General features: G+C 61.0%; 50 protein-coding genes and 1 pseudogene (1 of these 51 cut by a window edge). 20 read left to right on the top strand and 31 right to left on the bottom strand.

Annotated elements, in window-relative coordinates; genetic code table 11:
- The 5 genes from ACZYGA_RS00435 to ACZYGA_RS00455 form a co-directional block, all read right to left on the bottom strand.
- Nucleotides 1-11: the 5' end (the start) of a DUF3726 domain-containing protein gene (locus ACZYGA_RS00435; RefSeq protein ID WP_479398272.1), read on the bottom strand. Its footprint begins 778 nt before the window's first position; the window shows 11 of its 789 coding nt (coding positions 1-11); it begins with the start codon at nt 9-11; its stop codon lies off the left edge, out of view.
- Nucleotides 8-1,807, bottom strand: a complete 1,800-nt coding sequence (locus ACZYGA_RS00440; RefSeq protein WP_479398274.1) for a hypothetical protein — start codon at nt 1,805-1,807, stop codon at nt 8-10. The genes ACZYGA_RS00435 and ACZYGA_RS00440 overlap by 4 nt, the downstream gene beginning before the upstream one ends.
- A gap of 1 nt (nt 1,808) precedes the next feature.
- The gene (locus ACZYGA_RS00445) at nt 1,809-3,425 is read right to left on the bottom strand and encodes a BCCT family transporter (RefSeq protein ID WP_479398276.1); all 1,617 of its coding nucleotides are present in this window, start codon (nt 3,423-3,425) and stop codon (nt 1,809-1,811) included.
- 119 nt (nt 3,426-3,544) lie between these two features.
- Nucleotides 3,545-4,546, bottom strand: a complete 1,002-nt coding sequence (locus ACZYGA_RS00450; RefSeq protein WP_479398277.1) for a dipeptidase — start codon at nt 4,544-4,546, stop codon at nt 3,545-3,547.
- 9 nt (nt 4,547-4,555) lie between these two features.
- The gene (locus ACZYGA_RS00455) at nt 4,556-6,022 is read right to left on the bottom strand and encodes an aldehyde dehydrogenase family protein (RefSeq protein ID WP_479398278.1); all 1,467 of its coding nucleotides are present in this window, start codon (nt 6,020-6,022) and stop codon (nt 4,556-4,558) included.
- A gap of 114 nt (nt 6,023-6,136) precedes the next feature.
- On the opposite strand from ACZYGA_RS00455, the gene ACZYGA_RS00460 reads away from it, so the two are divergent.
- The 10 genes from ACZYGA_RS00460 (at nt 6,137) to ACZYGA_RS00505 (ending at nt 15,538) form a co-directional block, all read left to right on the top strand.
- Nucleotides 6,137-7,018, top strand: coding sequence for a LysR family transcriptional regulator (locus ACZYGA_RS00460; protein ID WP_479398279.1), 882 nt, complete (start codon nt 6,137-6,139; stop codon nt 7,016-7,018).
- A 154-nt stretch (nt 7,019-7,172) separates the two neighbouring features.
- Nucleotides 7,173-7,637 carry a methylenetetrahydrofolate reductase C-terminal domain-containing protein gene (locus ACZYGA_RS00465; protein ID WP_479398281.1) on the top strand — a complete coding sequence of 155 codons (465 nt, stop codon included), beginning with the start codon at nt 7,173-7,175 and terminating at the stop codon, nt 7,635-7,637.
- On the top strand, nt 7,634-8,605 hold the full coding sequence (locus ACZYGA_RS00470) for a methylenetetrahydrofolate reductase (RefSeq protein WP_479398282.1): 972 nt from the start codon (nt 7,634-7,636) through the stop codon (nt 8,603-8,605). The genes ACZYGA_RS00465 and ACZYGA_RS00470 overlap by 4 nt, the downstream gene beginning before the upstream one ends.
- Before the next feature lie 86 nt (nt 8,606-8,691).
- On the top strand, nt 8,692-8,874 hold the full coding sequence (locus tag ACZYGA_RS00475) for a hypothetical protein (protein WP_479398283.1): 183 nt from the start codon (nt 8,692-8,694) through the stop codon (nt 8,872-8,874).
- A 32-nt stretch (nt 8,875-8,906) separates the two neighbouring features.
- Entirely contained in the window at nt 8,907-9,359 is a 453-nt protein-coding gene (gene parS / locus ACZYGA_RS00480) for a type II RES/Xre toxin-antitoxin system antitoxin (RefSeq protein WP_479398285.1), read from the top strand.
- A complete protein-coding gene (locus ACZYGA_RS00485; protein WP_479398287.1) occupies nt 9,356-9,820 on the top strand; it encodes an RES family NAD+ phosphorylase in 465 nt (154 codons plus the stop codon). The genes parS and ACZYGA_RS00485 overlap by 4 nt, the downstream gene beginning before the upstream one ends.
- Nucleotides 9,821-10,843: 1,023 nt before the next feature.
- Nucleotides 10,844-11,569 (top strand): gluconate 2-dehydrogenase subunit 3 family protein, encoded by a 726-nt coding sequence (locus ACZYGA_RS00490; RefSeq protein WP_479398288.1) that lies wholly within the window; start codon nt 10,844-10,846, stop codon nt 11,567-11,569.
- Nucleotides 11,570-11,630: 61 nt separating this feature from the next.
- Nucleotides 11,631-13,091, top strand: a complete 1,461-nt coding sequence (locus tag ACZYGA_RS00495; protein ID WP_479398289.1) for a c-type cytochrome — start codon at nt 11,631-11,633, stop codon at nt 13,089-13,091.
- A gap of 13 nt (nt 13,092-13,104) precedes the next feature.
- The gene (locus tag ACZYGA_RS00500; RefSeq protein ID WP_404627472.1) at nt 13,105-14,877 is read left to right on the top strand and encodes a GMC family oxidoreductase; all 1,773 of its coding nucleotides are present in this window, start codon (nt 13,105-13,107) and stop codon (nt 14,875-14,877) included.
- A gap of 262 nt (nt 14,878-15,139) precedes the next feature.
- Nucleotides 15,140-15,538: a hypothetical protein gene (locus tag ACZYGA_RS00505; RefSeq protein WP_479398290.1), complete on the top strand. Its 399-nt coding sequence runs from the start codon at nt 15,140-15,142 to the stop codon at nt 15,536-15,538.
- 106 nt (nt 15,539-15,644) lie between these two features.
- Here the strand turns inward: ACZYGA_RS00505 and ACZYGA_RS00510 are convergent, their stop codons facing one another.
- Nucleotides 15,645-18,203: a bifunctional diguanylate cyclase/phosphodiesterase gene (locus tag ACZYGA_RS00510; protein WP_479398291.1), complete on the bottom strand. Its 2,559-nt coding sequence runs from the start codon at nt 18,201-18,203 to the stop codon at nt 15,645-15,647.
- Between the two features lie 977 nt (nt 18,204-19,180).
- On the opposite strand from ACZYGA_RS00510, the pseudogene ACZYGA_RS00515 reads away from it, so the two are divergent.
- The 3 genes and pseudogenes from ACZYGA_RS00515 to ACZYGA_RS00525 all read left to right on the top strand — a co-directional run.
- Nucleotides 19,181-19,675 (top strand): annotated as a pseudogene (locus tag ACZYGA_RS00515) (transposase); the annotation flags it as partial.
- Nucleotides 19,676-20,536: 861 nt separating this feature from the next.
- A complete protein-coding gene (locus ACZYGA_RS00520; RefSeq protein WP_479398350.1) occupies nt 20,537-21,661 on the top strand; it encodes an MFS transporter in 1,125 nt (374 codons plus the stop codon).
- A 22-nt stretch (nt 21,662-21,683) separates the two neighbouring features.
- Nucleotides 21,684-22,715, top strand: coding sequence for an HlyD family secretion protein (locus tag ACZYGA_RS00525; protein WP_084208260.1), 1,032 nt, complete (start codon nt 21,684-21,686; stop codon nt 22,713-22,715).
- A 144-nt stretch (nt 22,716-22,859) separates the two neighbouring features.
- On the opposite strand, the gene ACZYGA_RS00530 is transcribed toward ACZYGA_RS00525, so the two are convergent.
- The 3 genes from ACZYGA_RS00530 to ACZYGA_RS00540 all read right to left on the bottom strand — a co-directional run bounded on the left by ACZYGA_RS00530 (nt 22,860) and on the right by ACZYGA_RS00540 (nt 24,005).
- Nucleotides 22,860-23,237 (bottom strand): Lin0512 family protein, encoded by a 378-nt coding sequence (locus ACZYGA_RS00530; RefSeq protein ID WP_191237380.1) that lies wholly within the window; start codon nt 23,235-23,237, stop codon nt 22,860-22,862.
- Nucleotides 23,234-23,647: a Lin0512 family protein gene (locus tag ACZYGA_RS00535; RefSeq protein ID WP_077374004.1), complete on the bottom strand. Its 414-nt coding sequence runs from the start codon at nt 23,645-23,647 to the stop codon at nt 23,234-23,236. The genes ACZYGA_RS00530 and ACZYGA_RS00535 overlap by 4 nt, the downstream gene beginning before the upstream one ends.
- 181 nt (nt 23,648-23,828) lie before the next feature.
- The gene (locus ACZYGA_RS00540; protein WP_157109441.1) at nt 23,829-24,005 is read right to left on the bottom strand and encodes a hypothetical protein; all 177 of its coding nucleotides are present in this window, start codon (nt 24,003-24,005) and stop codon (nt 23,829-23,831) included.
- Between the two features lie 220 nt (nt 24,006-24,225).
- Here ACZYGA_RS00540 and yghX point away from each other — a divergent pair, with 220 nt between their 5' ends.
- The gene (yghX, locus tag ACZYGA_RS00545; RefSeq protein ID WP_176494380.1) at nt 24,226-25,113 is read left to right on the top strand and encodes a YghX family hydrolase; all 888 of its coding nucleotides are present in this window, start codon (nt 24,226-24,228) and stop codon (nt 25,111-25,113) included.
- Nucleotides 25,114-25,275: 162 nt separating this feature from the next.
- Here yghX and ACZYGA_RS00550 read toward each other — a convergent pair whose 3' ends face one another.
- Entirely contained in the window at nt 25,276-26,370 is a 1,095-nt protein-coding gene (locus ACZYGA_RS00550; protein ID WP_479398293.1) for an endonuclease/exonuclease/phosphatase family protein, read from the bottom strand.
- A 379-nt stretch (nt 26,371-26,749) separates the two neighbouring features.
- Between ACZYGA_RS00550 and thiM the strand changes: the two genes are divergently transcribed.
- From thiM to ACZYGA_RS00565, 3 genes are all read left to right on the top strand, one after another.
- Nucleotides 26,750-27,586, top strand: coding sequence for a hydroxyethylthiazole kinase (gene thiM, locus ACZYGA_RS00555; RefSeq protein WP_479398294.1), 837 nt, complete (start codon nt 26,750-26,752; stop codon nt 27,584-27,586).
- Nucleotides 27,576-28,199 carry a thiamine phosphate synthase gene (thiE, locus tag ACZYGA_RS00560; protein ID WP_404625295.1) on the top strand — a complete coding sequence of 208 codons (624 nt, stop codon included), beginning with the start codon at nt 27,576-27,578 and terminating at the stop codon, nt 28,197-28,199. Before thiM ends, thiE begins: the two co-directional genes overlap by 11 nt.
- Nucleotides 28,200-28,505: 306 nt before the next feature.
- On the top strand, nt 28,506-29,246 hold the full coding sequence (locus ACZYGA_RS00565; RefSeq protein ID WP_404625293.1) for a hypothetical protein: 741 nt from the start codon (nt 28,506-28,508) through the stop codon (nt 29,244-29,246).
- Between the two features lie 90 nt (nt 29,247-29,336).
- Here ACZYGA_RS00565 and eat read toward each other — a convergent pair whose 3' ends face one another.
- From eat to ACZYGA_RS00585, 4 genes are all read right to left on the bottom strand, one after another.
- Nucleotides 29,337-30,743, bottom strand: coding sequence for an ethanolamine permease (eat, locus tag ACZYGA_RS00570; RefSeq protein ID WP_136938929.1), 1,407 nt, complete (start codon nt 30,741-30,743; stop codon nt 29,337-29,339).
- A 96-nt stretch (nt 30,744-30,839) separates the two neighbouring features.
- Nucleotides 30,840-31,727, bottom strand: coding sequence for an ethanolamine ammonia-lyase subunit EutC (gene eutC, locus ACZYGA_RS00575; protein WP_279876049.1), 888 nt, complete (start codon nt 31,725-31,727; stop codon nt 30,840-30,842).
- The gene (locus ACZYGA_RS00580) at nt 31,724-33,130 is read right to left on the bottom strand and encodes an ethanolamine ammonia-lyase subunit EutB (protein ID WP_404625292.1); all 1,407 of its coding nucleotides are present in this window, start codon (nt 33,128-33,130) and stop codon (nt 31,724-31,726) included. The genes eutC and ACZYGA_RS00580 overlap by 4 nt, the downstream gene beginning before the upstream one ends.
- A gap of 295 nt (nt 33,131-33,425) precedes the next feature.
- Nucleotides 33,426-34,358, bottom strand: a complete 933-nt coding sequence (locus ACZYGA_RS00585; RefSeq protein WP_404625290.1) for a MurR/RpiR family transcriptional regulator — start codon at nt 34,356-34,358, stop codon at nt 33,426-33,428.
- Nucleotides 34,359-34,522: 164 nt separating this feature from the next.
- Between ACZYGA_RS00585 and ACZYGA_RS00590 the strand changes: the two genes are divergently transcribed.
- The 3 genes from ACZYGA_RS00590 (at nt 34,523) to ACZYGA_RS00600 (ending at nt 37,946) form a co-directional block, all read left to right on the top strand.
- A complete protein-coding gene (locus tag ACZYGA_RS00590; RefSeq protein ID WP_404625288.1) occupies nt 34,523-35,851 on the top strand; it encodes an aspartate aminotransferase family protein in 1,329 nt (442 codons plus the stop codon).
- A gap of 64 nt (nt 35,852-35,915) precedes the next feature.
- Entirely contained in the window at nt 35,916-36,488 is a 573-nt protein-coding gene (locus ACZYGA_RS00595) for a carboxymuconolactone decarboxylase family protein (RefSeq protein ID WP_404625286.1), read from the top strand.
- Nucleotides 36,489-36,689: 201 nt separating this feature from the next.
- Entirely contained in the window at nt 36,690-37,946 is a 1,257-nt protein-coding gene (locus ACZYGA_RS00600) for an NAD(P)/FAD-dependent oxidoreductase (RefSeq protein WP_176494388.1), read from the top strand.
- A 28-nt stretch (nt 37,947-37,974) separates the two neighbouring features.
- Here ACZYGA_RS00600 and ACZYGA_RS00605 read toward each other — a convergent pair whose 3' ends face one another.
- The 17 genes from ACZYGA_RS00605 to ACZYGA_RS00685 form a co-directional block, all read right to left on the bottom strand.
- Nucleotides 37,975-39,081, bottom strand: coding sequence for a glycosyltransferase family 4 protein (locus tag ACZYGA_RS00605; protein ID WP_176504023.1), 1,107 nt, complete (start codon nt 39,079-39,081; stop codon nt 37,975-37,977).
- Nucleotides 39,082-39,411: 330 nt separating this feature from the next.
- Entirely contained in the window at nt 39,412-39,606 is a 195-nt protein-coding gene (locus tag ACZYGA_RS00610) for a hypothetical protein (protein WP_141392035.1), read from the bottom strand.
- 326 nt (nt 39,607-39,932) lie between these two features.
- Nucleotides 39,933-41,105 carry a glycosyltransferase family 4 protein gene (locus ACZYGA_RS00615; RefSeq protein ID WP_084208247.1) on the bottom strand — a complete coding sequence of 391 codons (1,173 nt, stop codon included), beginning with the start codon at nt 41,103-41,105 and terminating at the stop codon, nt 39,933-39,935.
- Between the two features lie 118 nt (nt 41,106-41,223).
- A complete protein-coding gene (locus ACZYGA_RS00620) occupies nt 41,224-42,342 on the bottom strand; it encodes a hypothetical protein (RefSeq protein WP_176504022.1) in 1,119 nt (372 codons plus the stop codon).
- An 8-nt stretch (nt 42,343-42,350) separates the two neighbouring features.
- Complete coding sequence (locus ACZYGA_RS00625) at nt 42,351-43,154, bottom strand: glycosyltransferase family 4 protein (protein ID WP_404625282.1); 804 nt, start codon at nt 43,152-43,154, stop codon at nt 42,351-42,353.
- Nucleotides 43,155-43,206: 52 nt separating this feature from the next.
- A complete protein-coding gene (locus tag ACZYGA_RS00630) occupies nt 43,207-44,223 on the bottom strand; it encodes a phosphoribosyltransferase (RefSeq protein ID WP_176504020.1) in 1,017 nt (338 codons plus the stop codon).
- The gene (locus ACZYGA_RS00635) at nt 44,220-45,341 is read right to left on the bottom strand and encodes a glycosyltransferase family 2 protein (protein ID WP_404625280.1); all 1,122 of its coding nucleotides are present in this window, start codon (nt 45,339-45,341) and stop codon (nt 44,220-44,222) included. Before ACZYGA_RS00635 ends, ACZYGA_RS00630 begins: the two co-directional genes overlap by 4 nt.
- Entirely contained in the window at nt 45,331-46,809 is a 1,479-nt protein-coding gene (locus ACZYGA_RS00640; RefSeq protein WP_404625278.1) for a lipopolysaccharide biosynthesis protein, read from the bottom strand. The genes ACZYGA_RS00635 and ACZYGA_RS00640 overlap by 11 nt, the downstream gene beginning before the upstream one ends.
- The gene (locus ACZYGA_RS00645; RefSeq protein WP_404625276.1) at nt 46,800-47,651 is read right to left on the bottom strand and encodes a WbqC family protein; all 852 of its coding nucleotides are present in this window, start codon (nt 47,649-47,651) and stop codon (nt 46,800-46,802) included. Before ACZYGA_RS00645 ends, ACZYGA_RS00640 begins: the two co-directional genes overlap by 10 nt.
- Nucleotides 47,652-47,654: 3 nt before the next feature.
- Nucleotides 47,655-48,797 (bottom strand): DegT/DnrJ/EryC1/StrS family aminotransferase, encoded by a 1,143-nt coding sequence (locus ACZYGA_RS00650; RefSeq protein WP_077374068.1) that lies wholly within the window; start codon nt 48,795-48,797, stop codon nt 47,655-47,657.
- 96 nt (nt 48,798-48,893) lie between these two features.
- On the bottom strand, nt 48,894-50,204 hold the full coding sequence (locus tag ACZYGA_RS00655; RefSeq protein WP_240499685.1) for an exopolysaccharide biosynthesis polyprenyl glycosylphosphotransferase: 1,311 nt from the start codon (nt 50,202-50,204) through the stop codon (nt 48,894-48,896).
- A 54-nt stretch (nt 50,205-50,258) separates the two neighbouring features.
- Nucleotides 50,259-52,478 carry a polysaccharide biosynthesis tyrosine autokinase gene (locus tag ACZYGA_RS00660; protein ID WP_084208242.1) on the bottom strand — a complete coding sequence of 740 codons (2,220 nt, stop codon included), beginning with the start codon at nt 52,476-52,478 and terminating at the stop codon, nt 50,259-50,261.
- A gap of 5 nt (nt 52,479-52,483) precedes the next feature.
- A complete protein-coding gene (locus ACZYGA_RS00665; RefSeq protein ID WP_103751396.1) occupies nt 52,484-53,605 on the bottom strand; it encodes a polysaccharide export protein in 1,122 nt (373 codons plus the stop codon).
- A 39-nt stretch (nt 53,606-53,644) separates the two neighbouring features.
- Nucleotides 53,645-53,935, bottom strand: coding sequence for a hypothetical protein (locus ACZYGA_RS00670; RefSeq protein WP_404625274.1), 291 nt, complete (start codon nt 53,933-53,935; stop codon nt 53,645-53,647).
- Between the two features lie 1,028 nt (nt 53,936-54,963).
- On the bottom strand, nt 54,964-56,073 hold the full coding sequence (locus ACZYGA_RS00675; RefSeq protein WP_404625320.1) for a glycosyltransferase family 4 protein: 1,110 nt from the start codon (nt 56,071-56,073) through the stop codon (nt 54,964-54,966).
- A gap of 113 nt (nt 56,074-56,186) precedes the next feature.
- Nucleotides 56,187-56,342: a hypothetical protein gene (locus ACZYGA_RS00680; protein WP_176504013.1), complete on the bottom strand. Its 156-nt coding sequence runs from the start codon at nt 56,340-56,342 to the stop codon at nt 56,187-56,189.
- Nucleotides 56,339-57,343 (bottom strand): glycosyltransferase family 2 protein, encoded by a 1,005-nt coding sequence (locus ACZYGA_RS00685; RefSeq protein ID WP_404625272.1) that lies wholly within the window; start codon nt 57,341-57,343, stop codon nt 56,339-56,341. Before ACZYGA_RS00685 ends, ACZYGA_RS00680 begins: the two co-directional genes overlap by 4 nt.
- Nucleotides 57,344-57,671 lie beyond the last annotated feature (328 nt).

The following is a 57,671-nucleotide window of genomic DNA, read 5'->3' on the forward strand; positions in this document are numbered from 1 at the left end:
GAGACCTTCATGGCATTCCTCCCACTGTCGTGGTGTTGCCCTGCCGAGGATCGGCAGTCATCTCTGGCCGCGTCGTGCTGGCAAGCTGCGGTGCCAGCGGGAAGCTCCAATCATCAAACGCGACAGGATCCTCTGGCTCGGCGTTGAGTTCCTCCACCAGCGGAGCCCCCTGGAAGAGCGTGATACGCACCCAACGATCAGACTTCGGGTCGAAACGGCTGGCACCGAAGAATGAGAGCTTGGTCCGCAACAGGTGCATGGGCTTCATGTCCCGCGCCCACAGGTTGGCGCGTATCTCGCCAAAGCTGGTGTTGGCCATGCTCTGGATGCGGCGCACGATATCCTTGTGACGTGGGCAATGGATGAGGAATTCCACCACCAAGGCACGAGGGTGGTCTTCCAAGTACTGACTGATCGCCGCATGGGTATCCGCGACGCGCGGGGCAATCGCCAGTTTCATTTCCTTGTCGGCGCCCGCCTCCCTGTCGCGGACTCCCAGACGAGGCTCCTCCTTCTCGACCGAGCGATACCAGAACCAGTGGCGATTCTCGGGAAGTGAAAAATCGAAGCGCAACGTCCAGTCGTAGTGCGTTTCGATCACCTGCTTGAGGTGAACCAGTGGCATGTCCGGGGTCAGCTCCAGACTTTCCTCCACCGCCATCAGGTCCTCATAGCGGTCGACGATGCTCGGGTACAGTTCCAGCAAGAGGGTATTCACCAGCTCCTGGGCTTCGAGCCCATGCTGCTGGTGGCTCCAGTCGATCAACTCCTGCCAGAGCTCCGGCGACAGCGGCACAAGCTCGAGCCAGGTCATCAGCTCAGGCAAGGACGCCACCGTGGCCTGGTTGCGCAAGGTCTGCTCGTGATCATCCGTGACCGTCTGGCGAAGATGGGTCTCGGCGCGCTTGAGGAGAGCCAGCAGAAGTGAACGCTCCTGCTCTCCCGGCACCTGTGCCGTCACTTCGGCAAGCGCCAGTTCTCGGCTTTCCACCCAGCGCTGTACCAGCTGGGGATGATTGATCAGGAACGGCGCCATTCCGAGGCCAGTGGAGTTGCCAATGCCCAGATAACGCTTCAATGAGGTTGCCAGAGGTGCGGCGGTCTCGGGGGCCTGGGCACGGGCCATGTACTCTATCTGCTGGATCGAGAAATGACGCAGCAGGTAGACTCCCAGCATCTGGGCAGAAAATGGCCGATGGAAATCCGCGTTGTCCTTGAGACGGTCATAATCCGCGATGCCGAACTTGCCATTGCCATAGACGGCCGTGGTTCGATACAGATAGCCGACCCGGGTCAGCCACTCAGGATCAGGTTGCTGGCCTGCACTCAGTGCCTCCAGGAAGCTTGCGAAGTTACGCAAGCTACGATTGGCACGTGAAAGGACCAACAGTCTGGGATGCTGGCGCCCGGCTTCCTGCAACGGCACATTGGCCGCCATCTGCTCGAGAAGCGCATCATCCACATCACCTTCCACGACGCCGAAGGTGACATCCCAGGCTTCGGCGATGACGCGGTCAGAGCGTGCGGAATCCTCAAGCGCCTGAGAAAATATGACGCCGTGATAGCGCTTGCTCGGCGTCTGCAGGCAGTAGATCGCCACACCGTGACCGAGGGCATCCAGTTCGAAGCGGGTCGTGGTGATCTTCCATTTTTCAAGTGCCATCTGGCGCACCAGACTTCTCACGAAACTCAGGCGGCTGGCATGCAGACTGCCGAGGCGCTCCAGCTGCATCACATCGTCCGGTGCCCGTAGCCGTAGCCGCTGCTCGGTGGATGAGAGGCGTGCACCCTGGTAATTGCGCGACATATCAACGCTCTCCTTCGTGTTCCGGGGCCGGCATGGTGGGCCGCTGGCTGGTGATTCCCTGCGCACGTGCCATCGCGAAGGCGGATTGGGGGCCTGTCCACAATGAGGGCAGCAGCACCAGCGAGACAGGGATGGCGGTGATGACGATGAACTGCTGAAGCGCACTGATCTGACCGGCTCCCATATAGAGGAGTATCGCAGCCATCAACGCCATGCTGATGCCCCAGAAGGCACGCACCAGCGGGCTGGGGTCATCGTGCCCGGCACTGACGACAGCGATCGCGTAGCTCATCGAGTCACCGGTGGTGGCGACGAAGATGGTGGTCAGCGTCAGGATGGCAGCTGCCATTGCGGTCCCGCCCGGCAGTGCCTGCGCCACGGTGAGGGTCGCGACATCGAACTGGAAGTTGTTGAGCGCTTCGGTGAGGTCGATCACGCCGGTGAACTGATAAAAGATGCCCGCTCCGCCCAGTAGCGTGAACCAGACAGCGGTCGCCAGGGGCGCTAGTACGGCAACGGTCAGGATCATCTGGCGGATGGTTCTGCCCTTGGAAATGCGCGCCACGAAGATCGCCATCAGCGGGCCATAGCCGAGGAACCAGGCAAAGAAGAACACGGTCCACCACTGCATCCACCAGTCTGGAGCGCTCTGTGCCGTCATGGTCGACATGGTGAAGAACGAGCTCAGATACTCGCCAAAGCCCTGAGTGAAGGCATTGACCATGAACAGGGTCGGCCCGAAGACGAAGATCACCGCCGCCACGCCCAGCGCCAGGAAGACGTTGAAGCGCGACATGATCTGGATGCCCTTGTCGATGCCGGTCACGGCCGAGGTGACATAGATCACCCCGAGCACTACCAGCACGCTCAGCTGCGTCGAATAGTCATTGGTCACGCCAAAGAGTTCATGCAGGCCGAAGCTGACCTGGGTGGCCAGAAAACCGATCGGGCCCACCGTTCCCGCCACTACGGCGATGACGCACATGGCATCCACCACGCCCCCCAGCTTGCCCTTCATGATCTTCTCGCCGAAGACGGGATACAGCAGCGTTCTCGGCTGCAGGGGCTGGCCCTTGTCGTAATGGGCATGCGCCAGCACGACGGCGGTCAGGCTGCCCAGGATGGCCCAGGCAAGAAAGCCCCAGTGCATGAAGGATTGCGCCAGTGCAGGCGCGATGGCGTTCGCAGTGCCCGGTTCGGTATCAAAGGCAGGCGGCGTCACCAGGAAGTGGTACACCGGTTCGCCGGCAGCGAAGAAGACCCCGCCTCCCGCCAGCAAGGTGCACATGATGATCGACACCCACTTGAAGGTGGATAGCTCAGGCGTTCGTGTGCCACCGATACGGGCACTGGCCGCAGGCGTTGCGGTCAGCCCCAGGGCAATGAAGAAGGTAAGCAGCAACAGAATCTGGAAGTAGCTGCCCAGTGTTCTGGCGGTCCAGGCAAAGCCGGCACTGATGGCTTGCGCAACCCCTTCAAGATCAAACAGGGACAGGCCGACGAACAGCAGTATGAAGCCGATGCTGCAGGTCAGAACGACAGGGTCACCAAAGCGGTACTGACCTTGTGGTAACGCATCCGACGTGGCAGACGTCGTGGTCTTGCGAGATGAAGTCATGTGGCATTCCTCTGACGAGCTCTCGTCATTGGCAGGCATTTATTATGGTTGTTGGTTGCCGAGCGATACCCTGAGGATTCCTGGCTCGGCACAGGTGCCATGGCATAGCGTTACGTTGATCAGCCAGGCGCGGTCTCCTTACGGGTCGCGGCGCGCTTGAGGAGCGCAACCCAGTTCTTGCCCATGATGCCGGCCACTTCGTCCTCGGACATGCCGACCTTGCGCAAACCGGCAATCAGGTTGGGGAAGTCACGACTGTCTCGCAGCCAGGACAGCGGACGCGGCCAGTCAGCGTTGTTGGCACTGCCTTCACCGTAATCCATGTCCTTGGACCAGCGACCATTGCGCATCCACTCCAGAATGGACACCGGCTGGTTCTGGCACAGGTCGGTACCGATCCCCAGGTGCTCGATGCCCATCAGGTCTGCGGTTCTGGCGATCATTTCGCAGTATTCGGTCAGGGTACAGTCGGAGCCATTGCGCAGATGGAAGGGATACGCCGAGAACCCCAACAGCCCATCACTCTCCGCGATGGCCTTGAGCACCTTGTCGGACTTGTTGCGCTTTGCCGGATGGAAGCTTTCCGGGTTGGCATGGGAAATGATCACGGGGCGCTCGGATATCTCTATCGCCTCGAGCGTGGAGCGCTCTGCGCTGTGTGACATGTCGATGACCATGCCGACGCGATTCATCTCACGGATCACCTGGCGTCCGAAGCGAGTGATCCCGCTGTCTTCCGCCTCATAACACCCGCAGGCCAGCAGACTCTGGTTGTTGTAGGTCAGCTGCATGATCATCAACCCGAGATCACGCATCACCTCGACCATGTCGATATCATCCTCGATGGGCGAGCAGTTCTGCGCCCCCAGAATGATGCCGACACGCCCGCTGGCCTGCGCAACCGCGATGTCCTGCGGCACATGCACGGGCATGATCAGATCAGGCCAAGCCTCGAAACGGCGATTCCACTCGCCAAGACGCGACAAGGTCTCTCGCGTCGTCTCGTGGTACACAAGGGTGGCGTGCACGGCGTCCAGCCCGCCTTCACGCATCTGTTCAAATATCTCGCGTGACCAGTTGGAATACTGCAGGCCATCGATCGTCAGCATTGTCTTTGACATGGGGCCTCCTCACGCCTTGATGTAGCAGGTCTTCACGATGGTGTAGAACTCGCGCGCGTATCGCCCCTGCTCACGAGGCCCAAAGCTTGAAGCCTTACGTCCGCCAAAGGGCACGTGGTAATCCGTCCCCGCAGTCGGCAGATTGACCATCACGCAGCCGGTCTCGGCACGCGCCTTGAAGCTGCTGGCCAGTTTCAGGGAGTTGGTGATGATGCCCGCCGTGAGCCCGAAGTGTGTGTCATTGAGCACATTGATGGCCTCTTCTGCGTCGCTCACCTTGATGACACAGGCGATGGGACCGAAGATCTCCTCGCGATTGATGGCCATGTCGTTGCTGGTATTTACCAGCAGCGCCGGGCTCATGAAGTAACCCTCGGTGGCGCACTCCACACGCTCGCCGCCGCAGACCAACGTTGCCCCCTCTTGCTGTGCGCGCTGCACCCAGGACAGATTGGACTCGAGCTGTCTGGCATCGACGGCCGGCCCCATGTGAACGCCCTCTTCCAATGCGTGGCCGACGCGTACCTGAGACAGTCGCTGAGTCAGCTTTTCCACGAACTCGTCATGGACTGATTCCATCACGATCAGCCGCGAAGATGCCGTGCATTTCTGACCAGTGCCTGAGTAGGCACCATTGAAGGCTGCCTCGACGGCCAGATCCATGTCGGCATCATCGGCGATGATCAGGGCGTTCTTGGAGCCCATTTCCAACTGGCACTTGACCAGATTGGCAGCAGTGGCCGCCGCCACTCGGCGCCCCACTTCCAGAGAGCCAGTGAAGGACAGGGCATGAATATCAGGGCTGGAGATCAGTTCATCCCCGATGCTGCTGCCCGGGCCCATCACCAGATTGAAAGTGCCTGCCGGGAGTGACTGGCGATGAATGATTTCGGTCAGCGCCCATGCGCTCGCAGGAACCAGATTGGCCGGTTTGAAGACGACCGCGTTGCCGAAGGCCAGCGCAGGCGCAATCTTCCAGACCGCTGTCGCCATCGGGAAATTCCAGGGGCTGATCACACCGACGACACCAACGGGCTCTCGGCGGACCTCGACCTCGACACCAGGGCGCACAGAGTCTGCGCGTTCATCAATCTGGCGCAGCACTTCAGCGCCGTAGTAATGGAAGAACTGCCCGGAGCGATGTACCTCACCCACTCCCTCCGCCAGGGTCTTGCCCTCTTCACGCGCCAGCAACTCACCCAGCTCCGTCTTGCGGGCGATCAGCTCATCGCCAATGGCCATCAACACGGAATAACGTTGCTCGAGGCCTGACTGTGCCCATTGTGCCTGGCCACGCTTGGCCGCCCGGATGGCACCGGCGACCTGATCGACACTGGCCTGCGCATAATGGCCGATGACATCACGGGTATCGGACGGATTGAGATTGGCGATGCTGCCCTGACCTGCGACCCACTGACCATCGATGTAGAGATCGTGAACAGCGGCGTGAGTGGCGGTAGTGGTGTGGTGTGACATGTGAACCTCCTTGAACGCGGTGACAACAGACTAGGAGGACCAGAGGGATAAAGATAATCAATAATAAATACCCTATGATAAATTTCCCTTACCACTTTGAAGAGGTTCGACGCGATGGTCGCAGAGCTGAAGATCACACCGCTGCGCTATGTCCTGGCAGTGGTGGATCACGGTGGTTTTCACGCAGCCTCTCGTTATCTGCATCGCACGCAGCCGGCCCTGTCGATGGCCATCCGCGAGCTGGAAAACCGCCTGGGGGAGGCACTGTTCGAGAAGAGTGCCAAGGCGACTCTGACACCCTATGGCAGCTATTGCGTGCCGCGCTTTCGGGAGCTGATCAATCAGCATGATCGTCTGAGCCGGGAACTACAGGCGCGTGCCGCCAAAGAGGCAGGCCAACTGGACATGGCAGTGGTGCCGTCAGTGGCCAGCCGACTGATGCCGAAATTGCTCTCCGAGTTCGTCAGTCGCTATCCGGGGATTAAGGTCGGCCTCCACGATGGCAACGCCGATTTTGTTCGCGAGCAGGTCATCAGCGGTCAGGTCGACATCGGCATCACCAGCCTGTGGGGATTGGAGGAAGAATTGCTCTTTCATCCGTTGTTTCATGACGAAGTCGGTGTGGTCTGCCGTGACGATCACCCCCTGGCCGAGCGCCAGACTCTGACATGGCAAGCACTGGAGACAGAATCCCTGATCGGCAATGGCACCTCTCGGCTGTTGCAAGGCACGGCGGCCGAGTCACTGCTCGAGATGCATGCCTTGTATATCTCCAACATGATTTCGCTGACAGCCACGCTGGTCGCCGGGATGGGGATCACGACGCTGCCCCGCCTGGCGTTTCCGCAGGAATATGAACGCCTGCGGTTCATCGAACTCGCCGAACCGCGAGTCAGTCGCGAAGTGGGCCTGATTCGCCGCAAGGGCGCCAGCTTGTCGCCGGCGGCGCAGGCCATGGAGAGCTTCATCATTGAAAGCCTCGGCGCCAAACAATGAGTCCTTCATGGCCCGTCGCCTGCGCCTTGGCCTGCGCCATTCGATGGTGACCCTGTCGCCCATGGGATGTCGGCCCGGGTGGCGGCCGTGCGAAGATAGCGCTTTGAAACGCCCAAGGCGCGTTACCCCCGCCAGGTTTTGACAGGAGGCATGCGTGTATTCGATTCGTCTGTGGGCCGCACGTCACGCGCGACTGCTGGAGCTCACCTATCAGGCCGTTGAGCCGGTGATCATCAAACTGCAGCCGCTGTGGAAGTCCGTCGGTTACGCACGCGCCGAGAAGCCCGTCGCCAGGCTGGAGCAAGCCTGCAAGGGCTTGCTGTTTGATTGCCAGATGTGTGGCCAGTGCATCCTGAGTTCGACCGGCATGTCCTGCTCAATGAACTGCCCCAAGCACCTGCGCAACGGCCCCTGCGGCGGTGTCATGCAGAATGGCAACTGTGAAGTCAAACCGGACACACGCTGCGTCTGGGTGGAAGCCTGGGAAGGCAGCCAGCGGATGAAGGATAGCGACGCGATCCAGATCGTGCAGTTGCCGGTGGACCACCGCCTGCAGGGCACCTCATCCTGGCTGCGCGTGGCCCGGCAAGCCGCTGAGCGTCGAGAGAGCCTGAAATGACCTCCAGACTCACTATCCCGAACAGTTCCCAGCTGCCACCTGCCGAGGACGCTGGCAACGTCGGTCACCTGGAGCGAGTGCTTAGAAGCGGTCAGTTTGCCGTCACCGCCGAGCTGGCGCCGCCCGACTCGGCCGATCCAGAGGAGGTGCATGCGCGCGCGCAACTGTTTGCCGGCCATGTGGATGCCATGAACGCCACCGATGGCTCGGGCGCCAACTGTCATATGTCGAGCGTGGCGATGTGTGCCCTGCTGGCCCGCGAAGGCCATGAGACGGTGATGCAGATCTCGTGTCGTGACAGAAACCGCATCGCCATCCAGGGCGATGTGCTGGGGGCCGCGGCGTTGGGCATTCGCAACCTGCTGTGTCTGACCGGCGATGGCGTGCAGGTCGGGGATCACCCCGAGGCCAAGCCGGTGTTCGATCTCGACTCCCTGTCGCTGCTGGAAATCGTCGCCGGATTGCGTGACAAGCACGCCTTTGCCAGCGGCCGGACACTGACCTCAGCGCCCCAGGTATTTCTGGGCGCAGCCGCCAACCCCTTCGCCCCGCCCTTCGCGTTTCGCCCTCATCGTCTGGCCAAGAAAATCGCCGCCGGGGCTCAGTTCATCCAAACACAGTACTGTTTCGACCTGCCGCGCTTTCAGGACTTCATGCATCGTGCCCGTGATTTGGGGCTGGTAGAGAAGTGCTTCATTCTACCCGGCGTCGGCCCGCTTGCCTCGGCACGCACCGCCGAGTGGATGCGCCACCATGTTCCTGGCGTGCATATCCCGGATGGCGTACTCAAGCGCTTGAAAGGAGCCAGGGATCAGAAGGCGGAAGGACGGGATATCTGCATCGAAATGATCCAGCAATTACGTGAGATCGAAGGCGTGAGCGGCGTGCATATCATGGCGCATCGCCAGGAGGCCTTCGTGCCCGAGATCGTGAAGCGCGCGGGCATTCTAGGAGCGCGTAAATCATAAATACCCGAACCTCGCCCAACCCCTTCTCCATAAACCCGCTAGCCTGTGATTGATAGCGTCAAACTTCAGGAAGCAATTACAGGGTGATGACCAACAACAAGATTGATATCCGCTCGGGCACCCTTGTCGATATCGCGTCGGCGAGGCTGGTGGCGGCGTTCGTGTTCTTCTGTCTGATGCCTGTTCAGGTTTTGGCCTATGGCCAGTACTACCTCAGGAAGCCGACAAACGATACGACATGCTGTCAAGTGAATCATCTGATACCCTGAAGAGGTATCAAATGAAGTCACGGGAGAGAGCTATGCAAGCCGCTATCAAAGAGTATCGCCCAAAACCAGCCGCTCGGAAGGACGACTTCTGGAGGGCTCTGGGTCTCCCCTCGCGTGGAACCAAGCTGCATGAAGCGCTGAGTGCCGGCATCTCGTACAAAGTCTATACCAAGCTCACCGAGGCCTCCGGGCTTGAGAGCAAGGAGCTGGCACGGTATGTGGTCATTCCTCCGGCAACCCTGAAGCGTCGTGCCGATACTGGCTACTTCAAACCTGCCGAGGGCGATCGGCTTTACCGTTTCGCTGAGATGTACAAGAGCGCGGTGGACCTGTTCGAAGGCGACAAGGCGAAGGCGAAAGAATGGTTGCTCAGCCCCGTGCGTGGGCTGGGGGGCCGTCGACCGGTCGAGATGGTGGCTACCACTGCTGGCGCCGAAGCCGTTCTAGATCTGATCGGCCGGCTTGAGCATGGCGTCTTTGCATGACTGTGGTGCGCGGTTATCGGCTCGTTAAGCGGAAGTGGCTAAAGACAGCCTTTGATGGGGAAGGGGCTCGGCTGTACGGCGGGCGCTGGAACAGCAAAGGTAAGGCCTGTGTGTACCTCGCGAGCACAGAGTCATTGGCCATGCTCGAGGTGATGGTTCACCTGGAAGACAATCAACTGCTGAAGGAGTATGCGCTCCTAGAGGTGACATTCCGGGAAGAGGTGCTAATGCAGCTCCCGGAGGACGTTCTGCCAGCAGATTGGCGAGCTGAGCCGGCGCCACCCTCCACAGCCGAGATCGGTGACGACTGGCTTGAGGGACAGTCGAGCCTAGTTCTGGCGGTTCCAAGTGTGGTCGCGCCCCGAGAAACGAACTACCTCGTTAATCCAGAGCACCCCGCTTTTCTGGCTCTGGCCCAAAGTGCCGAAGAGGTCGATTTCACTCCAGATCGTCGACTGTAGTGCCCCCTCAGTATCAGCGCTCCCCTTTGCACCGGGAAAGCCGTGTGTTGCTCTTTCTTTCTGTCAGGAGCGCTATTGCCTCGCTCCTTTGCCCCTCTGACACTGTATGCCTACATAAAAGTCGAGAGGGAGACGCTGCCCTTCCAATATGATGACGCCACCCCTTGCGGAGTCGAAATGCTGGGGCAGTCGGCTAGCGATTCTTGCTATACCCTGCCGTTGATGGCTGGGGAGGTTCGGGCTGGGTTTCCATCCACGCGGATGCGGCGCTTGATCACGTATTGGGCCCCACCGAACACCTGATCCCTCACCCCAGCACCAGCGACTTCTGTCGAGCCAAGGCGACAGCATGTTGGGCCAATGGCATGGCCAGCGGCGTTGCTGTCGGGGAACCCCGAGCACCCGTCTATCGCGCTGCGTGGCGTAGAGCCCACGTAAAGCTCGAGACGATGTGGAGATGACGTGGTATCCAGATGCTGGTCCTTGAGTTTCCAAGGCGCTTGCAAGCCCAAACCAAGGGTCAGGATCTGAGTACCATCCATATCAATTCTCCAGTCTGTTCAGGCCCCATATCCTGGACCATTCCAGGGCACTAATTCCACACCTGGCGTCGAAGAGCCAAAATGCACGACACTTACTGAGTCAGGTAACCTTCGTTAAGGGGCAATCTTATCCATCACGTTGGAGTCTAGAAGTATTGAATCACTCCACACGCCATTACCTGCTGACAAGCCTCTCACGCCTAGCAGACTGGTAAACGCAACGCTGCGTCACACCAACTCTTTACCCTCTCCTCTCAAATGCAACCAATCATGATGTTATTCTAATATTGTAGCATAGAATTCTGACACCCCCTCTGCATTCTCTAGGCATCACCACCCCATGACAGGAGTGACGTCGAAGAGAGGCGGCAAGAGTCGTCATATGGTGTGCCCCGCTCCCGAAGGAGTAAGCCAGATATCGCGTTGAATACTCGCTGAGAAGTTAAGCCAGTCACCGATGCACCGCGCGTAAGGAGGCAATATGTCGCTTGATCCCGAAGGCCAGAAACGCCGTGAGTTCATGCGAGACTCACTGACTGTCATTCCTGCCGTCACCTTGGCCCCAAGCCTGCTGTTCAGCCAGACGTCGGATGCGGCGACCCCACCTCTTCATCAGTACGCTCCCGCGTTTTTCAACGCGGAAGAATGGGAATTCATTCTCGCCGCCACCGATCGCCTGATACCTGAAGATGAACATGGGGCCGGGGCCTTGACGGCCAACGTCCCAGTCTTCATTGACAAGGAGTTGAGTGGAGACTACGGGCAGGCGAGCGACTGGTACATGCAAGGCCCCTTTCACCCGAACGCCGATCCCGTCTTTGGGTATCAGCTCCCCCACACACCTGCAGAACTCTATCGCTTGGGGATTCAAGGCGCTCGTCATCATGCCAAGCAACAAACGGGACAGGAATTCACTGACCTTTCATCAGAGCAACAAGATGCGCTGCTAACCGACCTGGAAATCGGACGAGCTGATTTCAAAGCCGTGGGGATACCTGACCTCCCTTCCGCCACCTTTTTTGCTTTTCTCTTGCAGAACACACGCGAAGGGTATCTCTCCGATCCCATGTATGGCGGAAACCGGGACATGGTGGGCTGGAAGATGCTTGGCTTCACCGGCGCTCGCGCCAGCTTCCGCGAGTGGGTCACACAACATGATGTGCCCTATCCGCTCGGTCCAGTCAGCCTTGCCGGAAAGCGCGGCTGATCAGCACCGCTCAAATTATTCAGCCAATATCCCACTGGACAACGGGTAACAGGAGCAACGGATGCCCCAATACAGAAATTGGCCAGTACGCCTCGCACTCCTGGCGGCTGCCGTGAGTGCCGCAGGTGTGGCAATGGCCGTTTTCGGTGACAGCCCTACACATAGTCAGTCCTCTATCAGTACGGATAGTACGGCCAATCCCCAACTGATCAAGCGCGGCGCCTACCTGGCCCGAGCAGCAGATTGCATGGCATGCCACACCCGTGAGGGCGCGAGTCAAGAGTATGCAGGGGGACGCCCCATCGAAAGCCCCTTCGGTACCATCTACGCCACCAATATCACGCCAGCGCCCAAGGCAGGGATCGGGGAATATCGTGAGCAGGATTTCGCCGCTGCTCTGCGACAAGGGATACGTGCAGATGGCAGTTATCTGTACCCGGCAATGCCGTACCCGTCTTATGCCAGCCTGAGTGACGACGATATCAAGGCACTGTATGCCTATTTCATGGAGGGAGTCGCCCCTGTCACCGAGCCCGCACCGAAGACCTCTCTCAGCTTCCCATTCAATCAGCGCTGGGCGATTCGGTTCTGGAACTGGCTGTTCGTCGATGAGGTATCGAATACTTCTTCCGCCAACCTTTCCAGTGATCTCTCTGGTGATCGACAGCAACTGTTGGAGCGTGGACGCTATCTGGTGCAAGGCGCGGGACATTGCGGCAGTTGTCATACGCCCCGCGGCCTGTTCATGCAGGAAAAAGCGCTCAACGACCAGGACGGCGACGAGTACCTGGCTGGAACTGAGCTGAACGAGTGGCAGGTACCTTCTCTGCGTGGGGGCGACGCATCAGGATTACGCGATTGGTCGGAAGACGATGTCATCGATTATCTGGCCACTGGACGCAATCGCCACGCCGCGACTGGCGGCGAAATGACCTCTGTCATTCAGCACAGCACGTCTCACCTCACTGATGCGGACTTATCGTCCATCGCGGCCTATCTGACGACTCTGGGCGCCACGGACAAGCAACATGCCTCGTCCGCCCCCGCATCGACGCCACCTTCCCACACAGCACCGGATGCCACGACACGGCAACTGACGAGCGCGACTTCCCTGGACGAGGGGGCTCGTCTGTATCTAGACAACTGCAATGCTTGTCATTTCGCCAATGGCAGAGGGGCAGATAGCGTCTTCCCCCCGCTTTCCGGTAACAGTCAGGTCAACGCTGACAATCCGACAGCCCTGATCAGTACCATTCTGTATGGCGCGCAATTGCCGTCGACGCCAAAACGCCCAGAACGCTTGCAAATGCCGGGCTTTGATTGGCGCTTGAGCAACGAGGAAGCCGCCAGCCTGGCAAGCTTTGTCCGACAGAGCTGGAGCAATGACGCCTCCAGGGTGACTCCTGAGCAGGTGGCGGAAGTGAGGCAGGCACACGGGCCTGTCAATCATGCGCAACAAGGCCGACCAGACTCCCTAGGCCACGCGCCCGAAGGCGCCACGTCCACTCCTCTGTCGAACTGAAAGGAATCACGACATGTCCGTTACACAACCAGACGTCGATGTCGTCATCATCGGTCTTGGCTGGACCGGGTCCATCATGGGCCTGGAAATGACGAGCGCTGGATTGAACGTGCTGGCGCTTGAGCGCGGGGAAGATCGTAGCAAAGAAGACTTTCTGTATCCCAAGCCTGCCGATGAGCTCAAGTACGGCGTACGCCTCAAGATGATGCAGCGCCCACGTCAGAGCACTGTCACGATACGACGCAATCGCCAGGAACAGGCCGTTCCCCAACGTCATTGGACAACCTTCCATCCCGGTGATGGCGTGGGCGGCGCGGGTTCGCATTGGACTGGCGTGCTATATCGTGCCACACCAAACGAACTGGCACTCAAGAGCTTTGCCGATCGCACCTTTTCTCCCGGATTTCTGCCTGAGGACATGACCATCCAGGACTATGGCGTCAGCTACGACGAGCTGGAACCTCACTATGACTTCTTCGAAAAGGTCGCAGGCTTATCCGGTCAGGCTGGCAATATCCAAGGGGAAATGATTGAAGGGGGGAACCCCTTCGAAGGGCCGCGCAAGAACCCGTTCCCGCTCCCTCCCTTGCCGAGAACCCTGACGGACACCTTGTTCACCAAGGCGACCAAGGCACTGGGCTGGCACCCTTATCCCTACCCTTCTGCCAATGTGTCAGGCGCCTGGACCAACCCCTATGGCATGCAATTGGGTCCCTGCAACTTTTGCGGCTTTTGCAGCAACTACGGATGCCTCAACTATTCCAAGGCATCCCCACAGACCTGCACACTTGATGCACTCAAGCAACGCGAGAACTTCGCGTATCGGACGGGCTGTGAAGTCACACGTATCGTGAAGCGCAAGGAAGACGATACGGTCAAAGGGGTCATCTATCGCGATGCTGATGGCAATGAGGTCTTTCAGCCCGCGGGCATGGTCATTCTTGCCTCATTCCCCCTGTCCAATGTCCGCTTGCTGCTGCTATCCGAGATTGGAAAACCCTATGACCCGGAAAGCAACACCGGGGTGGTGGGGCGCAACTTCTCCTACCAGATCACGGGCTCCATGGATCTTTACTTCAAGGATCATCAATTCAACCCCTTCATCTCAGCTGGAGGAAGTGGACAGGTCATTGATGACTTCAGCCCCGATACCTTCGATACCGAGCAACACGGTTTCATTGGAGGCTCCTACATCTATACCACCCAAGGTCCGGGAGGCGCTATCGGTGCACTGCGCACGCCTCCGGGAACGCCGCAGTGGGGCAGTGAATGGAAAAAGCAGGTACGCGAGCACTACGGACATCACATGATGCTGGGCACTACCGGAACGAACATGTCCTATCGAGACGTCTACCTGGATCTGGACCCCACGTACAAGGATCCGCATGGTGATCCCTTGCTGCGCATGACCTATGACTGGAAAGATAACGACCTACGAATGACGGAATTCATGGCAGAGCGGATGCGTGAAATCGTCGCCCAGTTGCAACCTGACTACCATACCGAGAGCGTCAAACAGCGGGGTGACCACTTCGATCCCTCAAGTTATCAGTCAACGCATCTGACCGGTGGTGCCATCATGGGGACAGATCCAAAGACATCCGTCCTCAATCGATATCTACAGCATTGGGATGCGCACAATCTCTTCGTCATGGGGGCCAGTGCCTTCCCACAGAATATGCAACACAACCCCACGGGAACGGTCGCAGCCCTCACCTATTGGTCGGCACAGCATATTCGAGAACGCTATCTTGATAATCCGGGGCCTCTGATGTCACGCAGTTGACTGCCCCACGCCACGACACCCCATACCCTGTGTCCGACGAGATGTTCCAACCTCATCGTGACATGTCACTCGATCCCACTACGCCTGGTGCTTTTTCAGGGTCAGATTGCCCAGGCGTAGGAAAACGACAAGCTTCCTTTCCATGACATCCTCGACGCCATCCAGCACTGCCAAGAGAGTCGCCACACACATGGATAGGCCCCACCCTGCAGGTTGATTTTCCCGGCGCCCCGCCTTCCTGTATCAGGTGCGTCCATGCTGCATGCGTACCCCGAGCTTCCTGCCTGCAGATAATGACGACTATCTACGACTGGATGTGCATCTCGCCGAAGGGAGGATCGGCCAGGATATCAATGGCTTCACACATACGCAGGTCGCTCATGACGGCCTGAATGACTATCAGCGCCATCTGCAATTCCTCAGTCAGGTCGATAAAACTCTCGATCTGGCCAACACCCCTGGCGTGCGAGCCAATCGAGGACATCTCCTCTGGCTCGCACGAGACACCACCTACCGCTTCCTCGGTAATGGTAACGGGATCATAAACCGAGATGCATTGACGCCTTCAGCGGTAGGGCCCACACGCAAACGCCGCCGGCACTCTGAACAGGACGCCGGCGGCGTTTGCGCTTCCCGGAACATTGCAATCAGCTCCCTATGACGATCAGGCATCGACGCCGTTCTCAACGGGAGATCGAGCTCGACACGATCCTCGATAGAGAGTGAGCCGTACAACGCGAGACACGCCGATGACGCACATCCCAGCACTAGCGGGAAACGTCGTCACATAACAGCTCCTTGAAAGAGGCTGGTGAGACTGGCGGGCCAAGATAGAACCCTTGTACCTGATCACAGGATAGGCTGGAGACCCTCTCGAGCTGCTCGGTCGTTTCCACACCGCCAACTGTCACATTGAGAGACAGGGCATGCCCCATTCTGATGATCGCATCCACGACCGCCTCATGACGCTCGGAATGATCGAGGTACATGAGAAAGCTGCGATCAATCTTGATGCCATCGAATGGATAGCTTTGCAGGTACCCCAGCGAGGAGTAATCCGTCCCGAAATTATCCATTGACAGCCGAACCCCGAGAGCTTTGAGATCGCTCATCGTCGTCAGGATCGCCTCGGAATCCTCCCGCATGATGTTCTCGGTGATTTCCAGCTCCAGACGTTCAGCAGACAAGCCAGTTTCCTCAAGTACCCGTTGGATGCGCTGCACCAGATCATGACGCTGGAACTCGACCGGCGACAGATTGACTGACACCCAAAGCTTGTTGTCCCAACTCATGGCGTTCCAGCAGGCTTCTCGCAAGACCCAATCGCTGATCTCGAAGATCACGCCATTTTCTTCTGCCACAGGAATGAAGCAAGCCGGACTTAACACATCCCGAATAGGGTGATGCCAGCGTACCAACGCCTCTGCGCCGATGATGTCCTGAGTCATTGCATCGAAACGCGGCTGAAACTCAAGCCGCAACTCCTTGCGCGCGACAGCCTGGCACAAATCCATTTCCAGCTGACGTCGCTCCATGATGCGCTCGCTCATGGAAGGGTCGTAAATGCATGCCACATTTCTGCCCTGGGACTTGGCTTCATAAAGCGCAATATCCGCACCCCGCAACAGCGCATCATGAGTCAATGCATGATACGGCGCGGCGACGATACCAATGCTGGTCCCGACGTGAATCACGTGATTCTCGATCTGGATCGGTTGATTGATCTTGTCGATCAGACACTGGCCCAGTCGTGTTGCGTCCTGAGGCGTCTTGCACTGCGTGGCGACCACAATGAATTCATCTCCCCCGAGTCTTGCGACCATATCGCGACCCTCTATGCAGCCTTGGATCGCTTTCGCAATTTCACGGAGCACCTGATCCCCAACTGCGTGCCCGTAGGTATCATTGACTGGCTTGAACCGATCAAGATCAAGCGCCAGCACGAACAACGGCTGGTCACCACTCACCTCGGTACGCAACCTCTCGTCAAGAAACCGATCGAGCCGATGGCGGTTGGCGAGCCCGGTCAGCGGATCATGTTGACTGATGTGCTCGATCTGCGCCTTGGCTTCCATTTCACGCGTGATGTCACACACGGTCCCCTGGTACCCCTTGAGCTCTCCACCGGCACGAAATTCACAGGCAAAGACCTGGCAATACCGAGTGCGGCCCTCTCCATCCTGCAACTCACACGCGATTGGTTGACGTCCAGCGCCCGCACCGTGAGCCGCAATGTCGGCCAATATCGACGGATCGTAATGCAAGAGTTCTGACAAGGGCCTACCTAGCCACTCGGATGCCGTGAGCCCCGTCAACGGCTCAAATCGATCTGACAGGTAGGTCAAGACCTGCTGCGTATCGGACTGCCAGATCCAGTCCGAGGAGATTTCTGACAAATTCTTGAAGCGACGCTCACTGAGCTTCAAGGCATGCTGTACCTCGACCACGGCCTGACTGGCATGATGCAAATGCTTGCGAAGCCATATCAACAGGAACACGACCAACGCTCCCACCATCCCCCAGAGAGGCAAGACGTTGATCAGAAGATGTCGGCCATAAGCCTCTTTCTGCCATTGCACGACAATGTCCCCGACATTCTCAGTGGCGAGAATCACGTAGGGCTCTTCGATGTCCTTGGTCCCAACAACACCAATACGCAGATCCGTCAGCCCGTAAAGTTCCGAGATGGCAGCAAGTTTAGCCCCATCCAGAATGTCGACATACACAAGGTAGGAAAGCGTCTCGAACTGAGTGTAGGAACTGTCGGGACGAATCACGGCAGCGGACACGACTGCCGGCACACCGCCCACTGTCGTATATTCCGTGGCGACCTCATCCTCCCGTGAGCCCTCTCTGGCACTTTCCAGCAACCGTGGTACGTCACTCTCGACCCAATCCTCGAGATTGACATCTTGCAACTCACCTTCGAGGAGCGCATAGCGAGTACCACCTGCCGGTCCTACGATGAACACGCCATCCAATCCATAGGTGGGATACAGAGAGGGGCCAATGTTATCTCGGTCATACGCCCACTCATGGTCGACGGCACCATAGGTATACTGATACGAATCAATCCAGAAGGCGTAATCATCCAAGGCAATGGCAATCTGTGTCTGACGATCCTCCAGGGCCAGCAAGACATCGGCTTTGTCATGTGCCAGCTGCTCTTCATCAATCGCCATACTGAGATATACCAGAGCGCCACCCGCCATGAAAAACAGGAAGACAGTGAGGTACGTGAAAAGACGTGAAGCCAACCGAGAGGTGGCCGCGTAACGAGCACTTTCATCAGGAGAGTCTGGTACGGGATATGAAGTCATGGTCATCCAGCGTGTGAAAGTCCTTGAAGGGTCGTACGCCATGCTCGATCACTGCCGACATTGTCATGCAGACTGAGTCACTGGCTAACGGCATTCATGGTGGATTCTTTAGCGACTCCTGATGACAATGGCGGTCACGCCATGTGGCAGACGACACTCAACGAAGAAGAAACCATCCTATCGGCCTACGACGCCTTATTACGAAGTACGTCGCACGCGTTGATCATTGTGGGAAACCTCGTACAGGGTGAAGAGGTCTTGCCTCAATGCACGAACAAGAGGATAAAGAAACTTGCCGTTTAAGTCTCAACGCTAAATATCATGAGAAACAGGCATGCCAGTGATTTCAGGTACCTTGATCAGCACGAACGGCCAATCCTCCCTTAATATGATTAAATCTCATTTTTATTTTCACGAAAGAACGCGCCAAGGCGGCACCTTGGGCGGGAGTACGACTACAAGGCCTACCGGCCCCAATGATCTCCTGCTGTTGTTAGCGCTACCTGCTGACGAAAGACGCGATCGTTCGCGGGAGTGTTCATCGTCATCACGCCGGAACTACCGAAGCCGGTAAGATCAAGGCGTGGTCGCGCAGCACCAATGGCCAATGGCCAACCCCCGTTGTCAGTCACTCATGCAGTGTCCCTACAGCGCAATGTGCCAGCACTCAGGATACATGGCACGCACGCGACGAAATGGGTGATCTCCAACTTGAACGGGCCCACCATGCTCGCACGATCAGACTCCATCAACTCGTCGGCTGACTTCCCCTTGACCAGCCTCTTGCGCATTACCGACTCGCCACCGCAATGCTCGCCAACTTCGCTGAGCAATGCGGTGGCTTACCCAGCATCGCGCTTGCGCAACCTCTAGATCAGCCCCGCTTATTCATGAGGCCGGCCTGAAAACGAAGATAGCAGATGGTATTCTCTTGAAAATTCAGTGTGTTCCGCCAAGAACCTGAACCAAGAGAGCCATCCGCTATGGGTGAAAGCCTATCTACCTGGACGCCTTCGTGCAACGGCGCTGTGCGTGTCGTGCTGAGCGGCCAGCGAACCACCAGCGACAGCGGCGCGCTGCTGCTGCGTGAAGCCCTCGACAACAGCGGCGTGATCAAGGCGCTGGAAGACAACCTGGTCGACCTCCGTAACCCGCTACGCGTCCGCCACTCACTGGCCAGCCAGTTGCGGACCTTGGTGCTGCAACGGGCGATGGGCTGGATCGATCTTAGCGATACCGACGCGCTGCGCCACGACCCGCTCTGGCAGTTGGCCTGCAGTGATGTGCGTGGGATGACGCCCCTGGCCCAGGACCGACCGTCTCAAGCCACGCTGTCGCGGCTGCTGACCTGCCTCGGGCGCAACGACAATATCAATGCCGTACACGAAGGCCTGCTGCGGCTGGTGGTCTGGCGGCTGACGTCGTTGAAGAACGGGGAGCGACCCAAGCAGCTGACGCTGGACATCGATGGCCTCCCGGCACACTGACCGATGCCATGATCGCCAGGCTCGCGGCAGACACGCCAGGCCCCTACTCAGACCGCGACCTTATCGCAGAGATTCACTTCTCTCGAGAGTACCTCACCCATGTGATACGCCCGATATGATGTCTTGGGGGCGAGACGATCCCTCGCTCCTTGCCTGCCCACCGCATCGCCAAGAGATGGGGGGTCATGTTGACAGGGCTGAAAGCGCTCACGGTACATGACGATATCCCGTCACATGTCGTGACAATAGACGTCAGGCTATCGCCAGTCCGAAGTTCTCCGTGCCCCTTTCAGGGCGCACTGAAGGCGCTGCTCGAGTTCCGTGCGCTGGTGCCTCCTCGCCATGTATATCCCATTGACCGACCACGACGTCGTTTCGAGCCAGATTCCCACCCGATTGGCACTGCGACAGAAGGATAACGATAACTCCTCCATCTTATATGGAGGTGGCTGCCTTGCATGACTCATACAACAAACCGCAAATAACGCAATAATAATACATGGCAAATCCAATTATATTATTTCCCTTTCCCCCTCATGGTGCGTTACGATACCACGGAATCTCACCTCCTCCGACAGGCCCTCAACAGCCGCTCCCACGCGGAAATTTCCGGACCGCCCCCGGGGTAGGCCGTCAGGTCAGGCCATCCTCACAACCTGTTGATGGCCATCAGGAAATCGGCATATTTTGCTGAATGACAAGGAGCGCTGCCCCCTAGAATGGCTTACCATATGACAACAAAGTGCGACTTCTCATCTATTGCTCTACAGCAAGTGACTGATTTAATTAAGCACATAAAATAAGGGGGATTATTGGAAGCGATTTCTGCCGTGGCACAGCAAGCTCTATGGCCTGTCGGCCTATGCGATGACGGCCACCTTCGGCCCTTATCTGTCGGCACCGCTGGCCGCGCTCTATGGCGACCTGGGCGACTGGAATCTGGTGTTCTGGGAAACCGCGCCGATGTGTCTCATCGCGGCGGCGCTGGTGTCCTGGGGCCTGCCACAGGACCCGCTCAAGCTGGAGCGCCTCAAGCAGTTCGACTGGCTCGGCGCCCTGCTTGGCGTCACCGGTCTCTGTGCTCTGGTGGCCGGCATGACCCAGGGCGAGCGTCTCGACTGGGGCAACTCCCCCGTGATCATCGCCCTGCTGGGCACGGGCGGACTGGCCTTCGCTGCCTTCCTGATCCATGAATGGTTCCACCCGTTGCCGCTCTACAAGCTGCAGCTCCTGGCCCATCGCAACTTCGCCTTCGGCATTCTCACCCTGTGTACCTTCATGTTCCTGACCCTGGCCGCCGGCACCATTCCCGCCGCCTTCCTGGGCGAGGTACAGGGCTATCGGCCCATGCAGCTGTTCCCGGTGATGCTGACCATGGCTCTGCCGCAGCTCGTGCTGGCACCGCTGGTGGCGACACTGATCAATCGCAGGAGCGTCGACAGCCGCTATGTGATGGCCACGGGCCTGGTGTTGATCCTGATCAGCTGCCTGCTGGGCTCGCAGCTCACCAGCGACTGGAACCGTGACAACTTCCTGCTCATCGAGGTGCTCAATACCCTGGGCCAACCGATGGTGGTCGTGCCGCTCTTGATGAATGCCACCGGCGCCATCAGTCCGCTGGACGGCCCCTTCGCCACCGCGATGGTCAACTCGCTGCGGGCGCTGTTCACGGTGGTGGCCGCCACCGTCTATGGCAGCTTCATCGTCCAGCGTGATGCCCTGCATTCGACCCGTCTGAGCGAGGCGCTGGGCCTGCAGGGCAATCAGCCCGCCGGCCTCATCCCGCTGGACGCCGCGCGCGATATCGCCACTCGCCTCTCCGAGCAGGCCGCGGTGATGAGCTACGCGGATGCCTACCTCGCCATCATTCCCTTCGTGGTGGCCCTGCTGGTGCTGGTCATAGTGTTGCCGGTGCGCGCCTACCCGCCGCAACCGGCACCTGCCGCCCGCCAGCACACCCACTCTCCTGCGACCTGAAAAGCGAGAACACGATACTGCCATGAACAAGACACGCACGACTCTGCTGCTGAGCGGACTGGCCCTGCTGCTGCTGATTCTCTATGCAGCGCTCTACTGGAAGGGTCACGATGGCCGCGAGGCCACCAACAACGCCTACGTGCGTGCCGATAGCGTGATGGTCACCCCACGGGTGGCCGGCCAGATCGACACGGTACGGGTGGAAGACAACCAGGTGGTTCACGAGGGGCAGATACTGGCCACGCTGGACGACCGTGATTACCAGGCCTCCCTGCATTCCGCCCAGGCGGATCTCGCCGCCAGTCAGGCGGCGGTGGGAGATCTGGACGCCAACATCGAACGTCAGCGCGCGGTGGTGCAGCAAGCCCTCGCCGAAGTGAAGGCGACCGAGGCGTCACTACGTTACGCACGCAATGATGCCAAACGCTATCGCAGCCTGCGCATGACCAATGCCGCCTCCCAGCAGGACAAGGAAAAGGCCGATGAGGAACAGGGCATCTGGGAGGCACGACTCGTGCAGTATCAGGCCGCTCAGCGCTCGGCCGAGAAACAGATCGGTGTCCTGCAGGCTCAGCGCGTCGAGGCCCGCGCCGAGGTCGAGCGCTCGCGCGCCACGCTTGAGCAGGCAGCGCTGAACGTCGATTACACCACCATCCGCGCCCCCAAGGATGGCATCGTCACCCAGCGCTCATTGCGTGTCGGTGCCTACGTGCAGCCGGGCTCCTCGCTGCTGGCCATCGTGCCACACAAGGAAGCCTACGTGGTCGCCAACTATCTCGAGACCCAGATGGCCGAGATGGCGCCGGGCCAGCCGGTAGAGATGACGCTGGACAGCCTGCCGGGCAAGACCTTCCATGGTCATGTCGAGAGCATCGCACCGGCCTCCAGCAACGCCTTCTCGGCAGTGGCCAGCGAGAACGCCACCGGCAACTTCACCAAGATCACCCAGCGCATGCCGGTCAAGATCGCGTTTGACCCCGATCAACCCGACTTCGACAAGGTGCGCATCGGCATGTCGGTGATCACCCACGTCACCACTCGGGACGCCTCCTGATCCAAGGGACTCGCTCCCGGACGCGACGGCCGGCTAGCCGGCCAGACAAGACGCCCCATCTGTCAGTGACAGATGGGGCGTCTTGTCTGGCGTGCCCTTGCAGACAGGCGATGCAGGCGATACGGCCTGCCTGGACACTCCGGACTATCCAGACGATGGCGGGCACAGCTGCCAGTCGTCGTGCTCGATATCGAGCATTGCCGCGATGGCGGCCGAGGCGATGACATGGGTCTGGCCATTGGCCTCATCATGCACATTCAGCCCACCGTGCACCACCGTGACCTCGGCGCGCCCGCGTGGCAACTCGCGTGTCACGGCATCCACATCCACGGCCTCCGGTGTCTGTACGCCGATGGTGACCTCGACACGCATCTGACGATGATCGATGCCCAAGGACTGAAACAGTACGATGGAGGAATGATGCAGGGCATCCTGCACTGCGCGGCAGGCGGCCTTGGTGTAGTCCTCTCCGTAGAGGTCATTGCCGGTGCCCATCTCGAGAATGATGCGCTGCTCGCTCATGCCTGACCTCCTGACGGATGGCGGGTCTGTCGCGAAGCCTGAGGGTGCTCCGGCATGTCGGTACCGCTCGCCAGCATGTCAAACGACACGATGAGGGCGACATTGGCGATCACGCTCACCCCGCTGCCATCCGGCTTGGTCACGTCTAACCCGCCCTTGACCACCTTCACGCTGGGCTGGCCATAGGGAAAGATCCCCAGCAGGGCGTCACTGTCAACCTTGTCGGGCTGCTGCACGCCGATCTCGACCTCGATCAGCATCGCCTCCTTGGGAAAGCCGAAGGCATCCGCCACATTCAGGGAGTTGTGCCACAGGGCATCACGTATCCCGCGGGCCGCCGCCTCGGTGTAGTTCTGGCTGCGAATGGAAGTGCCCATACCGAACTGGGTCACCATGCGTGTCCTGGACATGTGGCCTCCTTGAGAAACGTCGTGCACCGCGCCATGGCGATGGCACGGAAATGAAGGCAAGTCAGAGCAATCTCTCGGCCTGCTCCGCCATCATCCGCCATCAAACATTACTTTTTCATACAATACGTTCCATTTTCATGAATATCCATCCACAACTGGCGCGATAGGCCCGCCATCGGCGCTAGACATCCCAGCGTGGCTTGAACCAGCCAAGCACCCAGCAGACCCCGACGAGCACCACCACCGAGGCGAAATCGCCGCGAAACAGATTCACCACCGCCAGACCGGCCGATACCAACTGGGCATTGGTGAGCGCGATGCTTCTCCAGCGCAATCTCTGATACTCCGCCTCTGTCATGCTGGCCTCCACGTCAGACGTCTTGAGCACGCTTCTCAGGCGGCTCACCGCTCACCCGCTGCTTGCCTCAAGCGATTGGCCACCGCTCTGGTGAGCGTAGTACAGGAAGAATGCCGAATTCAGCCTCCCTTCGCCTATCCGACAAAAAGACTCGCGCTGACATGGTGGCGTCACCTCAGGGTTGCTATGTTCAGAATTCCCTTGATCACAGGAGTCTGACATGACCCGCCTGACCGCAAAGGATTTTGCCCCCGAGTTGCTGGAGCTGTATGACGGCTATGTGCATGGCCAGATCACCCGCCGCCAGTTTCTGGATCGCGCGGCAGCCTTTGCCGTCGCGGGCATGACGGCCACCTCGATACTGGCCAGCCTAAGCCCGAACTACGCGCTGGCCTCACAGGTCGAGTTCACCGACCCCGACATCGTGGCCGAGTACATCACCTACCCCTCTCCCGAAGGCCACGGCGAGGTGCGCGCCTATCGAGTGACACCGGCCAATGCCAGCGGGCCGTTGCCCGGCGTGGTGGTGGTGCACGAGAACCGCGGCCTGAACCCCTATATCGAGGATGTCGCGCGGCGTGTGGCCAAGGCCGGCTATGTCGCGCTGGCGCCGGATGGCCTCAGTTCGGTGGGCGGCTATCCCGGCAACGACCCCAGAGGCAAGGAGCTGCAGGCACAGGTAGACCCGGAAAAGCTGATGAACGACTTCTTTGCCGCCATCGATTACCTGATGGCCGAGAACCGCACCACCGGCAAGATCGGCATCACCGGCTTCTGCTACGGTGGCGGGGTCTCCAATGCGGCCGCCGTCGCCTATCCGGAACTGGCCTGCGCCGTGCCCTTCTACGGCCGCCAGCCACGCGCCGAGGAAGTCGCCGCCATCCAGGCTCCGCTGCTCTTGCATTACGCCGAGCATGACGAGCGCGTCAATGCCGGCTGGCCCGCCTATGAAGCCGCGCTGAAGGAGCATGACAAGGTCTACGAGGCCTATCTCTACCCCGGCACCCACCACGGCTTCCACAACGACTCGACCCCACGCTATGACGAACAGGCCGCCAAGCTCGCCTGGGACAGAACCCTTGCCTGGTTCGAGAAGTATCTGAGCTGACCTCAGGCGGCACCGGGGAAACTGCCACCAGCCTCGATACGACGAAGCCAGCCATCACCTGGATTGCGTGATGGCTGGCTTCGTCATTTCCGTGTGACCGGGGCCGATGCCCCTTCAGGCTAAGGCCTGATCAGTTCAGCACAGGCCAGTTCTGAAAAAAGCTCAGCTGCACAGCAGCCCACTGGCGACGATCTCGCTGAGCGTGCCCTGGCCGATACCGCTGATACGGGTCAGTTGACCACTGGAACTCCACGGACGCTGACGGATGATGTCTGCGGCACGCGCCGGCCCGATATTGGGCAGCTGATCCAGCTGGTCGGCATTGGCGGTGTTGAGGTCGATACAGGTCTGACTCGCTGAACTGGAGGTCTTTGACGCCCTGCGGGAGGCGACCTCTGCCCCGGCTGCCTGCGGCTGACTACCCTCCAGCGGCAGCAACGCCAGTGTCTCGCCGGTCACCGACAGATAGATCGGGGCGTGGTCCGAGACATCGGCACGCGCTGTCACATGACTGATGCCCAGATAGTCCGGGAAGCGGAACACATCGCCGCTGGCCTTGGGCCATTCGCTCGGCACATACCAGATGTTGTCGTAGAGCGAGGCATAGCGGCCATCGGTCTTGGAGAGCGTCGTCGCACCCTCGGTGATCAACGGGCGCAGGCCGAGGGTACGCAGATCTCCCCACGCAGGCTCGGTCGGTGCCATGTTGAAGTCGCCCATGATGATCGCCGGAGTGCCGGGCGAGATTTCCTTCATCAGGTCATAGATATCGGCCAGCGCGCGGATTTCCGGCGAGCGATCCGCCTTGCTGTCGCCATAGGCGATGTGCACGTTGGCGGCGCTGAAGGCCCGCCCAGTGTCCTTCTCGACGAAGGTGGCGAGCAGCGGCTCGCGCGAGAACACATCCTCGGGATCGAGATAGACGGTAGCCCCGCCCTGATAGGCGATCGTCTTGTCGCGATACAGATAGGCATAACGCTCGGTATAGGTGCTGCGCCCCACCGCATGGCTGACCAGGCTGTCCCACTCGTCGCCGGTCAGGGCCTCCAGCTGCTGCTCGAGCTCGCTGACGACCTCCTCCTTCATCACCTCCTGCAGGCCGATCAGATCCATGTGGCTGGCCACCGCCGCGACCTGCTCGAGATGCTTGCCGTTGTTCCAGCCGGCATGCTTCAGATTCCAGCTGGCACTCACCGCATTCGCCTGACTGCTGGCCGCAGCGCCCAACAGCACGGGGACTGCCAGCGCCGTCACCATCCGCCTGACAATCCGCTCAAGCCGAGAGCCATCAGAGGGCTGCCGGCCGCGCGTGTTCTTGCTGATGCTACTCGTGCTGCTGTTGCTGGCGATATTTGAGTGACTGCTGCTCGAATTGCTGACGCTACCGCGATGACCTGTGCGTATCACTGCATGACCCTTGACTGATGACTCGTACACAAAAGACCGTAAGGCCCTGTATCTTATGGACTTGTCGTCAAGGTTTATAGAACCATGATGTTATTTATTACCCTTTGCGCGACTTTCGATGACTACCGGGTCAGCCACACGCTCACGACGGTCGTCGCTTGACCTTGCAGCGCAAGCTCTTACCCTCGACTCACAGCGTCTTCCCTGTCTTTCACCACGAGCTTCCATGATGACATCGCCATCCCACTCCCCCGGCAACGCGTTGCGCCGTCTGCGTCAGACCACCCCGCTGGTGCACAACATCACCAATCATGTCGCCATGACCCCGACCGCCAATACCCTGCTGGCCATTGGCGCCTCGCCGCTGATGGCGCATGCGCAGCAGGAGATCCAGGAAATCTCCGCCATCAGTGCGGCGCTGTCGATCAATATCGGCACCCTGTCGCCCAGCTGGATCGAGGCCATGCAGCTGGCGGCGATGTGCGCCCACCGCGATGGCAAACCCTGGGTGCTGGACCCCGTCGGCATCGGCGCCTCCAGCCTGCGCCAGTACGCGTGCCGCGCGCTGCTGGAATATCGCCCCAGCGTGATACGTGCCAATGCCTCGGAGGTGCTGGCGCTGGCCGGCGAGATGAATCAGGGCCGTGGCGTGGACAGCGGCGATGACAGTGAGGATGCGCTGGAGCGCGCCAGCCGCGCCGCCGTCGCCCTGGCGCGCACGCAGAACTGCGTGGTGGCGATGACCGGCCACGTCGATGTCGTCACCGATGGCCAGCGGCAAATCACGATTCAGGGCGGCCATGCGCTGATGGGCCGCGTCACCGCCATGGGCTGCGCACTGAGCAGCGTGGTCGCCGCCTTCCTCGCCGCCTCACTCGACGGACATGACGACACCTTGCAGGCCACCGCCGCCGCGCTGGCCTGTTACGCCGAGGCCGGTGAGACGGCGAGCCAGTCAGTAGAGGGCCCGGGCAGCTTCGTGCCACGCTTCCTGGATGCCCTGTATACTCTCGACGCCGATTCCACCCTGCTTGCCTCTCGCCTGGAGCTGACCGATGTCACTTGATCTATCCCTTTACCTGGTCACCGACCCCGCGCTGTGCGCCGAGCGCGGCCTGGAAGCCACCGTGATGGCCGCCGTGCGCGGCGGCGTCAGTGTCGTGCAGCTGCGCGACAAGCACGCCAGCGACGAGGAGATGATCGCCCAGGCCATCCGCCTCAAGGCGCTGCTGGACGAGTACGAGGTGCCGCTGATCATCAATGACCGCATCGAGGTCGCGCTGGCCAGTGGCGCCGATGGCCTGCACATCGGCCAGAGCGATGGCGACCCGGTCGAGGCGCGTCGCCGTCTGGGCGAGGACGCCTTGATCGGCCTGTCGGTCCAGACGCTTGAGCAGCTCAAGGCTGTCGATGTCGAGCGCATCGACTACCTCGGCCTCGGCCCGGTCTATGCCACCGCGACCAAGCCCGATCACGCCGCACCGCTGGGCATCGAAGGACTCACCCAGCTGGTGCGCTCAAGCCCGCTGCCGACGGTGGCCATCGGCGGCATCTCGCTGACCAATGCGGGAGACGTCATGAGCAGCGGCACTGACGGCCTCGCCGTGGTCTCGGCGCTGTGCAGTGCCGAGAACCCCGCCGCCGCCGCCCAGCAATTTCTGGCGCAGTATCCTTTCTGATCTGATCCTGCCCATCAGCTAGAGACGACAACGCCCGCCATGGTCAGCCATGGCGGGCTTTTTGCTTTACATTGAGCAGATCTACACTTTGGCTTATGCAAAGTTTCATGAAAAACTATTTATGGTTTATTATTTCATGCAATGTCGACTTAAACATCAATGATGGAATATGGCACATAAGGGTTATGCTTAACATACAATTAAAGATTATACCTTAGCATAAACCTTACAATGTGCAAAAATTAAACCACAGAGCTGTATACATAACAGAACTCAACACCAGCGTTTTAACTTTAGGGAAAAAATATGAAAATACATTGGACATCGGCATTCAACCATCTCTTTGTAGTATTAAACCGTGAGGGTGACACTTATTTTTCCGGCCCAAGATTTTTCAAAATGCTTCACCAAGTAACACACGAATTCCCTGACTACCAAAAGTACATAGAACAAAGAAGATTAAAAAGTAAAAGCACAACAAGAAAACAATATTTTTTTGATATAATCGAATCCTTGACTGAAGCAGAAAAGAAAGCTCTATTCAAAAATTTTATTGAGTCATTAAAACCTTACGCTAGAGATGAAATGAATGAGCTCGAAAGCTTTATTCATGGTGGCGGCTCCCCGGTACCGGTAACAGATATATCGACTGATTTTTCAGGTGTCGAAAGATTGACGAGATCACTCAACAATATTGATAGTGCGATCGAATCGGGCCAGCATAGCCGCGCAGTCACACTTTCATATTCCTGCCTAGAAGGCATTTACAAAGCCTATCTAACGAAGAACATGACACTGCAAGCGCCACCAAATGACCTTCTAGCAATGGCCAAACTAGTTAAAAATGACATACTTGATAAAGTAAAAGATGGTAGTCAAGCCCCTGAACAGATAATCAACTCTATCCCAACTATTACTAATGCAATAGCTAATTCTCGAAATGGATTCAGTGAGTCGCATTTCGACCAAGATGCTAAAATCTGGCTTGCAACTTACACGAGGGACTTAACTAACTCAATAGGCAGGTTATTAACGCATTTTATGTAACATAAGAAGACTCAGAGTCTAAATACAACGCCCGCCATGGTCAGCCATGGCGGGCGTTGTCGTCTTTGCTAAAGGGTCTGCCTGAGCGGATCAGCTGGCCGCGAGATCACTCTCGGCATTGGCCACCAGCGCGAACTCTTCCTCGGCGGTCTTCGCCACCAGCTGATGGCGACTGAAGATGGCGTAGTAGGCGATGCCCACCACGAACAGCACCAGAGTGTAGTTGAAGGCGCGCGGGTCAAAGGCATAGACCCCGGTCAGCGCGATCAGCGACAGCACCAGCGCGATGGAGGAGGTCACGATGCCACCCGGCGTGCGATAAGGGCGCGCCATCTGCGGCTGGCGCAGGCGCAGCAGGATGTGGCTGGCGGCCATCAGTGCGTAGGAGACGGTCGCCCCCACCACCGCCATGCCCAGGATGAGATCGCCTTCACCGGTCAGCGAGACCAGGAAACCGAAGACGCCCGGCACCACCAGCGCCCAGGTCGGCGCCTTGCGCTTGCTGGTCAGCGACAGCGTCTTGGGCAGATAGCCGGCCCGTGACAGCGCGAATACCAGACGGCTGTAGCCGTAGATGATCGAGAAGAACGAGGCCACCAGCCCGGCCAGTGCCAGCACGTTGACCAGCGTCGCCAGCCCTTCGCTGCCGGTCGCGTTCAGCGCATCCACCAACGGCACGGCACTGCTGCCGATCGCCTCGGCACCGGCGGCACCGGCCAGCAGGAAGACGACGAGCACGGCGGTGAACATCAGAAACAGCATGGCGCCGATGATGCCACGCGGAACATCACGAGCCGGATTGCGCGATTCCTCAGCCGCCAGCGGCACCCCTTCCACGGCCAGGAACAGCCACATGCCGAAGGGCAGCGCCGCCCAGATGCCATACCAGCCATTGGGCATGAAATCGCTGGCACCCCAGGCATCCGTCGGCGCGATGTCGAACAGGCGACTGCTGTCGAAGTCACCGATCAGCGCGACCGCGGTGGCGATGATCGCGAACACCGCCAGGCCGCTGATCACCATCATCACCTTGAGCGCCTCGCCGACCCCCGCCAGGTGGATGCCGATGAACACCAGGTAGAAGATGGCGTAGATGATCGGACCATTGATGCCCAGCAGCGACTCCACCGCGCTACCGATGAAGATGACGATGGCTGCGGGTGCCAGCGCATATTCGATCAATACCGCAAGGCCGGTGAGATAGCCGCCAGCCGGGCCCATGGCCTGGCGCGCGAAGCTGTAACCGCCGCCGGCGGCCGGTATCGCCGCTGACATTTCCGCCAGCGACAGCACCAGCGCCAGATACATGATGCCCATCAGTAGCGCCGCGATCGCGAAGCCGCCCCAGCCCGCCTCCGCGATACCGAAATTCCAGCCGGCGAAATCACCGGAGATCACATAGGAGACCCCGAGTCCCGCCAGCAGAATCCAGCCCGCCGTGCCCTTCTTCAACTGCCGTCTGGCCAGATAGTCCTGCTCGTTGGTGTCGTGATTCATGTCGTGATTCGTGTCGCGAGTCATGGTGCCGCCTAGTTTCCGTCAAGCATTGTCATTGTTGGATCGGGAGATTCCCGCTGATGCGCTGCCATCCCGTCAGGACAGCAGGAAGTTCTGGATACCGCCCCCGCTCTCCAGCGAGTTGTCACCACTTCTGTCCTTGAGCCCCACCCCGGTGAGGCCGAGCTTGCGGGCCTCGCACAGCAGGTAATGCAGCCGCTGGGCGGCCATGGCGAAGTCGAGCCCTGCCGGGCGCACGTTGGAGATGCAGTTGCGACTGGCATCACTGAGTCCGACGCGCGGCTGCCAGGTGAGATAGAGGCCGAGGCTGTCCGGTGAGCTGAGACCGGGGCGCTCGCCGACCATCACCAGCACCGCCCGCGCCCTGAGCAGTTCACCGACTTCATCGCCGATCGCGACCCGTCCCTGCTCCACCACGCTGATGGGTGACAGCGTCCAGGCATCCGGACCCTCCTCGGCAAGCGTTTCCAGCAATGCCGCGATGAAGGGCGCGGCGTTGTTCTGGACCGCCAGAGACGACAGCCCATCGACGATCACGATGGCCAGATCCGCAGGCTCCGGTGCGAGGCTGGACAATTGCTCACACGAGGCCGCATCGAGACGTCGCCCATAGTCGGGGCGTTGCAGATAGGTGGTGCGATCCACGGCGCGACTGTGCAGGCGCTGAAGGTCAGGGGCGTTCTCGAGTGCAGGTAGCTGATTGAGATCCTCGATCAGTCGGGGAATCTCCAGCGGCAGATGGACGGCGTCCTGCGCGCGGGCATGCGCCAGCTGGAATTCCAGCGAGCGTTGGGTCGGCAGGCTGATGCCGGCGCGGCCCAGGCCGATGCGCGCATCCGTGAACTGCCCCAGCAACTGCCAGGCATTGGGCGTGACGATGGCGGGCGATTCGCTGACAGCCGTTCCCTGCTGGCCCTCGCGAGCCGTGGATGACGCATCACTGGCGGAAGAGTCATGGCTCATGCATCACCTCCGGATACCTGACGCAGGGAATCGGCAAAGCAGGACGGCATGTCAGCGGGCAGCTTCTGCTGGGCGACATCGGTGAAGATCTGCATCTCCTCGAGCCAGGCGGCGAATTCCGGCGCCGGGCCCAGGCCCAGCACCCGTCGTGCATAGAGAGCATCGTGGAAGGAGGTGGTCTGATAGTTGAGCATGATGTCATCGGAGCCGGGGATGCCCATGATGAAGTTGCAGCCGGCCACCCCGAGCAGCGTCAGCAGGGTATCCATGTCGTTCTGGTCGGCATCGGCATGATTGGTGTAGCAGATGTCGCAGCCCATCGGCAGGCCCAGCAGCTTGCCGCAGAAATGGTCCTCAAGCCCCGCGCGGATGATCTCCTTGCCATTGAACAGATACTCGGGACCGATGAAGCCGACCACGGTGTTCACCAGCAACGGCGAGTACTTGCGGGCCACCGCATAGGCGCGTGCCTCGCAGGTCTGCTGGTCCAGGCCGTGATGGGCATCGGCGGACAGCGCACTGCCCTGGCCGGTCTCGAAATACATCACGTTGTCGCCCACCGTGCCGCGCTTGAGCGACAGCGCGGCCTGCTGGGCCTCCGCCAGCACGGAAAGCTCGACGCCGAAGCTCTCGTTGGTGGCCTGGGTGCCGCCGATGGACTGGAAGACAAGATCCACCGGAGCGCCCTGCTCGATGCATTCAATGGTGTTGGTGACGTGGGTGAGCACGCAGGACTGGGTGGGGATTTCGTATTTCTGGATCACTTCATCCATCAGACGCATCAGCTTGATGCTCTGGGCCACGTTGTCGGTGGCCGGATTGATGCCGATCACGGCGTCGCCGTTGCCGTAGAGCAGGCCATCGAGAATGCTGGCAGCGATGCCGGTGACATCATCGGTGGGATGGTTGGGCTGCAGACGTGTGGAGAGATGGCCGCTCTTGCCGATGGTATTGCGAAAGGCCGTGACCACCTCGCACTTCCTGGCGACCAGAATCAGGTCCTGATTGCGCATCAGCTTGCTGACCGCCGCGGCCATTTCGGGGGTAATGCCGGCACGCACCTGCGCCAGCACCGCGGGCGTCGCGAGATCACTCAGCAGCCAGTTGCGGAAGTCGCCGACGGTGAGATGGGCGATCGGCAGGAAGGCTACCGGATCATGCTCATCGATGATCAGGCGGGTGATGTCGTCCTGTTCGTAGGGAATCAGCACGTCGTCCAGGAAGGTCTTGAGGGGCAATTCGGCCAGACACAGCTGAGCGATCACTCGCTCCTCGGCGGTTTCCGCGATCACGCCAGCAAGGCGATCTCCTGAGCGGGCGGGGGTCGCCTTGGCCATCAGCTCGGCCAGACTGGCGAAGCGATGGACCTGACTGCCCAGGGTGTAACGGTATTCGCGACTCATGGGTGATTCCTTGCACTGACAGATGTCATTTCATCTCAGTCGTTTTGCAGGAATCACGCCAATTTCTTCAGGCCCCTCTTTGGTCCTGCACATGCCTGCAGACCCCACGCTGCAAGGCGTGCCTTCATGACTGACACGCCTGCACGGCGAGAGTGAACATCGCCGCGGCGACACTCTCGCACCAGATTGGCGCGCATTCAGTCATTCGCGAATGGAGGCGAGCAGACAGATGCTGCCAATTGGTGCGCCCGCCCAGCCATGCCGCGTGAGATGGGACAAGTGCATCGGCGCCAGATCAGCGACGTGCGCCTCCCAGCTCCGTGATGATCGCCTCGCGCTGCTTGAGCGAGGCCACGCCTGCCTCTCCCAGCTTGCTGGCCACCTCGCTGAGCAGACCTTCGGCGAGAAACATGAAGGCGCTCATGCTGTTGCTGTAGAAGAGGCTGTGATTGGGCACATGGAAACTGTGGCGCGCCAGCGGCTCCAGCGGGGAGCTGGCCGAATCGGTCAACGCGATCACCACGACTCCGCGTTTCACTGCGACCTCGGCACAGGCCACCACGCTTGGGGTATAGGGGAAGCAACTGGCCACCACCAGCACGTCGCCGGCCGTCAGCTGGGCCAGCGCATCCGCCACGCCCTGACGACTGGCATCCAGCGGCGCCACGTCCGGGCGCAGCATGCCAAGTCCATAGGCCATGAACAGTGCCAGAGAATTGAACTGGCGCATGCCATGCAGGCGCACGCGCGGTGCCTCGGCCAGCAAGGTGGTGGCGGCCTCGAAGGCCGCGGCGTCCACCCTCTCCAACATGCCGAGAATATTGGCGCTTTCCTGGCGCCCCAGTCGTGCCAGCTGTGCCATGGCGGTGCTATCCGCATCACGTGACGAGAGTTGCGCCGCCTGGGCGCTGTAGAAATGCTGGCCATCCGTCACGGCCTGACGGAAGACAGCCTGAAACCGGCTGAAGCCCTCATAGCCCAGGCGCTGCGCCAGACGCGAGAAGGTCGAGGCATTCACGCCGGTCATCTCCGCCAGCTGGCTGATGGAAGATACCGCCGTGCGCTGCGGCGATTCGATCAGCACGGCCAGCACGCGTCGGGAACTCGCGCCGAGGCGGATCTCCACCTCACGACGATCGATCGCCACCAGCAGCTGCTTCAACCCTTCCAGGGTCTCCGGCGGCGAGTCAGGGGATGCGGGCCCGGGGGCTCGGGAGGATGGGGGCATGGGATGCCTCCTTGGCAAGGGACAGGACAGATGGCGGCAACGGTAGCATCTCTGGCTGGTCGAGTCCGAAGGCACAAGCGACACATGCAATTATTTATTGCATAAACGACAAATGCACTACATATTTGCATTACGCCTTCGCGCCCCCGCCCCACGGAGCCCCCATGAGCCACGTCTTCCATCGCAACCTCCATCAGGACTACCCCACCGCCGTGCAGGGCGATGGCCCCTACATCGTCGACCGAGAGGGTCGCCGTTATCTGGATGCCAGCGGTGGCGCTGCCGTGTCATGCCTGGGCCACAGCGATGAAGCGGTAGCTCAGGCCATCAAGGATCAGGTCAGCCGACTGGCCTACGCGCATACCTCGTTCTTCACCAGCGAGCCGATGGAGCAGCTGGCCGACTTCCTCATCGAGCGCGCCCCCGAGGGGCTAGAGTCCGTCTACTTCGTCTCCGGTGGCTCGGAAGCGGTCGAGGCGGCGCTCAAGCTGGCCCGTCAGTATTTCGTCGAGATCGGCCAGCCCCAACGCAAGCATCTGATCGCGCGGCGGCAGAGCTATCACGGCAATACGCTGGGCGCGCTGGCCACTGGCGGCAACGCCTGGCGCCGCCAGCAGTTCGAGCCGCTGCTGATCAACGTCAGTCACGTCAGCCCCTGCTACGCCTATCGGGACCAGCAGCCCGACGAGACGCCCGAGGCGATGGGCGTGCGTCTCGCCGCCGAGCTTGAGGCGGAAATCCTGCGGCTGGGCGGTGAGAACGTGATGGCCTTCGTGGCAGAGCCCGTCGTGGGTGCCACCCTGGGGGCCGTCACGGCGGTGCCGGGCTACTTCACGCGCATCCGCGAGGTCTGTGACCGCTACGGCGTGCTGCTGATTCTCGACGAGGTGATGTGCGGCATGGGACGCACCGGCAGCCTGTTCGCCGCCGAGCAGGAAGGTGTCACGGCGGACCTGATCACCATCGCCAAGGGGCTGGGCGCCGGCTATCAACCGATCGGCGCGACCCTGGTCAGCCAGCGCATTCGTGACGCCATCGCCAATGGCTCCGGCTTCTTCCAGCACGGCCATACCTACATCGGCCATGCCACCGCCTGTGCCGCGGCACTGGCCGTCCAGCAGGCCATCGAGTCCCGCGAGCTGCTCACACGTGTCAACGTCCTCGGCGAGGGACTGCAAGCACGCCTGGGCGAGCGCTTCGCGGACCACCCGCACATCGGCAACATCCGTGGTCGCGGCCTCTTCCAGGGGCTGGAGCTGGTGGCGGATCGCGACAGCAAGCGCCCCTTCGACCCTGCCCTCAAGCTGCACGCACGCCTCAAGAAGGCCGCCATGGCCGAAGGCCTGATGTGCTACCCGATGGGCGGCACCTTGGATGGCCGCCAGGGCGATCACATCCTGCTGGCGCCGCCGTTCATGCTGGAAGACTCACATCTGGACGAGATCACCGACAGGCTGGGGCGTGCCATCGACACCACCCTTGCCAGCCTGTGACGGCTCAGCTGCAGGCGCATTGCCTACCCACGATCTTTGAATGGATTTGAATGGAGTGACTTTCATGGCGATCACATCGCGCCTGACCGAACTGGATGAGGCCAGCATGAGCGAAGCCCAACGTGAGGTGATCGCCGAGATTCTCAGCGGCCCGCGCGGCAACCTCGACGGCCCGTTTCTGGCCTGGGTCCACAGTCCGGAGCTTGCCAATCACGCCCAGCGCCTCGGCGCCTTCTGCCGCTACGCCACCGGCCTTGAGCTGCGCCTGAGCGAGCTGGCGATTCTCACCACGGCGGTGTGGTGGAAGTCCCAGGCGGAATGGCAGATCCACGCGCCGATCGCCGAGCAGGCCGGTCTCTCGCCGGATGTCATCACGGCACTGCGCGAGGAGCGGGAGCCTGAGTTCGACCGCGATGATGAGCGGCTGATCTATCGCGTCACCCGCGCACTCTACGCCGAGCGACGTATCGATGATGCGCTGTATGCCGAGGCCGTCGCGATGTTCGGCGAGACGGTCGTGGTCGAACTGGTTGGCATACTGGGTTACTACGCTCTGGTGGCGATGACGCTGAATGTATTCGCCGTGCGGCGTGGCGATGACATCCCGCTGCCCTTCGAGGAGCCGAACGGCTCCTGAACCGCTCGCCGCAAGTCGCTCATCGCCCGGCGCCCATCGCCCTGGCGGACACGCTGCCGAAACGCAGGACGCCCTTGCCGAGATTTCCCCTGCGAGGCATGCTCGGGTTGTCACACTCTGCGCCCCGGCTGACTCCGGGGCGCGATGCATTGCGGCGCAAGCACCCCGACAACAACGACAAGACAACATGGTGAGCATTCGATGAGTGATAGCGAACACACGGAAGTGGCCGTGATCGGCGCGGGCGCCGTCGGTGTCGCCTGCGCCCTGTGGCTGCGGCGCAGCGGCCACGAGGTGACGATGATCGAGCGCGAGGGCATCGCCAGCGGCACCTCCTTCGGCAATGCCAGTACCCTGGCGGATTATGGCTGCCTGCCCATCGCTCGCCCCGAGATCTGGCGCAGCATGCCCTCGCTGCTGCTGTCACCTGACTCCCCCTTCGTCATCGACTGGAAGTGCCTGCCGAGACTCTCGCCCTGGCTGATGCGCTTCATGGGTCAGTGCAACGCCACGCGCTTTCGAGCCAACAGCGAGATGCTGGCGCGTCTGCTCAGTCACACCTACGAGGACTATCAGCCGCTGCTGGACGCTGCCCCGGCGGCGGCCGGGATGATTCAGCGCAAGGGCTGTCTATATGCCTACGGCAAGGCCGAGAACCTGCAGGCCGCACAGGGCGATATCCGGCTGCGTGACCAGCTCGGCATCCAGCAGCAGGTACTGACAGCGGACGAGCTGATCGCGCTGGAACCCGCCATGGCAGGCCATACCGCCGGCGGCGTGCTGTTCCCCTCTTCCTGTCATCTGGATGACCCGCAGGTGTTCATCGATACCCTGGCCGCTCCGCTGCGTGAGGAGGGCCGACTCGTCACCGCCGAGGTCACCCGCCTGAGCTCTCAGGCCTCCGGCATGCTGCTGGAGTACGCCGACGGCAGACGGCTGATGGCGGACCGCGTGGTACTGGCGGCCGGGGCCTGGTCGGCACATCTCGCCCGCCAGATCGGCGACAGGATTCCGCTGGATACCGAGCGTGGCTACCACATCGAATTCGATCTCGAGCACTCGCCGCTCAACCGCCCGACCTGTCCGGTGGAGAGCGCCTTCTACATGACGCCTCTGCGAGGCGCCGAAGGGCCGCGTCTGCGAGTGGCAGGCACCGTGGAGTTGAGTTCGCTTGCGGGGCCCGCCAACCCGGCCCGCTTCGACTATCTGGAAACCCGAGTGCGCAGGGTGCTGGGACTGGATGCTCCAGTAGCCCGGCGCTGGCTGGGCTTTCGCCCCACCCTGCCGGACTCCGTGCCGGTGATCGGCCCGTCACCCAACGAGCCACGCGTGATCCATGCCTATGGCCACCAGCATATCGGCGTGACCCTGGCGGGCGTGACCGGGCGACTTGTCAGCGAGTGTTTAGCCGAAGGCTTACCTGACTGGCTGGCACCCTGCTCCCCGGCACGTTTCTGATATTGCGCGAGGCATTCTAGGCCGAGCCTCAGGATGCCTTGTCCAGCACCCGCTGCCCGGGCAGCATGCGCGCCAGCAGCTGCTGCCACTCGTCACACAGGACGTCGGCATCGAAGCGTGCCGCGTTCTCGCGCGCCAGCAGGGACATCTGCTGGCGCCGCGGCGCGTCCTCGATCAGCAGGCAAAGCTCACGCGCCAGTGCCGCAGCATCTTCCACATCCACCAGCACGCCACTGCCGCCCTGGAGGATCTCCGCCGGGCCGGTCTCGCAGTTGGTGGAGACCACGGGAAGACCGAAGGACTGCGCCTCCAGCAACGTCATCGGCAATCCCTCCCAGCGCGAACTCATCGCGAACAGCGCCGCCCGCTGATACTCCTCTTCCACCCGGGAGGTGCGACCGACGAAGACCACGCTCTCGCTCAGTCCCAGCGTCCAGGCCTGGGCCTTGAGGGCGTTCTCATCCTCTCCCCAGCCGACGATGCGCAGTCGCCAGTCCGGATGTTGACGGGCGACCCTGGCCCAGGCCTCCAGCAGGACATCAAATCCCTTCTGCTCGGTGAGGCGGCCGACGGCCAGCACGGTGCGCGATGCCTGAGTCGGCGCATTCTCCTGGGGGATGCGCGGCACCGGATTCCAGATCGCCTGCACCTTGTCGGTGATGCCATAGCGTGCACGCCACGCCGTGGCGTCCCGCTCGGTCAGCACCACGATGGCATCCGCCAGACGCACCGCGGTCGAGCGCCCCACCGTGCGCAGGTGCGAGCCATGATGCGTGCCGAGATTGAAGTGCTCCCAGCACACCAGTCGCGAACGCACGAAAGGTGCCCATGACGCACAGAAGGCGAACAGGATGGAGTCCACCAGAATCACCGCATCCGCCTGATGGCGGCGCACCTTGGCAAGCAGACCTGAGCTGATGCCCATGAAGCGGCGCACGCTACCACGCGCTTCCTTGAGCTTGAGCTCACTGGTCATGACAGCGTCATCGAGATGAAAGGAGGTGGTCGCGGGACCGAACAGGCTGGTGATGGCGACATCATGTCCCGCGCGTGCCAGTCCACTGGCGATCTCGCAGGTCACGCGTTCCGTACCGCCGTCACTGGAAAGATTGCCGACGATGAACAGGATCTTCATTTCTCATGCGCTCCGTGCAGGGAAATTCACGCAGGAGAGTCGTGTCCGACAGGTACAGCCAGGGGCGCGATGTACCTGACATGACACTCTCCGGCGCAGAAAAAACCCGCCACCGACGAATGTCGATGGCGGGGTCTATTTTGAAGGGCTATTTCGAGTGGACGATATCGAGTGAGCCATTTCGAAAGGCTAGCTCGGAAGCCAGTTCGAGGGGCTCTGGCGAGAAGCCATGTCCGGGGGCTCTGGCGAGGGTCGATCACGCATGGCCATCGCGCTGTCTCGCCTGACAATCGCGAGCTCGGCACGGTGTCATCAGACATCATGCGTCGCTCAGGAGGAGGCTCTACCGCCCGGCTTCGCCTCATGCAGAGCTGGGTGATGCTCCCTGTCGGAGACCTGGTCAATCACGCCACAGTCCTCGCAATGATAGCGAGGCGGCAGCCCGATCAGCCGCTGCCACCAGTGGCGCTTGATACGGTGCACGCTGGCACCGCCACATTGGGTGCAGAAACGATATCCACGCATGATGACTCTCTACTCCATGTATTCTCAGATATCCCGAGCACGACCCCGAGATGCTTCCATTACGTGCATGGCAACTGGCAGGACAGTCAAATGGCGCAATCGCCATCATGCGCTGCCCTCTACTCGGCAGACTGACACCGCGGGCTCGCGCCGTGTGGGCGTGGTAACGACAAGGCGATGACGACGTGAAGGCAACGGCGGCGCAGGCACCAGAAGGATGACGGCCTGACAGGTAACGTGGTCTGTCCATTATGCGCCTCTCGCGCGCACGCCGTTTCCGATATTCGCCGCACTGCATAGCAGCAAATCCGTCATGCTTTCGCCGCTCAGGCCGGTGACATCGCACCGCGCCCCCGTCCGATTTCCGGCGCCAGGGTGTGCTGCATGCACCCGAGATAGGCCCGTACCACGATGGCCTGATCGAACTCGCGCTCGATACGCTCCCGTGAGGCCAGCCCCGCCGCCTCCAGGGCCTCGCGGGGCATTTCCAGGCAGGCCTGCATGTGCTGCTCGAGAGAGTCGATGCTGCCGGCCTCGCACAGCCAGCCAGTGGCCCCCGGCAGCACCGAGCTGCGACAGCCGGGCACGTCGCTGACGATGGCGGGACGCCCCATCGAGGCCGCTTCCAGTACCGTACGCGGCATGCCTTCTCGGTAGGACGGCAACACCAGGATGTTGGACTCGGCCAGGAACGGCCTGACATCACGCTGTTCCCCCAGATAATGCAGCACGCCCCGCGCACGCCACTGGGCGATTTCCTCGTCACTGATCGCGGTGCGGTTGCTGATGCCCGACGGTCCGATCAGCCAGAAGCGTGCCTGGGGATAGCGCTCATGCAGGCGTTCCGCCGCTGCCACGTACTCCCGCACGCCCTTGTCGGCGATGAGCCGCGCGACCATCACGAAGGTCAGCGGCGGGCTCTGGGGCTGTTCGGTGAAGGCGAAGCGTTCAGGGTCGATCCCCGCACCGGGCAGCACCACGGAAGGTGTCGACTTCTGCAGCCCCATGCGCAGGAACAGCGCCTGGTCATCCCGGTTCTCGAAGAACACGCAGCGTGCGCCGCGATTGGCGATGCCGTAGAGCGCCCGTACCCGGCGGAACAGCCAGCTGTCGTGGAGGAAGGCGGTGCCCAGTCCCGAGACGTTGTTGGTGTAGGGGATGTTGAGCAGGCGACAGGCAAGCCCCGAGTAGATATTGGCCTTGATGGTGAAGTTGAGGACATAGCGTGGCCTGAGCTTGAGCAGCGTCATCAACAGCGCCATCAGGCTCTTGCCCTCACCCACGAGTGACGTGCCCTTGCCTTCCATCCCCAGCGGCCGATGCTCGACCTTGAGCTCATCGACCAGGCGCGCGCTGTGTGCATCGGTGGGAGCGAGACACACCACGCGATAGCCCGTGTCGCGCAGGCCCTCGATGACACCGCGATGGAAGTTGTAGAGGAAGAAGGACGAGTTGGAGACCAGCACCACCGTGGCGGGCCGGGAATCTGATGTCGGCATGTGGCTATCCTTGGCATGTGATGCAGAGGAACAAGCGAGGGGCACGGATCGCCTGCCCGGTGATCTGCCAACCACATGAGCGGCGGGAAGTGTGCGGGCAGGCGATCAGCGCGAGGCGTCAGTCGAGCAAGGCCGGGCGGCGTTCCTGCTGCCAGCGGCGAATCAGCCCGGTGTCGTAGGCCATGCAGACCACGTAGATGACCAGGAACGGGAAGCGGTAGCGCACTGCCGTCCCGTAGTTGAAGACCACCAGTCCATAGATGGTGAAGGCGCCGATCAGGTACAGCAGCCAGAAGAGCGTCTTCTCGCGCTGGACCTGCCAGCATTGCAGGGTCAGCCAGACGAGGAAGACCACCACCAGCAGATTCTCGCCGGCCTGGATCAGCTGCAGCGGGTTGGTCGCCTCCCAGGGCAGCGGTTTGATCAGGAAGTACAGCGCTCCCTGGATGCCCGTGACCACGAAGTCGCCGAAGCCCTGGATGATCTCGATATCCTCCTTCTTGCCGCCATCCTCGATGTACATGGCCGCACGGAAGAAGTTGATCTGGTCCACCGCCAGCGGGTAGATGATCAGTACGCTGGCGACCAGGCCGACCAGCAACCAGCAGAAACGCTTGAGAGAGAGGCCACGACGGCTGACGTCGTAGACCACGTAGACGCCGAGGAACACCAGCATGATCAGCATGTTCTGGAACTTGATCAGCCACAGCGGCATCAGCATCAGCAGTGCCCAGCCCGGTCGCCGATCGATGGCCAGCAGGAAGCTGGCCAGCATGAAGCCCGTCACCAGGGTATCGCGCAGACTCAGCGAGCTGTAGAGCACCAGACTCGGGTAGCAGAGCAGGAACAGCAGCACCGCATGCGAGATGATCCCGCGGCGTAGCATGACCATCAGCCCGCCGATGTAGAGAAACTTGTTGAAGAATCCCAGACTGGAAATCGTCTCCACCAGCGGCAATGGCACCAGGGCCAGCAGGCTCGAGGAGGACGAGACGGTCAGCGCATGGTCCACCGAGTCCCAATCCATGCTGCGAAATGCCATGACTTGTCTCCAGTAGCGAAACTGGTCCGGCATGTATTCCGGCGAGAACAGCACATTGTTGAGCAGATAAGGCACCAGGCTGCTCAGACTCAGGATGATCGCGACGTTGCGGGTCACCCACCCGCGCACGAAGCCCACCATCACCAGTACCAGGCAAAAAAGCAGATTGGGCAGGTCGAGCAGTATGGCTTCCATGAAACGGCTCAGTCCCTGACGTCGGTGTGTGTAGCAGACAGGCCGGCATTGGCCGAGACGCGATACGTCGCCGATGCCCTGTCACCCGCAAACGCGGTGACCGGCACGACCTGCGTGTCCCGTCCCTGCACGCGTGCGGGAGTCGCGGACACGACTGACGGGCTGTCTTCCAGCTCTTGCGTGTTCATGCCTGCCGCCTGCATCAAGAGCCACAGGCACCGCATCAAGGGCCCTTCTTCCAGCTCCCCGGCCGCAGACGATTCCCCAGCGTGCGCCGCGCCACCGATGCGCTGTGGCGCGAGATCCAGTTGCGCGGTATTCGCCTGCGGGATGCCTGCCTCGCTGGCCAGTGCCTGAGTGATCGCCTCGCTGGCCCCGATCACCAATGCCGCCTGCGGATACTTGAGCGCCATCGCACGTCTTGCCGCGTCGCGACGATTCCCCGCCGCTGCCAGCTCCTGCGCCAGCGCCACGACGTGGTGGATGACCACCGGCACGCGTCGCCGATTGAGGCGCGCCGCCTTGAGCGCCGTCAGGTTGGCTTCCAGACCGCTGGACATCAGCACACAGGGCTTGTGGCGCGCCAGGTAGCGCGTCAGGGCCAATGACAGGGCCAACGCCCCCTGCCTGCCAAGCTCCACCAGACGCACGCCATGCGCCAGCGACGTGACGACTTCTTCCTCGGCATGCGGCAGTACCACATCCACCTCGTGTCCCAGGCGGGTCAGACCCGCGGCCAGCGCCAGCATCTGACGAGTCTCGCCATGATCGGAGCCGGCCGAGACGAATAGCGCCATCCTGTGCGTTTTCATAACGATTCCTTTGCAGTGGATGGACACCCCCGAGGGGGTGTCCGCGCGAGGTTCATGCCACTCGCTGGAAGACGCCCCGTGCCTGACGCTCCCAGGAAGCCGGCAGCAGCCTCATCACCCGGCGGATGCCACGCTTGCATTGGCGTGTCATCCACTTGCCACGCTGCAACTTCAGCATGGCCAGCCATTCGGGGTTGACCATCTGCTGGGCATCCACGCAGTAGACCGGCTTGCCGGTCATCTGCGCGATGCTGCTGGCCTGCCCCACTTCACTCTCGATGAACAGCCGACAGCCCGACTCGCGGTAATAGCCGGCCTTGTGGCTGGCATGACAGCCCAGTTTCAGTCGCGCTTCCTTGCTCGGCAGATCCAGCATGATCAGTCGCTCATAGGTCACGTCATGGCGCGCAAGCCAGGCCTCCGTCTCGGGGCGGTACTTCTCGAGACGGTTGGTGACCAGCGAGTGCACCCGGTAGGTGGGCAGATGCAGCGGGGTCGCCTCGAGCAGGAATCTGCGATAGCGCGGGCCGTCATCGTTGTCTTCGGGAGAAGGATCGAGACACAGCACGCCATCGATATCCACGCAGGCATCCTCCAGTGCCGGATGGTGGAAGAGGTTCCACTGGAAGGCGCGCGGGTGTTCGAGCTCGACGAGCGCCAGATCCACTTCATTGGTGACCCCGGGGTTGGCGTAGATCACGCAGGTCATGATCTCGCAGGGGCAATCCGCCGGGATGCGCGCCAGGGAGGCCTTGAGCGAGGCACCGCTGTTGAGGCTGTCATCCACCAGCAGCACGCGACGATAGGCCCAGGCGGAACGTGTGCCTTCCTCGGACACCTCGCCGGCGGTGGACTCGCGCAACTTGCGCGTGATGCCCTTGCCGGGCACGCCATCCGCCAGGAAGGTATCGAGATCGGTACAGGCGCGATTGAGCATCGCGCTGATCATGTAGGCCGGCACCATGCCACTGCGCGGAATGCCGACGATCAGGTCGAAGTCCCCTGCCTGCAGGCGTGACATCTGACTGGCGATGTCACGGCCCAGATCGCCGTAGCTGCGATAGTTCATGCCGCTGCCTCCGTGTCCTTCGCCTGCCCGGGCGTGGCAGCCTTGCGACGCGTCAGCTTGGCGAACATGTCGCGGCGGACCAGCGACAGCACCTTGTTGCGCTGCATGTGGTGCAGATAGCCCAGCCCGCGGCGGAAGTTGGCGAGGCGCTGCTGGGTGGTGCCGGGCGCCATCACGTACTGCTTGAAATAGTGATAGAGCGGGATATACAGGGTGTCGGCTTCCGGCAGCGTGCGCGTGGCGCCATAGAAGGTGTCGATGGCGGCCAGCATGTCGCGCTGGTAGCGCTGCTCGACCTCATGGTCCTGCTGCTGGGAGGTCCAGGAGCCCTTGGCGTTGCGACGATAGACGCAGGCGGCATCCTCGTAATAGAGCGTCTCACCCAGCAGCGCCATGTAGGCCTGCAGGAAGAAGTCCATGATCGGCGCACCACGGTAGGATTCCAGCATGGCGTCCACATGCGACTCCACGCGGCGGAAGGTCAGCGCCGGTGACGGAATGGAGCCGCCCCGCAGCCCGATGATGGCCTCGGGGGAGAGACGCGCGACGCTGTCGGCATAGCGGCAGATGATCGAATGCTCATCGCGATGCTCGTCATACTCGATGGCCGGGTGGAAGCACACGGTGGCACGCGGGTTGGCATCGAACAGCGCCACCTGACGCGCCAGCTTGTCGGCCTTGACCCAGTAATCATCCCCTTCGCAGTAGGCGATGATGTCGCCACGCATCACCGGCATGCAGAAGGTGATGGGCCACACGTGCTGCGAGTACTGGTTCACGTCCTGCAGGATCGGCCGGATGATGGAGGGGTAACGCGCGGCATACTCCTCGATGATCTCGCGCGTGCCATCGGTGGAGGCATCATCATGCACCACGATCTCGAAGGGAAACCGCGTGTGCTGCATCAGAAAACCATCCAGCGCCATCGCGATGTAGTCGCCGTGGTTGAAGGCGAAGCACATCACCGAGACACGCGGCGTGGAGAGATTCCCCTCCCAGTTCGCCATGATGGTGGCTTCATCCGCCGGTGCCGGGGGAACCGGAATCGGCCCTTCCTCGAGGGCGCCCCCCGTGACCGGGGTACCCTGCGCCTGGGAATAGCTCACTTCAGCTAGCATGAAGATTCTCCACTTTCCGTTGTGAAAGACGATCTCGTATCAGACCAACACCCGACTGCCAGGCCGGAAAGCGCAGCAGGCAAGAGAGCAACAGGTAACTTGCGCCGGAGAGACATCCCAGTCCCAGCAGCGCCGCCCACGGAGACCAGTCTGGCGATGCCGCCAGATGCTCCACCGCCAGCCAGCAGCAAAGCGCGATGGCCGATGACAGCATCAGGCTCGGCAGGAAGTCGGCGCACTGCTCGCGGATGCTGTAATCGATCAGCGTTCGCGAGAACCACGCATTGGGGATGTAGGACAGCACCGCCACTACGATCTGACCGATCAGGATCGCGATCACGCCGTGTTGCCAGGTAAATACCAGCACCACACAGATCAGCAGCTTCTTGATCACCTCAAGCCCCAGGAACAGGTCCGAGCGTCCCTTGACCTGAAGCACATTGAGATTGAGGGCACTGAGCGGATGCATGACCGCGGCGATGCACATCAACTGCAGGTTGGGCACGGCGTCCAGCCAGCGGTCGGGGAACAGTGCCTCGAACAGCGGTCGGGCCAGCGCCGCCATCAGCAGCACCCCGGGAAACAGCAGGTAGACCATCAGCTGCAGGATGCGCCGATAGGCATCCTTCAACCGCACCGGGTCGTGCTGGATGCTGGCCAGGGCCGGGAAGGTCACGTTCTGGATCGCGGTTACCAGCTGATTGATCACCAGCTCCTTGAGGCGATCCGCAAAGAAGAACAGCCCCGCCACCGAGGCCGAGAACAGCTTGGCGATCACCAGCACGTAGAGATTGACGAACACCACGTCCAGCATGCGCGACAGGAACATCTTGTAGCCGAAGCTGAACATGGCCTTGAAGGCGTCCATGTCGAAGGTCAGGCGCGGACGCCAGCTGCCCCACCACCATAGCAGCGCCGTGGTCACGAAGGCCGCCGTCAGCATCTGGCCCGCCAGCGCCCAGACCCCGAAACCCAGCCAGCCCAGCAACACCGCGACGCTGCCCGAGATCACGCTGCCGGGGATGCCGGCCTTCATGCGGGTGCGAAAATCCAGTGCCCGGTTGAGCATCGCGCCCTGGATCACCTCGAAGGCGTTGATCAGCACCACCAGCCCGCCGATACGCACCAACATCACAAGCCGTGGTTCAGCGTAGAAATCGGCAATCAACGGAGCGCTGAGATACAGCAGCGCATAGGCCACCACCCCGAAGCCGATGTTGCTGAAGAAGGCGGTGCTGGCATCACGCGGGCCGAGAGCCGGCAGACGCAGGATGGCCTGCTGCAGGCCCGAATCCATCATGGCCGAGGCGATGGTCAGGAAGACCAGCACCATGGCCATCAGCCCGAAATCCTCCGGCAGCAGCAGACGGGCCAGCAGCAAGGTGACGATGCTGGCCATGCCACGGCGCAACAGCTGATCCATGAAATTCCACAGGATGCCCACGGTCGTCTTTTTAGTCAGTGACACGTGGCAACGCCTCCGGCTGCTTCTCGTGAAGAGGGGAGCGGGCGCGAAGCAGGCTCTGCAAGCGACGGCTGCCAGAGCTGATCCATGCCCTCAGCGGCGGGCCCCCAGGGTGCATCTCCTGACAGCAGGGTGTACTCCGCCAGCCGCGAGACGACGTCGGCGGGCGAGCACCACATCAGCACATCGATGATCGAGAGACTGCCGACGAACTCGCCCTCGCGTGCGCCGGGCGCCGCCTGGCGGTAATCACGCGGATGGCTGGAGAGAAAGGACAGACGTAGCTCTGCCTGCTCGAAGGCCTCCCCCCGGTAGAGCTTGCGCCCGCCGATACTGTTGACGTAGCCGCGCCCGCCGCGCTGGCGGGAAAGTTCGATGAGACGGTCCTGCGCCGACTGGCTGCGCTCGTAGTCCATCTCGCTGGTCAGCGCGAAGCGACACTCGAGCCCCAGATAGCGGCAGATCGTCTCGAAGCTGAACTGGCACAGCGCCCCGATGCGGCGATCCTCATGCATGAGAATCGTCTGCAGCAGCGGCATGACCTCTGCGTAATGCGGCGCCTTGGCATAGGCATGGTGCAGAGTGGTCAACAGTGACTGAGGGGTAGGCGCGAACGACAGCTCGCTGATGCGCCGATTGGGTGAGGCATCCGGCACCGACAGCGTGAAGCGATGGGCCTTGCCGCCCAGCAGCACGCTGTTGCGGTTGATGTAGCCACGCGGAATGTCGGCGACGTCGTCATAGTAGGCGACGTCGTCATAGATGAGGAATTCGTCACAGGCGTGCATCAGCTGGAAGTAGCCCAGATGCGGCAACAGATAGGGTTGCATGATCGCGATGTTCATCGTTCAGGCTGCCTTCTGATGCCGATCGACGATGACGCGCACCGCGGCGAGAATCTCGCTGACCTGAAGTCCCGAGAACAACGGCAGACACAGGATACGGCTGGCGATGTCTCTGGAATGCACGATCTCGGGCTGCTGGAAGTCCGCGTCCTGCAGGTCTGCCGCCGGTCGCCCCAGAAATGCCAGTGACTCCAGCGACGGGCAGAAATAGCGCCGCGGCTGGTAGCCTTCCCGCTCCAGACGCTGCATCACCTCCAGCAGGACACTTTCGCTTTCCAGAATGATCGGGAAATAGGCGTAGTTGAGGCTGACGCCCGGCTGACGTGCCTGAAGCTGCACGTTGCCCTGAAACGCCTGGGCATAGGCATGCCAGACCAGCGCGCGGCTCTCGAGGTTGCCCTCGATCTCGTCGAGCACGCACAGCCCCATGGCGGCCTGGAACTCGTTCATCTTGGCATTGATGCCCAGCTCCTCGATGCACTCGGGACCGGTGATGCCGAAGTTGATCATCTTGCGGGCACGCTCCAGGTCTTCCTTGCGCTTGAAGATGATCGCGCCGCCCTCGATGCTGTGGAACAGCTTGGTGGCATGGAAGCTCAGGGTGCTGGCATCCCCGTACGACAGCAGGCTGTTGCCACGGTAGGTCGCGCCGAAGGCATGGGCGCCGTCATAGATGACCTTGAGGTCGTGCTCTTCCCCCAGCGCATCGATGGCTTCCACGTCACAGGCGTTGCCGAACACGTGCACCGGCACGATGGCGCGGGTACGCGGCGTGATGGCTGCCTCGACCTGTGCGGGGTCCAGGCACAGGGTGGCAGGATCGATGTCCGCGAAGACCGGCTGCATCCCTTCCCACTTCAGACTGCTGGCCGTGGCGATGAAGGTGAAGGGAGTCGTGATGACCTCGGCGGGTTCGCGCTGCCCGACCACGTTGTTGATCCCCAGCGCGCGATAGGCCACCTGCAGTGCCAGGGTGCCATTGCTGACCAGCAGCAGATGCTTGACGCCCAGATAGGTCTCCAGGCGCCGGGTCAGCTCCTGCTCCAGCGGGCCATGATTGGTCAACCAGCGGCTCTGGAAGATGGCATCCACATAACGATCGAAATTCTTCCGCTCGGGAAAATAGGGGCGCGTCACCGTGATCATGATCTCGACTCCTTTCGTGCATCAGACAATGGGTGGTAGCTCATGGGCCCCTGTCAGGTCGCGAGTGCCAGGGGTAACCGGAAGAAGGAGGGTCGGCTAGCGCGACCCGTTCCCGCTGATCACGATCCGGATGGTGCGAATCACCACCAGCAGATCCAGCCAGAAGGAAAAGTGCTTGATGTAGAAGAAGTCGTATTCAAGCTTGCGGATCATGCCCTCGACTTCCGCGGCATAGCCCTGCTCGACCTGCGCCCAGCCGGTGATGCCCGGGCGTACCACATGGCGGTAATGGAAGAACGGCACATCCTTGCGATACCAGTCCGCCAGATTCATCGATTCCGGACGCGGCCCGATCAGGCTCATGTCACCCTTGAGCACGTTGAACAGCTGCGGGAGTTCATCGAGACGGCACTTGCGGATGAAGCGCCCGACCCGGGTGATGCGCGGGTCACTGCCTTCCTGGGTGAAGCCGGCCCCCTTCATGCCGTCATACATGCTGCGAAACTTGTAGACGGTGAAGGGACGGCAATGAAAGCCCATGCGTGGCTGACGGAAGACCACGGGGCCCGGGCTGTCCAGTCGGATGGCCAGCGCGGTCAGCAGCATCACCGGTGCCAGCAGCGGCAGCAGCACCAGCGCCACGCTGAAGTCCATCCAGCGCTTGATGACCTCGTAATCCTCACGCGGCATCAGCGAGCCGAATTCATTGGCATAGAGGTGATCGAGCAGCACGCGGCCGGTGATCATCTCGTGGGCCTGGGTGGCGTGATAGACGGGAATGCGGTGGATGGTGCAGTCAGCGAGGAAGCTCTCCCACTCACGGGGCATCTCGGCACGCAGGTCTGCCACCACGCCATCGATGCGCCGCATGCCCACGAGGTCCGGCCCCTTGAGCGTCAGCCACTCGACCTCGCGACGCTGACACAGCGCCGGCGCCTTGCCGAACGGCACCACGGCAAAGCGCATGCGCCGGACATGGGTGTCGATGTAGTAGTAGGCCGTGCACAGGCTCACGGCGAGCAGGAAGGACAGGCCGACCTGATGACGCGAGTAGTCGAGATCGAAGACCCCCAGCGCCAGCATCAGCATCAGATAGCAGATGACGATGGTGGGTACCACGTAGAGGTAGGAGCGGGTCCCCGGCAGGCGCGACAGGCGATTGACGGCGGTGATGGACAGCGTATAGGCCACCCCCGTGCCGATCATGGCGTGCCATTGGGCATCGCTGGTCAGCCACCAGCCGTGGTCACCGGGTACCAGCTCGTTGAGCCCCGCCTGGTAGAGTGCCGGCGCGATCACCACCACCAGCATGCCGAAGACCAGCTGCAGGCGTTTGCTGGCGATCAAGCGCTCGTAATGATGCGAGTAACGACGCTGGTGCTCCATCGATAAGGGTAAACCGCTCATCGTGCCATCTCCTCCGTGATTCAAGCGTCATGAGAGCCGTGCCGCGACACGGCATCAGGTATAGCTGTAGTTGTAATACCCGTAGTGCTGCTTATCCCCGGCCTGCTGCTCGATGGCATTCAAGATCGCGCCCTTGACGTGGATGCCGTTGTTCTCGAGCTTCTTGCGAGCATGTTCCAGCTCACGCACCTGGTTCATGCCGAAGCGCGCCACCATCAGGCTCGCACCGACATGGCGCCCGATGATCAGCGCCTCGGTGACGGCGAGTACCGGCGGGGTATCGATGATGATCAGGTCATAGCGCTCTCCCAGCTGCTCCAGCAACTGGGCAAAGTTTTCCTGCATCAGGAGCTCGGACGGATTCGGTGGCGCCACCCCACGGCCCAGGAAGTCCAGGTTGTCGATGCGCGTGTGATAGATGACCTCTTCCAGAGGACTTGCGCCGCTGAGGACATCCGAGAGGCCGCCCTGCTCGGAGGTGCGCTGGAAGGCGTGGTGAAGATGTCCGCGCCGCATGTCGGCATCGATCAGCAGCACGCGCTGGCCGGCCTCGGCGCTCACCGCGGCCAGGTTGAGGCTCACGAAGCTCTTGCCGATGCCCGGACTCGGGCCGGTGAACATCACCGACTTGCGCTGATTGTCCAGCAGCGCGAAGTGCAGGCTGGTGCGCAGGCTGCGCAGCGCCTCGATGCTGATGTCGGAAGGCTGCGAGGTCGCCAGCACGCCCTGATAGATCTCGCGCCCGGACTTCTCGCCCTTGAGGCGCACGCGACGCATCATGCCCTGCTGCAGCGGCGAGAGCGGGATGGTGGCGTAGACCGGCAGGTCCAGGGACTCGATCTGTTCGGCGCTGTCGATGCCCTTGCGCATGGAATGCCGCAGCAGGATGCCCAGCACGCCCAGCAGGAAACCGGCCATCGCGAAGACCACCATCATCAGCGAGGTTCTCGGCGAGATGGGGCCAGGCTGCAGGACGGCGGGATCCAGAATCCGCACGTTGCCGACCGTACCGGCCTTCTTGAGGCGCACTTCTTCGCGCTTGTTGAGCAGCGCGACGTAGATTTCCTGGCTGACATTGACGTTGCGGTTCAGATTGAGCGCTTCGCGCTGCGCCGCCGGCAGCTGTTCCGCCTGCTTCTGGACCCGCGCCTTTTCCTGATTGAGGGAGTCACGACGCGCCACCAGTGCCCGATAGGCCGGGTGCTCATGGGTGTAGGCACGCGACAGCTCCGCCAGTCGCAGCTTGATCTCGGTCAGCTGGTTGTCCAGCCCCACCAGGTTCTCCATCACCTGCTGGCTCTCGGCGGTCAGGTCCACGGAATCGCGGCGGCGGCGATAGTCGTTGAGGGCGGATTCCGCCTCATCGAGCTGGCCGCGCAGCGTCGGGATCTGGTCACCCAAAAAGCCCAGCTGATTGTCGGCCTCGGCGGATTCGCGCTCGATATTCTGCTGCAGGAAGACGTCGGTGATGGTGTCCAGGGTGCTGACGATGGCCTGCTGGTCGCTGCCGGACAGACTCAGGGTCACCACGCCGGTATCGCTGCCGTTGCGCTCGGCGGTGAAACGCGACTTGATGGAGTTGATGGCACTGAGGTCCGAGATGCTGGTCAGCGCGAAGCGCGCCCCGGGGCTGGCCTCCATGCGCTGGACGAAGACCTTGATGTCACCGGACAGCGCATTCTCGCCCACCGTGCCATGCATCAGCAGGTTGCCCTCGGCGTCCAGCAGGCGATAGTGCTGCTCATCGACCACTTCCAGGGTCAGCGTCTGTCCCTGCCACTGGCCGCCAAGCTCCAGCGTGGTGACCTTCAGGACGTCATCCCCCCAGGCATATTCATTGCCGCCGAGACTCTCCGGCAGACGCATTCCGCGATGGGACAGCCAGTCGCCGATGACGGGGTAGCGCACCGGTGTGACGACGATGTTGAGACGCTCACGCGCCACGGCCTGCCCGAGCACCAGCCGCGAGGCCAGGATCTCCAGCTCGTCACTGGTACTGCCCTCCTCGGGGCCTCCGGACTGACCCGTCAGCGTGCCCAGCAGGCTGGCGCTGCCGCCCTTGTCCTCGATCTGGATCAGCGAGTCAGCCAGATAGATGCGCTGCTGGCTGCCGACCACATAGATGCCGATCAACGTCAGCAGCACGGTGCTGGCGATCAACCACCAGCGACGATGCCAGAGCAGTGCCAGCAGGGTGCTGAAGTCCAGGCGACGCGTCGCGTCCCGGCCAGCGTCACCGGAAGATGGCGGCATGGGAGAAGTGAACTGATTCATGGACCTCAATCTCCCTCGATGTCGTCGATGACCGAGACGAAGGCCCCGGTACTGGTGACCGACGGCAGCAACTGACTCAGCACGCGGTTCCAACGGCTGACCGGCGCCGCGGTGACATAGACCACATCCCTGGGCTGCAGCGGGAAGCGTGCCCCCAGCATCAGCGAGGTGGCATCGGAGATATCGAGCACATAGACGGTGGCGAGCTTGTCAGCGTCCGGGCCGTTCTCCCGGACCACGAAGACACCGGAGGGGTCGGCACGGTCCTCATCCACGCCACCGGCGCGTGACAGGGCATCGGTCAGACTCAGACGCTCGTTGCCCACCGGCATGTTGCCGGGCTTGAGGACCTGCCCCAGTACGAAGACGTTCTGGTCGGTCGCCACCGGGATATTGATGACGTCGCCATCGTGCAGCAGGCGGTTCTCACGCATGTTGCCCTGCTGCAGCAGCTGATAGAGGCTCAGGTGCTCCTGGTGGCCGTCGCGGGTCAGGGTGATGTCGTGGGTATTGGCGAGTTCGGTGACGCCACCACTGGCACTGATGGCATCGATCAGGGTCAGGGGCACATCGGTGACCGGCACGAAGCCCGGCTCACGGACCGCGCCGCTCAGATAGACGCGCTGCGAGCGGAACTGGGCGACGGAGACGTTGACCTGCGGGTCGGTGATGAAGCGTGACAGACCACGCACCAGCGAGGCGCGCACCTCATCCACGGTCATGTCCTTGACGTTGATGCGCCCGACGTAGGGGTAATACAGCGTGCCATCCGGCTGCACGATGTAGGTCAGCGCTTCCACCGTCTGGCGCTGAACGCCCGTCTCCTGGGCCAGATCCAGCGGCGTGCTCAGATTGATGGCCAGGATGTCACCGCCACCCACGCGGTAGACGTAGCGCTTGATGTCATCCACCAGCGCGTCATCGGCCGGGGCTGTCTGAGCCGGGAGTGCGCGATAACTGCTGATCAAGGCCGGCGTGATCGGGCTGACCGTGACATGGTCCGACAGCGGCGCCGTCTCGACCTCATAGTCCATATGGCCGCCAGGGGCGAAGGCACAGCCTCCCAAGGCGGCCAGCATTATCGCCAGGGAAACTCCCCGCAGCGTCGATCTGGTCGATCTCTTCATAACCTCTGTCATCCCCTGTAAGCCCTGCGCTCTGCTCGATCACATCCTGATCGGCGCATTCATCGTGTATCCGGACACGCTACCGCCCCGAGGAATCGGCTTTCTCCCCTGCAGCACGTGGAAATTCTGTGACGTTCCCTTGCGAGACAGGCGCGAATCATTCCCTGCCTGCGCCAGCGCGCCGTTGAACGAACGGTGACCTGTCAGGATCGACCCAATCCCGACATGTACCGGATCATGAAAATCATCCAACGGCATCAGACTATCCTGATCCATGACACGGCCTGAAGAATCAGCACAACTCATCATGACGACATGAAAGATAATCACGGCATCTTCATCGATGACTCATGACTCTCATACTCGACATCATCAGTATCGTCATTGAAGGATGACTGATAGCGTGATCAGCCATTACAGGAGGTCATCAGAACGAAAATGAGGACTCATTTTCGCCGGTATTTCAGAGATCTCTCGACACTTTCCCGAGTATCAACAACGCATAACGAGAAGGCCTGGGTGAATCGTGAAACGTCAATCTCCGCATTGCATCACCGGATGAGCAAGGGCGAACCCTCTGCATCCGGCATCAGGAGAAGATGACATTCACGTATTCTGGAGTAGTGAGACACAATGAAATACAGCAACTTGCGACCAGTTCGTACCTGCCTGACTTCCTGTCGGCCTTTCCATTCTCTTCTCCCATGCCACGAACTGGCGCCATCGAGACTGACAGCAGCGATCAGAACGTCACAGGGATTTCGTGATGGACTCGGCACTTGACCATCATCAAATCACCCTCTCATCTACGATGAATCGTGAATAATCACGTCTTAATCGGCGTGACATCATCGATATTTCATGAGGTGGAGATCTGCTTGATTTTCAATGTCTGATTACGGACTTGATAATAAATTAATCGACCACAACAGCAAGGCGTAAACTCTCTTTCACGACGATTGTATTGCCGCACTTCACTTTAGACTGCTTTCTCTCATCTCAAGTATTAGTAGAGCGATGACATGAATGAATCGCCAACCGCTGAGAGCCACTCATCCTGATGCCACACCTGACTGACATCAGCATGAACCTCATGACCCAGCACTCCCCATCATCTGGCATGAGACGTCTCATTCAGGTGGCCGCATAGCGCCATTCCCCATTTCCAGGACAAGAAAAAGGGCAACCGATCATCGCATCGATTGCCCACTCTTCTGACTGCCATGTCCAGCGCCAGACCCCGCATCTCAAGCCCGCTTTTCAAGCGCACCTTTCAGGTCCGCACCGCAGGCCCATTCTTCAGACCCGCAGGGCCCCATGCGCACTCTTCTCCCATTTGCCACCCTCGCCCTGCGCGTTCAGACCGAGACTTCGGGTGCCGCATCCAGCTCGCCTTGCAGACGGCTGGTGTATAGCTCCAGATGCCCGGCCAGCGCCGTGTTGATGTGGTAGCTGCCGCCGTGGCGTCGCGCGTTGCGCGCACAGCTGCGTCGCAGCTCCTCGTCAGCCACCAGGCGGGTGAGAGCATCGGCATAGCGCGCCGGCGTCTGCTCATCCACCACCAGCCCGTTGCCGACCCGATGCACGACTTCTGCGCAGCCACCGACGTTGGTGACCAGCACCGGCAGCCCGCTCAGCGTGGCTTCCAGCAGCGAGATCGGCAGTCCTTCCCAGGCAGACGACATCAGGAAGATGTCCGATGAGGCCAGAAGCCCCGCTACATCAGTAATATTGCCCAGCAAGGTCACCTGATCCTCGAGCTCGGCGTCACGGATCTGCATGACCAACTCGGCCTTGAGCGGCCCCTCCCCGGCGATGCTGAGCGTGACATTCAACCCCTGTGCCTTGAGGCGGCGGCAGCTCTCGAGCATCAAGGGATACTGCTTGGCTTCGGTGAGACGTCCGATGGCCGCCAGCTTCACCGGGGTATCCAGCGCCGTCATCTGCCAGCCGCTGTGCTTGAGGCGTGCCCCCGAGGCGGCATTGTCGATCTGGACCACTGGCCGCCTGACCAGCGGCGCAAGCTTGCGCGTGCAGGCGTGACAGATGCCGACATAGGCGCTGACGCGACGATCGAACAGTCGAAACAGCCAGTTGGGCGCCCCCAGCTCAATGTTGTGCACGGTCATGATCACCGCAAGCTTGCGTGGCAGCAGGAAGGCGAACATCAGCGCGTAGTAGAGATGGCAATGCACCACATCCGGGGCGAATCGATTCACTTCCGTGCGCAGTCGTGTACCGCCACGCCAGGGACGTCGACGCGTGTCGGCGCCCAGAAACGAATGACTGATGCCCGCCTGACTCAGCTGGGCCAGGAAGTGCCTTTCAAATTCCAGATCTCGCCCGCACTGCTCAGCGGTTTCCAGAAAGGTGACATGAACGCTGTGCCCCGCCGCGACCATGGCAAGGCTCAGGTCCTTGACGTAGACCTCGGCACCTCCTGATGCGGGGGTCGAGATGACATGCATGATTCTCACTGCGATAGCCTCCTGCTGTCGTACCTGAAGATTCGTATCCGATAGCGCGAACGCGAGCCCCGAAAGGAGGGCTCGCAAGTCACATGCTTGGTGCCTGATGGAAGTCAGATGACACGCAGCAGTGCCGGGGCTTCCAGTCCCTCCAGCACGGCCTGCCAACTGGCCTCGACGGTACGGCGCGAAAACCGCTCCAGGCCGTAATCGACATTGGCACGCTCGGTGCCGCCGGTGTAGAACAGGATATGCTTGCGAGTGCTCATGACGCGTATTGGCTCCGCCGAATCAATTGCCGGGACAGGGAAGGACTGAGCGCATAGCTCATCAGCAACGCCTTTTCCTTCAACGACAGCTGACGCAATGCCGCCCAAGATGACTGGCGCAGCTGAGACATCACCACCTGCCTCACCTGGTCATCGTCGTGGGTCTTGTTGATGGCCTGGCGCATGATGAAGCTCACACCGACGAAGCGCAGGGCGCGAATCTCCAGCAGTGCCAGGCCGTGGGCGGCCGCGAACTGCTCGCGGTAGCGGGAATCGAACACCCGCCAGCTGCGGTGAAATCGGGCCAGCTCGCGATTGCCGAAGGGCTTGCGGGTCAGGGAGCCGTCGCTGCGCTTGTCGAAGCGATACAGCACATCGGGCAGATAGAGAACGCGTGCCGCCCGACCGAACAGCTCAAGGTTGTAGAGACCATCCTGGGAAACAGGAAGGTCAGGAAAGCTCAGGGCGCAGGCGAGATCGGCGCGGATCGCCTTGCCCCAGGGAGCGGAGACGATGCGGTCGTGCATGAAATCGGTGAAGGCCTGCATCTGGGTGCGCTCAAGGGGCTGGCTGCACAGTGGCGTGCTCTCCCGCTCTCTCTTTGGCCCCAGCAGGCAATAACGGAACACCACCACCTGCGGGCAATCGAAGGCCACGATCTGCGCCTTGAGCGTATCCAGGGCGCCGGCCACGAAGGTGTCATCCGCATCGCAGAACAGCACATAGCGGCCACGTGCCAGACTCAGGCCATGGTTGCGGGTCGGCCCGGGCCCGAGATTCTCGGCATTGCGGCGCAGTACCAATGAGGTCGGTGGCCGGGCGGCGTGACTGCGCTCCACCCGCAGAAAGGAATCATCCGAAGAGGCATCATCGATGATGATGTGTTCGTAAGCGGTGTCGTTGGCCGCGAGACTGGCGATGCAGCGCTCGAGCCCATCACCCGAATTGTGATTCGGCGTCACGATGGTGAAGAAAGGAGATTGTGCTGCGTTGCGTTCCATGCCCGGATATCCATGTGGCGGTGCTTGTCCATCAGGGGCTCACGCTCAGGCCGTGTTCATCACTGCCAGGCATCAAGCAAGGAGGCCAATGAATCTGTCGGCTGGCTTGCCCTGCCAAAGCCCGGCCCAAGCCACCAGCGACATCATGTGGCCGCAAATGGCAACACTTCATGCCCCCTTGTTCACCACAGACTAATAAGCTGCTGATATTCAAACAAGGCGACATGTCGCCAAAAACCGAATTCATGAGGGTTCATGTCGCAAACTCCTTGCATCTCATGCGTAAGCTAAGCAATTCAAGACCACTAAATTACCTATGCAAGTTTGA

Source organism: Cobetia sp. BL01, assembly GCF_056493605.1.

What these genes read in the sequence shown, in the direction of transcription:
- ACZYGA_RS00530 (WP_191237380.1), bottom strand. Translation starts at nt 23,237, where the DNA reads ATGAGCGAGCAGCGCATCATTCTCGAGATGGGCACCGGCAATGACCTC.
- thiE (WP_404625295.1), top strand. Translation starts at nt 27,576, where the DNA reads ATGTCACTTGATCTATCCCTTTACCTGGTCACCGACCCCGCGCTGTGC.
- ACZYGA_RS00485 (WP_479398287.1), top strand. Translation starts at nt 9,356, where the DNA reads ATGACTGTGGTGCGCGGTTATCGGCTCGTTAAGCGGAAGTGGCTAAAG.
- ACZYGA_RS00600 (WP_176494388.1), top strand. Translation starts at nt 36,690, where the DNA reads ATGAGTGATAGCGAACACACGGAAGTGGCCGTGATCGGCGCGGGCGCC.
- eat (WP_136938929.1), bottom strand. Translation starts at nt 30,743, where the DNA reads ATGAATCACGACACCAACGAGCAGGACTATCTGGCCAGACGGCAGTTG.
- ACZYGA_RS00655 (WP_240499685.1), bottom strand. Translation starts at nt 50,204, where the DNA reads ATGAGCGGTTTACCCTTATCGATGGAGCACCAGCGTCGTTACTCGCAT.
- ACZYGA_RS00490 (WP_479398288.1), top strand. Translation starts at nt 10,844, where the DNA reads ATGTCGCTTGATCCCGAAGGCCAGAAACGCCGTGAGTTCATGCGAGAC.
- ACZYGA_RS00650 (WP_077374068.1), bottom strand. Translation starts at nt 48,797, where the DNA reads ATGATCACGGTGACGCGCCCCTATTTTCCCGAGCGGAAGAATTTCGAT.
- ACZYGA_RS00605 (WP_176504023.1), bottom strand. Translation starts at nt 39,081, where the DNA reads ATGAAGATCCTGTTCATCGTCGGCAATCTTTCCAGTGACGGCGGTACG.
- ACZYGA_RS00680 (WP_176504013.1), bottom strand. Translation starts at nt 56,342, where the DNA reads ATGAGCACTCGCAAGCATATCCTGTTCTACACCGGCGGCACCGAGCGT.
- ACZYGA_RS00625 (WP_404625282.1), bottom strand. Translation starts at nt 43,154, where the DNA reads ATGAAAACGCACAGGATGGCGCTATTCGTCTCGGCCGGCTCCGATCAT.
- ACZYGA_RS00455 (WP_479398278.1), bottom strand. Translation starts at nt 6,022, where the DNA reads ATGTCACACCACACCACTACCGCCACTCACGCCGCTGTTCACGATCTC.
- parS (WP_479398285.1), top strand. Translation starts at nt 8,907, where the DNA reads ATGCAAGCCGCTATCAAAGAGTATCGCCCAAAACCAGCCGCTCGGAAG.
- eutC (WP_279876049.1), bottom strand. Translation starts at nt 31,727, where the DNA reads ATGAGCCATGACTCTTCCGCCAGTGATGCGTCATCCACGGCTCGCGAG.
- ACZYGA_RS00470 (WP_479398282.1), top strand. Translation starts at nt 7,634, where the DNA reads ATGACCTCCAGACTCACTATCCCGAACAGTTCCCAGCTGCCACCTGCC.
- ACZYGA_RS00620 (WP_176504022.1), bottom strand. Translation starts at nt 42,342, where the DNA reads ATGGAAGCCATACTGCTCGACCTGCCCAATCTGCTTTTTTGCCTGGTA.
- ACZYGA_RS00615 (WP_084208247.1), bottom strand. Translation starts at nt 41,105, where the DNA reads ATGCCGACATCAGATTCCCGGCCCGCCACGGTGGTGCTGGTCTCCAAC.
- ACZYGA_RS00595 (WP_404625286.1), top strand. Translation starts at nt 35,916, where the DNA reads ATGGCGATCACATCGCGCCTGACCGAACTGGATGAGGCCAGCATGAGC.
- ACZYGA_RS00685 (WP_404625272.1), bottom strand. Translation starts at nt 57,343, where the DNA reads ATGGAACGCAACGCAGCACAATCTCCTTTCTTCACCATCGTGACGCCG.
- ACZYGA_RS00500 (WP_404627472.1), top strand. Translation starts at nt 13,105, where the DNA reads ATGTCCGTTACACAACCAGACGTCGATGTCGTCATCATCGGTCTTGGC.
- ACZYGA_RS00525 (WP_084208260.1), top strand. Translation starts at nt 21,684, where the DNA reads ATGAACAAGACACGCACGACTCTGCTGCTGAGCGGACTGGCCCTGCTG.
- ACZYGA_RS00510 (WP_479398291.1), bottom strand. Translation starts at nt 18,203, where the DNA reads ATGACCATGACTTCATATCCCGTACCAGACTCTCCTGATGAAAGTGCT.
- ACZYGA_RS00445 (WP_479398276.1), bottom strand. Translation starts at nt 3,425, where the DNA reads ATGACTTCATCTCGCAAGACCACGACGTCTGCCACGTCGGATGCGTTA.
- ACZYGA_RS00675 (WP_404625320.1), bottom strand. Translation starts at nt 56,073, where the DNA reads ATGCATGTCATCTCGACCCCCGCATCAGGAGGTGCCGAGGTCTACGTC.
- ACZYGA_RS00460 (WP_479398279.1), top strand. Translation starts at nt 6,137, where the DNA reads ATGGTCGCAGAGCTGAAGATCACACCGCTGCGCTATGTCCTGGCAGTG.
- ACZYGA_RS00505 (WP_479398290.1), top strand. Translation starts at nt 15,140, where the DNA reads ATGCGTACCCCGAGCTTCCTGCCTGCAGATAATGACGACTATCTACGA.
- ACZYGA_RS00665 (WP_103751396.1), bottom strand. Translation starts at nt 53,605, where the DNA reads ATGAAGAGATCGACCAGATCGACGCTGCGGGGAGTTTCCCTGGCGATA.
- ACZYGA_RS00475 (WP_479398283.1), top strand. Translation starts at nt 8,692, where the DNA reads ATGACCAACAACAAGATTGATATCCGCTCGGGCACCCTTGTCGATATC.
- yghX (WP_176494380.1), top strand. Translation starts at nt 24,226, where the DNA reads ATGACCCGCCTGACCGCAAAGGATTTTGCCCCCGAGTTGCTGGAGCTG.
- ACZYGA_RS00585 (WP_404625290.1), bottom strand. Translation starts at nt 34,358, where the DNA reads ATGCCCCCATCCTCCCGAGCCCCCGGGCCCGCATCCCCTGACTCGCCG.
- ACZYGA_RS00565 (WP_404625293.1), top strand. Translation starts at nt 28,506, where the DNA reads ATGAAAATACATTGGACATCGGCATTCAACCATCTCTTTGTAGTATTA.
- thiM (WP_479398294.1), top strand. Translation starts at nt 26,750, where the DNA reads ATGACATCGCCATCCCACTCCCCCGGCAACGCGTTGCGCCGTCTGCGT.
- ACZYGA_RS00660 (WP_084208242.1), bottom strand. Translation starts at nt 52,478, where the DNA reads ATGAATCAGTTCACTTCTCCCATGCCGCCATCTTCCGGTGACGCTGGC.
- ACZYGA_RS00550 (WP_479398293.1), bottom strand. Translation starts at nt 26,370, where the DNA reads ATGGTGACGGCGCTGGCAGTCCCCGTGCTGTTGGGCGCTGCGGCCAGC.
- ACZYGA_RS00540 (WP_157109441.1), bottom strand. Translation starts at nt 24,005, where the DNA reads ATGACAGAGGCGGAGTATCAGAGATTGCGCTGGAGAAGCATCGCGCTC.
- ACZYGA_RS00450 (WP_479398277.1), bottom strand. Translation starts at nt 4,546, where the DNA reads ATGTCAAAGACAATGCTGACGATCGATGGCCTGCAGTATTCCAACTGG.
- ACZYGA_RS00635 (WP_404625280.1), bottom strand. Translation starts at nt 45,341, where the DNA reads ATGCTAGCTGAAGTGAGCTATTCCCAGGCGCAGGGTACCCCGGTCACG.
- ACZYGA_RS00590 (WP_404625288.1), top strand. Translation starts at nt 34,523, where the DNA reads ATGAGCCACGTCTTCCATCGCAACCTCCATCAGGACTACCCCACCGCC.
- ACZYGA_RS00630 (WP_176504020.1), bottom strand. Translation starts at nt 44,223, where the DNA reads ATGAACTATCGCAGCTACGGCGATCTGGGCCGTGACATCGCCAGTCAG.
- ACZYGA_RS00580 (WP_404625292.1), bottom strand. Translation starts at nt 33,130, where the DNA reads ATGAGTCGCGAATACCGTTACACCCTGGGCAGTCAGGTCCATCGCTTC.
- ACZYGA_RS00495 (WP_479398289.1), top strand. Translation starts at nt 11,631, where the DNA reads ATGCCCCAATACAGAAATTGGCCAGTACGCCTCGCACTCCTGGCGGCT.
- ACZYGA_RS00610 (WP_141392035.1), bottom strand. Translation starts at nt 39,606, where the DNA reads ATGCGTGGATATCGTTTCTGCACCCAATGTGGCGGTGCCAGCGTGCAC.
- ACZYGA_RS00440 (WP_479398274.1), bottom strand. Translation starts at nt 1,807, where the DNA reads ATGTCGCGCAATTACCAGGGTGCACGCCTCTCATCCACCGAGCAGCGG.
- ACZYGA_RS00535 (WP_077374004.1), bottom strand. Translation starts at nt 23,647, where the DNA reads ATGTCCAGGACACGCATGGTGACCCAGTTCGGTATGGGCACTTCCATT.
- ACZYGA_RS00645 (WP_404625276.1), bottom strand. Translation starts at nt 47,651, where the DNA reads ATGAACATCGCGATCATGCAACCCTATCTGTTGCCGCATCTGGGCTAC.